Raw genomic sequence first — 56,515 nt, 5'->3', positions numbered from 1 at the left:
CGGGGAACCGGCACCATGTTCTTCGTAGGAAGCCAGATCGAGTTCCATATAATCGTCGTCCGAACTTCCGGAACTCTTGCCAAGGAGCGTGTCTATGATCTTAACCATAAAAAAACTGTATGATGAAAATTATTTAATAGTATCTATTTTGCAACCGATAATCACGGGTTTGCCCGAAAAAAAAGAGAAAAACGGTCAATTCCCGCACTCTATCGTTGCCCGTTGATCAGTCAGATCTCAAGGTTCCAGATCTCATCTCCGACGTGATGGAACTTTTTTACCATTTTTCCTGCTGTACTGGCACGCATAGCGGGCGCATCGAACAGGGCAATTCCGATGGCAAGCGGCTTACCGTGCCGCTCATCCACGATCTGGACCGGGGCGTTTGCTTTTACGTCGTCAGTGACCGCGACAATGCCCGGCCGCATAATATCTGCACCATTCACCACATAGGGAATTGCACCTGCGTCGACAGTCACCCTGCGCTCCGGAAACGGGCACTGCACCGCTCCCTTGAGCGTGGGAAATGTCCATTCGCCATTATCCATCAGGAGTGGCTTTTTGTTGACCATGAACAGGGACACGTCCGCATTGGTTTCGAGCACCTCGATCATATCTGCCCGGAAGAGATCGGATGAAGCTCCAACCTGTTCCGCAAGGCGGGAAAGAAGCTCCTGTCCCTGGCTTTTCCGGATGGAGTGACGTTTCTTTACGACAATCTTTTTCATTGTTCCGCTCGTACATTCAACCCTCCCGTTAAAAATAATTTGCATGAATAACATACGGGATTTGTAATCGGGTCTGCAGTGCGTCCTTTCCCTCAGGGCAGGGTGGAAAAACGCGATCAGTGATACCGATCTACGGTATGTTTAAGTAACCTGCTCGCACATTTATATTACTCCAGAGCGATGGTAACAAGGTATTGTTATGACCAAAAGGCCGTTGGATATTTTAGATCTGGTGCTGAATCGTCAGCCCGTTATCGTGTCTCTCAAAGGCGGGAGAGAAATCCGTGGAGTACTCCAGGGATATGATGTTCATATGAATCTCGTGCTCGACAAAGCCGAAGAGACAGAGAACGGACAAGTCCAGAAAGTAGGCACGCTCATCGTCCGTGGCGACAATGTGATCTATATATCCCCATCATTGGAACAATAAGGTGAGTTAACATGACAAAAGGCACTCCATCAATGGGAAAGATGAACAAGAAGACCCATGTCACCTGCCGGCGATGTGGGAAAGTTTCATTCCATGCCCAGAAGAAAGAATGCTCTGCCTGCGGTTTTGGCAGAAGCACTAAGATTCTCAGCTACAAGTGGCACACCAAGAGACCAAAAATCCCAACGCATTAGAGTTGTACTATGTGTGGTATCGTTGGCATCGTTGATGCTGGCGGTGCAGCCATCCAGCTCTATTATGCCCTGTATGCGCTCCAGCACCGCGGGCAGGAAAGTGCCGGGATTTCCACGTTTGATGGCCTGAACCTCCAGAAATTCAAGGGGCAGGGCCTTGTCGCCGACGTTTTTACCCCTACTGTTTTATCAGACCTGAAAGGTTCGGCCGGAATCGGCCATGTCCGGTACCCGACGACGGGTGCAAATCTTCCTGAAAATATCCAGCCACTCAACTTCCAGTTCAAGGATCATTTCATTTCAATCGCCCACAACGGGAACCTTGTCAATACTACAGAACTCCGGGCAGAGTTCGAGCAGACGGGCCAGCTCTTTATCACAACTACCGATACCGAGATCATTGCAAAGATCTTGATCAATGAGATAAGTAACACGGGATGTGTGGAGGATGCAGTCAATCTCTGCATGCACAAACTCCGGGGTTCATACTCGATTGTGGTGATGATCGATGGGATTATCTATGCTTTCAGGGATCCCCTGGGCATCAAGCCTTTTTGTATAGGTAAGACCGAGAACGGTTACATGGTTGCTTCCGAGAGCGTGGCAATCGATGCCCTGAGTGCAAAGTTTATCCGGGATGTGAAACCCGGCGAACTGATCCGGATTGATACAGATGGTGTAAAATGCACCCAGATTGCTATCGCCGGCAAAAGGGCGCACTGTATTTTTGAATACATTTATTTTGCCCGGGCAGATTCGATCATTGATGGTGTACTTGTGTATACCGTGAGGCGGCAGATCGGGCAGAAGCTCTTTGAAGAAGACCCGGTAAAAGCTGATTCTGTCTGTTCAGTTCCTGACTCAGGGACTGCTTATGCAATCGGGTATGCAGAAGCGTCAAAGATCCCATTCGTGGAGTCCTTGATGAAGAACCGGTACATGGGACGCACGTTCATCATGCCCTCCCAGAAGGAGCGGGAGAAAGCAGTCAGGATCAAGCTCAATCCGATACCGGCGCATTTACTGAACAAGTCTATTGTCCTGATTGACGACAGTATCGTGCGGGGTACTACCTCGAAACGGATTATTGAGATGATGCGCGAATCCGGAGCGCGGGAGATCCACATGCGCATCGGATCCCCCGCTATCAAGGCACCTTGCTATCTCGGTGTAGACATGCCTACCCGGGAAGAGCTGATAGCGAGCAACCGGATTGAAGAAGAGGTCCGGCACAGCATCACCGCAACGTCCCTTCACCATGTCTCGCTGGATGCGCTGGTAGAGGCGATCGGCATTGGCCAGGGAGATCTCTGCACCGGTTGTCTTACGGGGTGTTACCCGGTCCAGATTGATGGCGAACATGTCAAGGCCCGGCAGGTCGATTTCGTGGATGGAACCTACCAGTCCAAGCTCGGCACGTTTGAAACCGAGATCTGAAACACTCCTCTCAAAACGTAAAAGAAGAACCGTATTGATCCGGTTCTCACCTGTTTTTCCCGGCAATCTCATGAGAAAATAAGGTTTTTGGTTTCTGGGCACCCCGTCTTTTCAGGACTTGGTGGTTACTGGAATGCAAGGTACAGGAAATATATCCCGATGAGGAGGATCAGCACACCAATGATCCTGTCAAATGCATCCCCGCTCACCCGTGCGGTATCCTTGATCTTTTTTCCGAGCGCCCCGCCCAGCGAGCTGATAACAATGAGGGGAATGGAAAGCCCCACTGCATAGATCAGGATGGTGAAAAACCCCTGCACTGCTGTCTGGTAGAGTGCGATATAGGTCAGAACGACGAGCAGCATCGGGGCTCCCCGTCCGACCGTTATTGCCCCGAACGAAAGCCCCAGCAGGAATGCACCGGTGACCGTGTAGGATGTGGGTACTTTGAAGAAGTTGAAGATGCTTCGGATGGGTGGCTTGTACACATGAAGGAGCTGGAGCCCCATCAGGATGAGCAGCACCCCCCCGATCGCCCATGCAATAGTGCTGTTCAGGAACAGGAGGTATTTGCCGATATAGCCCGCGATTACTCCCAGGGGCAGGAGTATGAGGATCGTGCCGAGACAGAACGAGATCGTCAGTTTGAGGATATTGAGGGGAGATAACCGGGTGTTCCCGCTCGTCAGGTACCCTATCAGTCCCAGGCATAACACGCTGTTGCAGGGACAGATGCCGGCAATCAGGCCGAATAGGAAAATGCCTGCGATGGAGGGATCAAGGGTAGCCATTTCTGAAGAAATTGGGGTGATGATGGATAAGAGTTGTGGATTGCTTTAGTTACCTGCACCACTTCCTGCACTACTTTGCTCATCAAATTGGTTTTCAACCAGCCCCTGCCCAAAAAATTTCAATCGCACTTTGATTTTATTTTTTTAACCAGACTTTGATTGAAAAAAAATAATCAGACTCTGCTCAAAAAATTTCAATCACACTTTGATTTTATTTTTTCAACCACACCTTGCTTAAAAAAAATAAATCAGACCCTGCTCAAAAATTTTCAATCAACCCCCCAGCCCCTGCCTGGAATCCATTAGCAGATCAACCAGACTCTGCTTGAAAATAAAAAAACGCGATCCGTTTCTGATTCTTAAAACCGAAAGGGAGAAAAACCGGTCCGCCCTTCCGACGTGAACCCGCTCCGGCATCTCACCCAGACAGAACTTCAGGCTGCTCAGCCGGATCAACCAGACTTTGCTCAAAAAAATTCAATCGCGTACGCGATCGCGATTGAAAATCATTTCCGGATCAACCAGACTTTGCTTGAAAAAAATAAACCGGACCTTGATTAAAAAAATGTAACCACACCTTGGTTTTTATTTTTCAAGTGAACGTTAGGGGAAAATGACCGGCCGTCCGGAAATTTCCTGAAAAAAAACATGATCCGCAGGAAAATAATTGTGCACCAGTTCCGGGTGCGAAGTGGTGCGATCCGGAGTCCGTTACAGGGAACTTCTGAGAAAAAAGATCAGGAATGCATCCGTCCTGCATCACGAAACTAAAAAACAAAGGGCACAAATACCGACAGGCAACAACTATTTTCACGGAACTTCTGATGAAAAAAACACTCTGTCTTCTCTGTCTCCTGCTCTGTCTTATCATTCCGGCGGAAGCGGGAAACAGCCTCACTGCAACATTATCCACGGGAACAGGCACTCCTGAAGTGCCACCGCAGGATGCTGCTGCATATATCAGCGATGCAAAAGTGGCAGTAGCCGAGCGGAACTGGACCAGCGCGCTCCTCCTCACTACGAGAGGTGTCACGTGGTATCCGGACAATGCAGACCTCCTTTGTCTCCAGGGTTACGCCTACCGGAAGATGGGGCAATATGCAAAATCAGTTGAGGTCGTGTCAAAAGGTATCCAGCTGGATCCAAAACCGGTCCGGTATGCCAACCGCGGGTACGGGTATCTTGCGCTCGGCAACTACTCAGCTGCTCTTGTCGATGCGGAAACCGGAATCTCGCTCAACGCCAACTACCCAACAACCTATGGTGTAAAAGCACTGGCACTTCAAGGTATGGGCAGGAATCCCGAAGGACTCACTGCAATCGACCGGGCACTCCTCCTCGATCCCGAAAATGCCCATTACTGGCACGTGAAAGGCGCGCTCCTCACCGCTTCCGGGAACTGCACGGGTGCGCGGGAAGACCTTGAAAAATCTCTCGGGTTCGACCCCGATTACACCCTCCCATACCCGGCCTTTTCCAGTGCACGTGAGAGTCTTGCATCTATGAGCACCACCTGCATGCCCGCTACCGCAACGCAGGCAACGAAACTCCCCTCTCCCACAAAATCCTCACTGGGTGCGATTGCGGTTCTCGGTATCGTCGGCGCGCTGTTCGTCGTTGGGATGAGAAAATAACTTCCCCTTTTAAAAGAAATTTCAGAAAAGATCAGTAGCGAGGGATGGATTTGAACCATCGGTCTACGGGTTATGAGCCCGTCGGGATATCCTGACTACCCTACCTCGCTTCCTATAATCAGGATTATAATATAGTCAGGATGCGCTGATATACTTAACCTTCGGCTATCCCTTGATGGCATCGATCAGCTTTAATTTCTCATTTTCCCACACATCCTTATGGATGACGAGATCATAAAGATACGGGAGAAGCGCATACAGGAGCTGACCGAAAAAATGAAACATCCAGCAAAAGTGCCCGTGGTTACCGATGTCGAAGAGACCCATTTTGTGGAATTCATCCGCACCAACCAGTATGCCGTGATCGACTTCTGGGCGGAATGGTGCGGACCATGCAGGAGAATCGCGCCAATCATGGAAGAACTCTCCATGGAATTTTCCGACAAAGTCGCGTTCGGCAAGGTCAATACCGATAACAACCAGAAGCTTGCACGCGAGTTTAACATCGATGCCATCCCGGCCATCATGCTGTTTGCCAATGGACAGCTGGTTGACCGGATCATCGGGGCATACCCCAAAGAAGCGATTCGGGAAAAGATCGTCAGCAAATTCAGAATCAGATAATCCTTTTTTTAAACCCATGCAAAGGGACAAAGATGTGTCCCGTAGCAACATTGAAGAATATTTACGCGATGTATTCCGGGCACTGCCAATGGGAATGATAACTTACTTTTGCTGTAAAAATGGTTTACTGCGTTTTATCCTTCGCGTTAATCTTTGCTGCCATAATGAAATCGTTTAAGGTCAGCCCCCCGGCAGGGTAAGTATAGAACCGGACCTCAAAATACCGCGACTCTTTCATGGTGATATCGGGGAAATGACCTTCCTGGACTGCAAGATCCATGACCTCGGTAAAAAACGTTATGCATGCACCAGCGCTCGCCAGCTCGAACGTCCGCGTCAGGTGGCCACTGTCAAGTGACCAGCCGGGTACCTGTGACAGGAGCTCCATAGTCTCCTTTCTCGTTAACGGGGGTGATCCCGCCCGGTAGGTGGTGCATTTGTTCTGCGCGAGTTCCATGATTATCAGTCGTCGCGCTGGACAAAAAAAGTTTCTCCTGATCCGAGGGAAAAAAATTCCCCTGATTGGGAAATTATCCAATCGCAGCTACCGCCACCTGCTGCTTGCCGGTATTCCTTTTTCTTGTTGTGTGTGAAATCCGTTAGCGCAATTATCGCTGTTTAGGGGCCGCTACAGTGGCTGGAGCGGAGGTATTGCCGTAGCCCCTACGAGCGTCAAAATAATTCTTCCGAGTTATATTATCGCAAGATTTTAATTAGAAATTAGGGGCCAAATTAACACTTTACCCTTTATGCATTATTACCTGACATTTTGTACGATTCTGATCACTCGTAGATCTACATGGCCGGAAAGACCATATTGCACAAGGCAAAACGCTGTACCGAACTATGTCCTTGGTATTTGCCACCCTCCACGAATCCCTCCAGCAGGTGCTCGCCCAGCGTCTGGACTGGACAGAGCTCCGCGAGGTACAGGAGCGTGCGTATACCGCCGTTTCAGCAGGAAAAGATGCACTGATCATCGCACCAACGGCAGGGGGCAAGTCGGAAGCAGCGCTTATACCGGTGATGGATGACATCTTAAAGCACGGCAGGATGGGAGTAGTGTGCCTCTACATTTCACCCCTTAAAGCGCTGATCAATGACCAGGAGGACCGTTTCAGGGAATTCTGCATTCCCACATCGCTCTCTGTGATGAAGTGGCATGGGGATGTTTCAAAAGGGGATCGCGGCTGGAAGGATGGGGAACCTCCCCATTTCCTGATGATCACACCTGAATCCCTTGAGGTGCTCTTACAGGAAAAAACCCTGTCTGCCGATCTCCAGCGCGTGAGGACCGTCATTATCGATGAACTCCATGCATTTGTGGAATCAGAGCGCGGTGTGCAGCTCAAGGTGCTGCTCAACGAGCTTGACCGGATCACAAAACATCACGTCCAGCGCATAGGTCTCTCGGCAACTACCGGTAATCCTGAGGAGGTGCTGTGCTGGATGTCCGATAACCGGCAGGAGAGCGAACTGGTTGCCATCCCAGCCCCACCGAAAGAAAAGCAATTCCAGTTCATTGTGGAGGATGATGAGGACAAACGGATCGATGCACTTGTCAGGCTTGTAAAGGGAAAAAAAGCACTGGTGTTTGTCAACAGCCGGAGTGTTGCAGAAAAACTGATGCGATCGGCTTCGGGGAGGATCCGGAACCTCCACATCCACCATTCATCTCTGTCGCTGGCTACGCGGAAGGCATCCGAAGAAGCCTTCTCCTCACAGGATGGTGCCTGTATCATCTGCACGAGCACGCTGGAGCTTGGTATTGATATCGGGGATCTTGATGTGGTGGTGCAGGTCGGTCCCCCGAACTCGGTCTCATCGTTCCTCCAGCGGCTGGGGCGGAGCGGCAGAAGGGGAAAAGCAGCCTATGTGGCGTGGTTGCTTAAAGATCCCTGCGAACTCCTCTGCAGCATTGCGATCATTGAATGCGCGATGAATAAGGAAGTTGAACCCTTAACCCCGTTAATAAAACCGTATAACGTCCTGATCCAGCAGCTCTTTCTGTACCTGTCCCGGCATGCCCGTGCCAGCCGGCGGCAGTTGCGGGGATCAGTCCTCTCGCACCCTGTTTTTGCCGCCATTGCTCCGATAATGCTCGATGATATTATCACGCATCTCATTGCGGAAGGATACCTGACCCCCGATGGTGAGATGGTGATGCTGGGGAGTACTGCGGAACGGGAGTTCGGCAGGTCGAACTGGAAGGATCTGTATTCGGTAATCTGCGGTGGAGGTGAGTATAGGGCTGTTACTCCTGATGGAGAAGTCGTGGGCAAGCTTGATGCCCGGTTCGTCAACAGCCAGCACGATGGGGAAATTTCGCTCGGTGGGCAGAGTTGGTCCATGGTCAAGTGTGATGAGGGGCACAACCTTGTCGTTGTGGTGCCTTCCAGTTCCGCAGCATCAGGTATATTCTGGACGGGTAGTGACGCCGGGTACTCCCCGCTGGTCTGCCGGCAGGTTCAGGCAATATGTGCCCGGGGCGGGTCCGTGCTTCCCCTCATGGATGGGGATCAAGAGATTCTCGGCATAGCTCTCACCCGCATTCCTGATGGCGTCGGAAAAACCGGGCTTTATATACGGGAGCGTAAGGGTGAGAGGGGTGTTGTGGTAACCATTTATTCCTTAAACGGCAGCCGGTTCAACCGTGTATTGACTCATCTGCTCCAGCACCGGCTCGGGGGCAAAGTACAGGTCCGGTACAATGATTTTGTGATCAGAATCCACCGTGCAGGAAAAGAAGGGGCCGCCGACCGGGTGGCGGTTGCGTTGCGGGAGATCCAGGGAATGGAACACGGAGTGCTAAGTTCCCTGCTTCCCCTGCCTCCTGTGGAAGGTTGGAAATTTGCCCGGGCTCTCCCGGAAATACCTTTTCGTGAGATGGCCCTCTCCGATTACTATCATGTGGAAGAATTCAGGGATTTTTTTCGGGAGATAACAATATCGGTCCTGCCAGTCTCTCTGTCAGCGCCCCGGCAGGAAACCTGAATATGCCGAAGTATCTATCCCGTTTTTAATCCCTTCTGTCTGCGGGCATAGCACAGTGCATGATTTTTATTACGGGAGGTTTAAGAGATCTCATTATGAAAAAAAGTATGATAATTTTCACTGTTGCAGTGCTCCTGATGCTGGTCAGTGGTTGTACCCAGCCCGCACCTGCACAACCTGTAACAACTCCTGTACCTACTCCTGCAGTGACTGTTCCGCAAGCGACGTTTGTCACTCCCCAGGCAATTTTGACAACCGGGTCCGTGTCTCCGACCATCCAGAATGTTGTATCCGATAATACCATCCATATCAACAAAAAGGGATTTGACCCGACAAGAATAACCGTGAAATCTGGATCAACCGTCCGATGGGTAAATGATGATTCCACTGCAGATGCAGCCCTGTATAATCCGACACACAGGATCGCACTGGAAAATATTAAAATTTCACCCCTCCTCTCCCCGGGCCAGAGCTGGAGCTGGATTTTCGATCAGCCGGGGTCCTTTGATTTTAATGATATGATCCATTCGATTCCAAAAGGCACGGTTATTGTGGTGTGATTATGTTTCAGGATATCAGTTATTTCCTTATTTTTGGAAAACCGCTTATCATGTACCTTGGTGTACTGACCCTGCTGGCATTCCTGTTCACGGCAACGATAGCCGTACTGAACTTCAAAGGGATACGTACAATCCCATTCAAATGGCACCCGCGGTGTGCGGTGATTGCACTATGCCTTGCTGGGATTCATGGAGCCCTGGGAATACTGGCATATTGGTAACAACCGATTGAAACACTAAAAAAAGGGAGATGTATGCGGAGAATTATAACCCGACTATACGGAGAACCGCACCTACAAGAATACCGAACATGGATGTGGATGCTGACAGCATCCCTAACAGGATGTATCCTACAATTGCCCCTATCTTTAACGGGGTATATGTCCGGTTGAGGTTTAACCTGCGGATAATGCGGAAGGATTTCGTGTCGGGCGATATCTGCGGTTTGTTCTTCCTGATCCGGATCATGGGTTTTCTCCTGATTGCCTGTTGCAGCAATTCCTTCACTCATTTTTTGGGCCCTTATTTATACTTGGAAGGATCCCGTATACATCATAATGGGAACATCATGTATTTAATCATTTTCAAATTACTATAAGTTCAAATATTGAACGGTTTTGGTTTTTTAGGCAAATAGGCCCTAAATAATCGATATTTTTAGTTCTCTACGAATAGATGCTCTTTCTGAGTAAATTTACCTGGATATTTTATTAAAATCTTTTTTTGTCTGTCATAGGAATTCGGATGCGGGAAACAGGAAATACTTTTATTAACCGATTTTTTATGAAGAAATGGCAAAGGAAAAGAAAGGAGATTAAATATCCTCCGGTTCATACGCCGAGGGGGAGATTTGAACTCCCGAGGCGCAGGGCGCCAGTAGCTTTCGAGGCTACCGCCTTCCCGGGCTAGACTACCTCGGCACACGGCTCTCTTATTTTTTCCATCAATTGTTCTAATACTTATCTGAAGCCTGCATATGTTCTGCCCCTTCGTTGCAGCACCGTCAGGGTATCGGATTTTATGCAAAAACGACCGTCAAGGTGCTTGAGGAAGGAAAGCAGTACAGGAAAAATTATTGGGGAAAAAATTGGAAAATTACATCATGCCCGGCGGCATGCCGCCTGGCCTTGACTGGGTGATCATCATATCATCCACACGGATGAGCATGACGGCAGTCTCGGATGCACTCTGGATTGACTGGCGCTTTGACCTGAGCGGCTCAATAACCCCTTCTGCGAGCATATCCACAATAGTGCCGTTATAGACATTGAGCCCGGCATTCTTTTTGCCCTTGGAATGAACGTTCTTGAGCTCTACTAATTTATCAATCGGGTTAAAACCCGAGTTTTCGGCAAGCGTTCGGGGAATTGATTCAAATGCCCCTGCATAGGCTTCGATGGCAATCTGGACCCTGCCGCCCATGGTTGCTGCATAGTCCCTTACCTTCATGAGCAGTTCAGTCTCGACTGCACCGCCACCGACTACGTACGTGCCATCTTCCATTGCGTCCATAACCACGCGGGTCCCGTCAACCACTGCACGCTCAAGCTCGTCAAGCAGGTAATCGCTGGTACCTCTGAGCAGGATCGTGATTGTCTTGGGATTCTTGCAACCGGAGATCCTGGTAAGGTTGACGTCATTGTCTTCTTCAACAAGCTCTGCAATACCGAGATCTTTTGATGTCAGGGATTCGGCTTTGTTGAGGATGGTTGCATGCATTGCCCGTGCAGCGTATTTCATGTCCGCTTCAGGGATATCTTCGATTGCCAGGATACCACTCTTTGCAAGGTAGAACTGGACCGCGTCTGCAATGCCCTTCTGGCAGAGGAGAACGTTTGCACCGCTGTCGACAACCGCATCTGCAAGTTTCTTGAGCGTCTCGCGTTCCTGCTCGCTGAATGCAGCAATCTGGTCTGCACTCGAGATCTTGATCTTTGCCTTGACCTGGGTCTTGGTGATCTCTAAGGGGGTGGCGATCATTGCGACCTTTGCCTTGGTGATCTTACGGGGCATGCCATCATGAGCGCGTGTCTTGTCTATAACAACGCCACGGATCAGTTCAGCATCGTCCATTGACTGGCCTTTCTGCTTCTTGATCATCACGTCATCTTCATCGACGATATATTTCGTGCCGGCCTTCTCGGCTACTGCCATTACGGCATCAACGATGATGGCATCGAGCTTTTCTTTCACGCACTCGATCGATTTGCCGGTGATGGCGGTGTCTGCTATCTTCAGCAGGGTCTTCCGGTCAGTCGGGTCGACTTTATGGGAGAGGCTGTTAAGGATCTCGAGTGATTTGTTCATACCGAGGCGGTATCCCTCTGCAATCACGGTCGGGTGGATACCCTGTTCGAGCATGGTTTCTGCCTGTTCCATCAGTGCACCGACAAGGATCACTGCGGTGGTGGTTCCGTCGCCGACCTCATCATCCTGGGTCCTTGCGACTTCGATGACCATCTTTGCTCCGGGGTGTTGTACTGCGATCTCTCCTAATATTGTCGCGCCATCATTGGTAATCACGATATCCCCGGTGGAACTGACAAGCATCTTGTCCATTCCCCGTGGGCCAAGGGTTGTCCTAACAGCACCGGCTATTGCTTTTGCTGCGGTAATATTCGAGCGCTGGGCTTCTTTGCCACGATTACGCTCTACATTTTCTTTTAGAATGATAATTGGCTGTCCAGATAGCATAATGGATACTCCGATGATGTAAAAGGTGGAATTGAACTTCTATATATATGTGTTGAGTGGGATTCTGAAAAAAGAGAAGGATCAGTCAATGCGGGATATTTTGAAGAGTGAATAGACAGGTACACCCTCGATATCCTTGATGCCGCGCTTGTCAAAGATTACCCAGATGGCAACCGGCACCGCATTGTGCTTTTTTAAGTATTTCACCACTTCATGCATGGTTTTTCCTGAAGTGATCACATCATCGACGATGATACACCGCTTTCCGCTGACAGGAGCAAAGTTCCCGCTGATTGATCCCATTGGTTTTTCACTCTGGTTCTGCTTTGCCGGGTGGTAGATCGAGAGCTGTGCAGCTTCCTGGACCGCGATAAGGGTTGCAAGCGGGATACCGGAGAGTGCGATACCCACGACCACTTCAGCAGCCGGAGATGAGAAGCCCTCTGAGCCCTGATCCTGGTAATACCGGTTGAGGAGCATCATTGCTGTCTCTTCAAGAAGGGGTGCCTGGCTGGAGACTGCTGACCAGTCGATATGTACATCTTTTGGGGCGGTTGTTCCTTTTGCCTGGGTGAGAAGCCATGTCACTGTTTCCATGGACAATGAGAGTTCATCAGCAATCTGACCCGGACTATGTCCTTCAGCAAGGAGCATCTTTGCTCTGCCAATCAGATCGTCAAGGGAAGACATACCAGAGAGATTCTCCGGAATCTATTTAAGTTTTCTTTTAATCGCTGAGCCGCAGATAAGGCATTCGCCATCGTGATCAAAGTACCTGCCGCACCCCGTACACCGGTATTTCCAGTGAACTCGCTTTGCTTTCCGCTGGAGGATGGGGTGTATTTGCACTCCCAGAATGCTGGCAACATTCTGGATGGCAAAATCATCTGTATAAAGCACTGCGTCTGCCTCAAGTGCGAGAGCCAGCAACTCGCAATCCGTATCTGAAATTACACCGGAATCTCGTGTTTTTTTTGCAGCAGCTGTCACTTTTTCCATGCTCTCCGGCCCCGGTGACATTACCCGGAGTCCTTCAGCGCACAACTTCTCAAACTTTCCCTTTGAACGGATATCCCTCAATTCGTCACATACTGACGGTGTGGTGAATATCTCACCTTCTACCGGGCATTCTGAGAAAAAAACACTTGAATCCAGAATGGATTTCATAGGCTTATCCAAAAGAGGAAAATGGGGATAATATAGTCCATCGTCTGTTCATAATTACCGTTTTGTGCGTGTCTGCAGTGCAAGAGCGATCTGGCCTGCGGCAGATACCGTGCTGCATCCGCGCTCGATCGTATCGCTGCAAATGACATCCCGGACTCCCGCTTCGACAAGGCGGACATATGCGCCCCCGGTAAGCACCCCGTGCACACATGCGGCGTATACGTCCGTTGCTCCCTGCGCGTAAAGCATACCGGAAGCAGTAGCAATCGTTCCCCCGGTTGAGATGATATCATCCACGATCACCACAGGGCGTGATGCAGCAGATAATGCCTTTGGTGCCATTGTCACCTGTTCGCCACTCAGCCGAGTCTTCTCGAGGTGATCATACTCCCATCCTCCCGCCGATGCCACCTGTCCGGCAAATGCCAGGGCCCCATCGTCAGGAGCGAGGATGAGCGGATTTTTCAGTTCGAGCGTTTTGATATATGCACCAATATCTGTTGCAAGAGAGATATTTCGGGCAGGCGCTCCAAAATACCTGAGAACGTCGGGCTCATGGATATTGACCGTAATGCATTCGGAAACGCCCCTGCTGATCGCCCGGGCAACCGCGCGTGCGCTGAGTGGCTCTCCTTGCCTGAACTGCTTGTCCTGTCGTGCATACCCCATATAAGGAATAACAAGCCTGATATCCGAACCTTCACAGGCATCGATTAACAGGAGCAGCTGGACAAGGGCATCATTGTCCACAACACTGCTGACAATAACAGTTTCAGTGTCCAGTTCTCCGGCAATAAGATACAGCTCGCCGTCAGGAAAACGGGAATATTTAACCTCGACAACCGAAGTCTTTTGCGCCCGGGCAAGGCGTGTTGCAAGTATCTGGGATTTTTCAGTGCAGATCACTTTCATGATATCGTTTCCTGGTTGTAGGCAAACAGAATTTCTTATTCTACTTATGGTCTATTCGTGATAATAAACACCATCTGATATTGTTTTTTTGCTAATAATCATCAGCGGGATGTCCAAAGATAATCTGCGCCGTCACCGGTGTGATCAGCTGAAAGTACTTAAACTATCATGGGACAAATTATATGAAAATCTTAAGTCAAAAAGAGGTCAATCGCGCAATGGAGATATCTGAACAAATCCCCCCGCAGCAGAATGAAATAAAACCCGCATCGCCCGAAGCGGTATCTACGGAAAGTGCGGGAGCGACATCATCAAAGATAGAAGTGCCCGCTAAACTGATCGATCAGGTGATCGGACAGGAGCACGCGGTTGAAGTTATCAAAAAGGCGGCTATCCAGCGCCGGCATGTCATGATGATTGGCAGCCCCGGTACCGGTAAATCGATGCTGGCCAAGGCAATGGCTGAGCTGTTACCCAAGGAAGAGCTCATCGACATTATGGTCTATCCGAATTCCGATGACAACAATAACCCGGTGATAAGGACGGTTGCCGCGGGTCGGGGAAAACAGATTGTGGCTGCCCATAAAGCAGAAGCCAAGAAAAAGATCCAGTTCCGGAATATGCTCCTTTTCCTTGCCATCATCGCGATTGGGGGATATGCGATCATTACCGGCCAGATCCTGATGGGGCTCATTGCTGTTGCCTTTATCTTTATAGCATTCCGCACAAGTATGCCGAGGGAGGAGACGATGGTGCCTAAACTCCTTGTCTCGAATGACACCAAAAGCATCGCACCTTTTATAGATGGCACAGGCACGCATGCCGGTGCCCTGTTAGGCGATGTTCGTCATGATCCCTTCCAGAGTGGCGGTCTTGAAACCCCGTCACACGACCGGGTGGAGGCAGGTGCAATTCACCGTTCGAATGGGGGGGTCCTCTTCATCGATGAGATTAACACGTTAGACCCGCACTCCCAGCAGAACCTGCTCACGGCACTTCAGGAAGGAGAGTTTCCCATCACAGGGCAGAGTGAGCGGTCGAGCGGTGCGATGGTCAGGACGGAACCGGTACCCTGTAAATTCGTGATGGTTGCGGCAGGCAACCTTGATGCAATCCAGGGAATGCACCCGGCACTCCGCTCCCGTATCCGGGGATATGGGTACGAAGTGTACATGTCGGAGAGCATGGAGGACACCGAAGAAAACCGGGAGAAATATGTCCGGTTCGTTGCACAGGAGGTCAAAAATGACGGGAAGATTCCGCACTTTGACCAGAGTGCGATTGACGAAGTAATCCGGGAATCCCGCAGGCGCTCCAACCGCAAAGGACATCTCACTCTCAAGCTCCGTGACATGGGTGGTCTCATCCGTGTTGCCGGAGATATTGCCCGGCAGGAGGGTGCAGCGATCACCACCGCTCACCACGTTATAACGGCAAAAGTGACTGCCCGGTCAATTGAAGATCAGGTATCCGACGAATATATCCGGAGAAGCCGTGAATATGAGCTTACCGTTATAGAAGGAACCCGAATCGGGCGCGTAAACGGGCTTGCTGTCATGGGAACCGATTCCGGTTCAGTGCTTCCCATCATGGCAGAAGTCACCCCGGCCCAGGGTGCAAGCGGTACCGTAATCGCAACTGGTATGCTTAAGGAGATCGCTCAGGAATCGATAAAGAACGTCAGTGCGATCCTCAAGAAATTTACCGGAAAAGATGTGAAAAATATTGACCTGCACATCCAGTTTATCGGGACGTATGGGGGTGTTGAGGGAGATTCTGCATCCATCAGTGTAGCAACTGCTGTCATCAGTGCAATTGAGGGCATTCCCGTTCGCCAGGATGTTGCAATGACGGGTTCGCTCTCCGTTCGCGGGGATGTCCTTCCGGTGGGGGGGGTTACCTTCAAGATCGAAGCAGCGGCAAAGGCGGGTATCAAAACCGTACTTATTCCCCGCACAAATATCAATGATGTATTGATTGAGGAACGGTACAAATCAATGGTCACGGTTATACCTGTGGATACAATTGATGATGTCCTCAAGATTGCCCTTGTGCCGGAGAATTTCGAAGGATTCCTTAACAAGCTCAAAAATATGGCAATACGTTCAACAACACTGATTGCAGAGGCAACGACTGTCAATCATCCGGTGGCATGAACGAACATGCCCGGTATCACTTATTTTGATCTGCGTCATGTAACAGGGCAAATTACCCACATCGACATAGATAACGGTGTCTTCGAGTCCGCAGGAACCACGTTTTTTAATAAGGCGGTACTGCGGGTCATCAGCAACACCGGCTGGGGGATTCTCCAGATCGATAATTACCAACCTCAAACGGGCAGGAAATTCGATGAACTGTTGCAGGAAGCCTGCAAGCTCTCTGCGATAACGCAGGAACAGGTCAGCCTCGGTAATGTTCCCCGTGGCGTGCTCACGGTTCCTGCCATGAAAGAGGATCCCCGTTCGGTCAGTATCGAGGAAAAATCCGCAATCCTTTCAGAGATAGAGAAAGGCGCAATTCACCCCTCTGTCGTAAACCGCAGGGCCAACTATATCGAACGGGTTGAACAGGTGGAGTTTTCAGACAGTTCCGGAAATGAATATGCCTACGAGATGTGCCGTTCAGGATTCAATGTGCTGGCTGTTGCCTCACGGAACGGCAACACCCAGATGGGATATGAACGGGAACATTCTATCCATGGCTTCAACCTCCGGCACCATCAGGATCTCGGGAAAAAGGCAGCCGATATTGCTGTTGCACTGCTCGATGCCAAAGCCGCCCGTGGGGGAAAGATGAAAGCTATTCTTGATCCGGAACTGGCCGGTGTATTTGCCCATGAAGCGGTTGGCCACGCGAGTGAAGGCGACCTGATCCAGGAAGGGAACTCGGTCCTGAAAGGAAAAACCGGGCTGAAGATTGGAAACGAGATGCTCACGATTGTAGATGATCCAAGTATTCCCGAATTTGGATTTGATCCTGTTGATGCGGAAGGTGTGGCTGTGTGCAGGACCGAGATCATTAAGAACGGGATCATTAATGCGTTCCTCCATAACCGGGAATCATTGGCAGCGGTAGGAAATGGCATACCAGGACATGCCCGTGCAATGCCCGGTGAACCCCCCCTTGTCCGGATGAGCAACACCTTTATCGAATCCGGGGATTCCACTGACCACGAGATCTTTGAGGAATGCAAAAATGGCATTTTCCTGAAAGGCTCCCGTGGTGGTCAGGTGGATCCGGGTCGGGGCGTTTTCCAGTTCAATGCAGAATACGGCTATCTCGTGGTAAACGGTGAATGTACCGATATGGTGCGAGATGTCTCGCTTTCAGGAGAGATCTTAACAACCCTGCATAATATTGCTCTCTGCGGGAACAACCGCGTGATGAGCCCGGGGTATTGCGGGAAAGGCGGGCAGAGTGTGCCGGTGAGTGACGGGGCTCCAACAATTCTCCTGTGCGATGCGGTGGTGGGCGGTAGTGGAATGGATTGACCAGGTTTTACGTGAAGGGAAGAAGAGCGTCGACGAAGTCGAAGTCTTTTATGTGCAGGGCAGGAGCGTATCTGCTGACCTGAAACAAAAAAAGATCAACCTCGCTTCCGCCTCCGTTGACTGCGGTCTTGGCATCAGAACCATCCATCAGGGTAGAATCGGATCATCGAGTACGAATGATCCGGTTCACTGGAAGGAATGCCTGGATGCGGCTATCGCAAGCGGCCATCTTGCAACCCCGCTTCCCTGGGGTGGATTGCCCGGGGCGCAGGATGTTTCCCAAACCCCGCTCACATACGATCCATCAATGAAGGTTGAACCCGCTTCCGCTCTTATCCTGCTCGAACAGATGCTTTCAGGTGCAGAGGAACATAAAGCTGATGTTACGGCCGGATCAGCCGGACTCTCCACGACAACTGTCATCCTCGCAAACAGCAACGGCTTGCATTACACGGACAGTCACACGGGAGTATCCCTTTCGTTGGAAGCCATCCGCGGGCAATCAACGGGTTATGAATTCGATCACTCGAGTTTCATCAGCAAGGTTGATCCGTTCCATGTTGGGGAACGGGCAACATTTTATGCCCACGAATCTGCTGGAGGAAAGGATGTTCCCACTGGAGATTACGAGATCCTGCTCTCCCCGCTTGCCTATGCTGAACTTCTCGGCAGCGTGTTTATTCCTGCGCTGAACGGGCGGAATGTACATGCGGGCAGATCGCGGTTTGCACAGTCGCTGGGAGAGTCCGTTGCCGATCCCTTGCTCTCAATGTATGATGATCCACTCCTGCCGGGAGCTGATGGTAGCGTCAGCTGGGATGCAGAAGGCATGCCGACGCACAGGATAGATTTCATACGGGATGGCGTTCTGGAAGCTTTCGCTTATGATCTCAAAACCGCCTACCGGTACGAAAAGACCAGTACGGCAAGTGCGGTTCGGGGAGGGTATGGTGGATCTCCGGGAATCGGCCACCATAATTTTATTGTTGACGGGAAACGCAGCAGGGTAACTGATGAACGTGTGGTGTATGTACATGGCGTGGTAGGTGCTCACACGGCAAATCCGATGAGCGGCGAATTCTCTGTTGAACTCTCCAATGCATTCTGGATGGAGGGAGGGGAGTTCCAGGAACCGATCCGGAGTGCCATGCTGTCAGGAAACGTATTTTCGCTGCATAACGAGATTATTGGTTTAAGCCACGAATCCCGTGCAATAGGATCTCTGATTCTACCTTCGGTAAAGATAAATAAGCAGCGTATCATTGGCAAGTAGGTGTTCACGGACTTATTGATTTTTATAAAGGGGGGATGCCCCGTCTCATTAAAGGGATACTACCTGACAGGACCTTACCTGTACGGGCAGTCGATTACGACATCTTTTTTGCCATATGGCTCCTTTTTGCTAGTTTATGAGAGCAGTTATCTATACAGCAATTCTCCTCATTGTCTGCATTATCGCGAGCGGGTGCACAGGGAAGGACCCGGCAGTTCCGACCACCCCTACACCCCCGGTGGGATCGGATCTCACCAAACTATCTGACAGCTACCCGAATACCACGCTCTCCCTGGACTATGGCGTGATCGTTGTATCGTTCCGTGCAGACAGTGCAGAAAAACTGGTATTCGGGTTCTCTGATCTGTCGCAGAAGTATGGGGCGGCAACCGAGATCTCAACAAACGGCCCGTTTGCAGGATCAGTAGCGTTCCAGGCTCCCGTGAAAGAGATATATCAGCTTAACATCTCCGGCAGTGGCAGGTGGACTGCTGAGGCAACCCCGCTCGTGACAACCAATCCCCTGAAAGCGCCCGTGAATCTTTCCGGTTCCGGAACCCAGATAACTCCTGTATTCTCCCTGGAAAAAGGTGAATATTTCTTCAACAGGAATGAGATTGGTCTGGCCTCACCGTATTATTTCCTCTATTACGTCAACGGCACACCCCTTATGGATGCAAACAACTCGTACATCCAACCGGGATTTGGTGCACTTTCGCCACACCCGTTTGTGTTTGTCACCGTCCCCGAGAGTGGAACATTTTACCTGAGCGTTCTTGGCCGGAATAACCCCGGAAACTGGTCTGTTTCTATCTCCCCTGTCCCAAAACTCCCCCCCATGGGACCCGGGCCGGAGATTTATCCGCGCATTAAATAACAGGATTTTCCCGAGGGAAAAGTCCCCGGTCTCTTTTTGGTATTGCCCTCAACCATCAGCCCCGGGCTTGTGCCTCTTCGCAGGCATCATCCGCTTCCTCCCGTTCCTCTTCCCGTTCTGCCTGGCCGCGGAAGAAGATATGTTCCATGATGAGTGCAGAAAAAATACCGACAATGAATGCATTGGCGAGTACCGGCTCAATCCGGGTACTCATCAGGGTTTTTGTGGTGACCGGAAGGAATGCAATCAGGATTGCAAAGATAAGGGAGATCCCGATGACGATCCCGGAATTATACCCGATCCCCCCGCTGCGCTCTTTGGCGAGATTGAGTGTTGCTGCAAACATCCCCCCGAGCAGGTAGATGAAGAGACAGCCAATAACCAGCGGGGGGATAGCCATCAGGGTGGAGACGATCAGCGGGGAACACCCGATGACAATAAAGAGGATACCGGCAATGCCAAGAGGGTACCGGGAAGCCTGCCGGTTTGCCAGTATCACGTTCATGGAAAAGTTCGAGTTTGCGCAGCCTATTGCTCCGCCAAACCCGGCAAGGATGCTGGAGAGGCCGGTTATGGCCATGCCGCGCCGGAAGCGGGGGTTCATTCCCGGGGGTTTCAGGAACAGTTCCATGGATTCAACGGCACTGAAATCCACGACAAGGAGCGTGAAGTAGCAGAACAGGAATGCAAAGATCAACGGGAGGGAGAATTCGAATGCAGTTGGGGCGACCGTTGTGAAGAGCCCGAACGGAGCACTGCTGATCGCCGCTGGTGTGAATGGGAAAAATACCATGTACAGGCCAACACCCAGCACGATTGCACCTGGCAGGAGGACCTGTTTTGCCATTCCTTTCAGGACACAGGAGAGCCCGAGAATGAGGAGGGTGAAGATGATAGCAAAGATGAGGTAATTCGTTGCCGTTGCCGCAGACGACTCAGGAATAATTAGGGTCAGGATCATCGGTGAGACCGCGAAACAAGACATCAGGAGAACGGCAAGGATGATATTGAAGGTGAAGAGCCGTTTGAGAAGATGGTGGGCTTTGACCGCTGCAAGTATACAGATGGCAATTCCGCAGATGATCATTGACGTGAAGATCGCATTCGTTGAGAAGGCAAGGCCGGCTCCCACACCAATGATAAGGATACCGGTTGGTCCTGTTCCAATGGGAAGGCGGTGCCCGATAAATATTTGGAGGATCTGGCACACCCCCGTGACAACGAAGATCACCTGGAGGACCTGCATCTGCTGCACCGGGTCATGGTACAGCATGGGTGCAACAATCATCCCGTAAATCAGCGCTGACGGCATCAGGACAATGAACCACTGGAGGGCTGCCGTTGTCATAGCAGGTAAGGGCGGTTTTTCATCAATGCGGGAAAGAAACTTCATGGCATCACACGCAGGCATTCCAGCTCCGCCTTACCGGCAGGCAATTCAACTCTCATCCCATAACCATTTGAATCTTCTTGAATTCCCGCTGCGTTGTGTGCAGGGTCGGATGGAGTGACCCGGGAATATACAGTAAACAATTAAAAAACCGTGTTGCTTCTTTGCCCCGGGCATGAGGGTAACGGTTTTTTGCCGGGAATCATCTGGCTGATATCTCTTCAAAGGCTTTTTGTAGGAACCAGATCAAGGAGAGTTGAGCGCCACACGATATGTTGAGCCGGCAATCAGGTGGCAGGCAGCATCGGCAGATTTAAAAAAAAACCAGAAACAAAGGGAAAAAGAACATGAGAACGATTATTAAAAACGGGCAGGTCCTGAATGTCCACACGTCCCGCTACGAGAAGAAGACCATCATTGTTACTGGTGATAGAATCACCGCATTGACAGACTCTCCTGTTGCTGCGACACGCGATGATTGTGTCATCGATGCGGAAGGGAAATTTGTCCTTCCGGGCCTGATCGATGCACATGTGCATGTGACCTCTGCCACGGTAGATCTGGCAATGCCGCAGTTGCCTATCACATACATCACATGTTGTGCGGCAAAAAACCTCTGGGAAGCATTGCAGAGAGGTTACACAACCCTGCGGGATGTGGGCGGTGCCGACTTTGGGCTGGCAATGGCCGTAGAGAGCGGGGTTATAAAGGGATCGCGGTTGTTCTTTTGCGGGCGGGCCCTCAGCCAGACCGGCGGACATGGTGATTTCAGGGCCAAGACCTATGACGGGGAGTACGGGGCGCCCATGCAGTCATCGGCAACCAGCATTGGCCAGATCGCTGATGGGATTACCGAAGTGCGACGTACCTGCCGGTCCGAGCTTCGCAAAGGTGCATCCTTCATTAAAATTATGGCCGCCGGGGGGGTTGCATCCCCGGGAGATAGCGTCACTGACACGCAATACAGCGATGAGGAACTGGCAGCCATCGCGGAGGAAGCGCGGGCCAAGAGTACCTACGTTGCCGCCCATGTATACTCGGCAAAGGCCATCCAGATTTGCCTGAAACACGGGGTCAGGACTATCGAGCATGGCAATCTGCTTGATGAAGAGACGGCGGCCATGATGAAAGAGAAGGGAGCCTATCTCATACCAACTGTTATCACGTATGACGCGCTCGCCCGGAGAGGCGCAGAATACCAGTTCCCTGAGGTGAGTATCAAGAAGATAGCCTCCGTGCGGGTTCAGGCGCTTGAAGCGGTAAAAATTGCCCGGAAACATGGGGTAAAAATTGGGTTTGGCACTGACCTGCTGGGACCGCTCTGGGAAGAGCAGAGCAATGAATTCAAGTTGCGGTCCGGCATCGAGAAGCCCATCGATACGATCATTTCGGCAACAAAGATCAATGCCGAGGTACTGAACCAGTCCGGAAACCTGGGCGAGATATCCGAGCTGGCCTCTGCTGATATTCTCATTCTAGGAAAAGACCCTGTTGAAGATATTTCTGCTATCACCGACAGCAGCAATATCCGGGTGGTAATGAAAGCCGGAACAATCTACAAGAACACCCTGTGAACACCTACCTGGACAGGTATATGAAAAAGGCCGATACCCGGTTAAGGAGATTTGGATGCCCGATAGGGATGCCGATGAGGAAGCAAGGTTTGAGTCTGCCTGCAGGTTCGTGATCAGGCTGGGGATCTTGGCCCATGGATATGGTCCTCAGGCACGACGGCTTGAGTCGTACCTCACCCGCACGACAGAGGCGCTGGGATACAAAGGAGTATTCACATCAACGCCAACCAGTCTCTCGTTTACCTTTATGAAAAAGGATGATGAACTCTGGCAGAGACAGCACCGGGTCTCAATGAAGGGTACAGGGTTTGACCTGGCGAAACTCGCAAAAGTCGGAGAGCTGGTAAACGCTGTCGAAGAAGACCGCATCAGCATTGCCCGTGCAACAGAGATCCTGGACGAGATCGATGCAATGCCCCCTCCCTATGGAAATTACCTGGTGGCTTTCGGTTATGCCCTCTGCGGGGCTGGATTTGCAGGTTTCCTGCAGGGAAGCTGGGGAGATCTCGTCCTCTCGGCCGTTTTGAGCGTTCTTGTTTTTTTCCTGGTCACACTGGCGAAGCAGTCCTCAGGAAAGCTCGCGGACTGGACGCCACTCATGTGTGCGTTTGTCACCGGTGTGCTCTCGGCTATGGCAGGTTTTCTTGTGCCGGGGACTCAGGTGTACCTGGTGACCCTCTCCGCGATCATTTACCTCATCCCCGGTTTTTCTATCAGTGTGGGGGTCATCGAACTGACAACAAAGCATATCGTCTCCGGCCTTGCCAACCTGGTCAATGGCCTCATCTGCCTGGCCCTCCTCTTCGCAGGTGCATGGATGGGTGTCACCCTTATCGGGCTCCTCTTGCCGGCTCAGGCAGCAACAGTGGGATCCATCGGCTCAGGCTGGGTCTGGATATTTGCTATGCTCCTCGCTGCGGGTCTCTGCATAGCCTTCCAGACGCCCCCCCGCGATCTTGTGTGGGCGCTGCTTTGCTGCGCTACAGCTTGTATCGGCATCGTACTGGGTGTACATATCCAAGGGAGTGACCTGGGGAACTTTCTGGGTACCGCCATGGCAATGGTCTTTGCCAATGTCTGGTCTGATAGAACCAACCGTCCCACTTCCAATGTTATTCTTCCCGCTTTTGTCTTCATGGTCAGTGGAAGCATCGGCTTCCGTGGACTGGTGGCCCTGTCAGCCGGCAGCACAGCACTGGGGTTTGCGGAATTCATGCACATGTTCGTGGTTGCAATCACCCTCGCAATCGGACTGGTTGTCGGAAACCTGATCTATAAGCCCAAAATCCTGCTATGATTGAAAACAGCCCGTTTTCAAGAACTCTTTAACGATTTAGGTCGATGACAATTTTGGCGATATTTTATTGGATTCTGGAGCAATAAACCGATAAGGTATTGTTAACAGGAATCTATTGGTAAATAAAGGAAAACAGGGGTAATTATGAGCGCAGTAATCATTACAATCCTTCTCGTGGTAGCAATTGTTGCGATTGTCTATTACCTGGCAAAAAAATTCATGGTCCTTGTGGTCAATGCCATTCTGGGAATCATCCTTTTGTTTCTTCTCAATTTCCTGCATGTCATGCAATGGATGGGAAAACCGGATCTCGGGTACGACTTTGCAACCGTGCTCATATCTGCAATTGGGGGAGTGCCTGGGGTATGCATCCTCGTACTGCTGAATATCTTTGGAATTACCCTGTAAATCCAATAACGTTTTTCCGGTTCGGTATTTTGTGCAGTATCATATCCAGGATTGCTGCTCCTAAAAGCCCTCATTTGACTTCGACCGTTCTGAACTTTGTTTTTTGGTATCGGACACCGTTTGCTCTTTTTAATCGGGATCCGATTGAAAAATAAAAATCAAAGTGTGGTTGAAATTTTTTGAGCAAAGTCTGGTTTGAAAATTTTAGGCAGAGTGTGGTTGAAAAATAAAAATCAAAGTCTGGTTGAAAATTTTTGAGCATGGTCTGATTATTTTTTTTCAAGCAAAGTCTGGTTAAAAAAATAAAATCAAAGTCTGATTGAAATTTTTCAGGCAAGGTCTGGTTGATCCGGAAATGATTTTCAACCGCGATCGCGTACCCGATTGAAAATTTTTGAGCAGGGTCTGGTTGATCCGGCTGAGTGGCCGGAGGTACTGTCTGGGTGTGATGCCGGAGCGGGTTCACGTCGGAGGTGCGGACCGGTTTTTCTCCCTTTCGGTTTTAAGAATCAGAAACGGATCGCGTTTTTTTATTTTCAAACAAAGTCTGGTTGATCTGCAAACGGATTCCAGGCAGGGGCTGGGGGGTTGATTGAAAATTTTTGAGCATGGTCTGATTTATTTTTTTCAGGTAAGGTGTGGTTGAAAATTACAAATCAAAGTCTGGTTGGAATTTTTTGGGCAGGGTTTGATTGAAAAATAAAAATCAAAGTTTGATTGAAATTAAAAAATGAGGTTGATCATCCACTGATCTCAGCACACAGGATCTCGGCCTGCTCCAGGATGGTTGCAACTGCTTTTGGCTGCATGTCTGGCGGATATTTGTATTTGGTCAGGATACGTTTCACCATCACCCGCATCTTTGCCTTGACCCCTTCCTTTACGGTCCAGTCAATGGTGGCATTTTTCCGGATCTGATCCACCAGTTCGTGAGCAATCTTCCTGAGCGTTTCATCACCGAGAACCATGACAGCGCTGTCATTGACCTCAAGGGCTTCATAGAAGGCCAGTTCCGCTTCATTAAGCCCTAGATCTTCTCCCCGCTTATCTGCCTCACGCAGTTCCTTGGCGAGCTTGATAAGATCCTCAATGACCTCCACTGTTTCGATAGCCCGGTTCTTGTACCGGTGGATGGTCTCTTCGAGCATCCGTTCAAAGGAGCGGGACTGGACGAGGCGCTTTTTCTGCCGGGTCCGGATCTCGTCATTCAGGAGTTTTCTCAGGAGCTCAACTGCTACGTTCTTCTGCGGGAGCCCCCTGACTTCCGCAAGGAATTCCTCTGACAGGATCGAGATATCCGGTTTCCTGAGACCCGCAGCAGAAAAAATATCGATAACCTGATCGGAAACGATCGCTCCGCTGACAATCTGGCGGATAGCGTGTTCCATGTCCCATGTCCGATCTGCCTTGTCGCCATCAGTATCAAATTTTACCAGCGCTGTTCGGACCGCCTGGAAAAATGCCACATCGTCCCGGATCGTTATTGCCTCATCGTGAGGGACTGCGAGTGAGAAGGCTTTTGAGAGTTCGGTGACTGCCGCAATAAACCGCTTCTTCCCCTCTTTTTTGCCAAGGATGACGCTCTGGGCAACCGGCAGGAGCGCGAGCCGGCGCTGCGGGTCTTCCCAGTCCGACCAGTCGAACCCGTGGAAGATGCCGCAGCAGATCTCGTACTTCTCCTGCATGACGGCGACTGCTTCTTCCTGATCGATTGCGGTTTTGCCGGTGCCCCCGCTTTCGGTATAGTTGGCGATCGCTTTCCTCAATTCATCGCCAAGCCCGATGTAATCGACCACCAGACCGCCCGGTTTGTCCTTGAAGACCCGGTTGACCCGGGCGATTGCCTGCATGAGGGTATGCCCCTGCATCGGCTTGTCGATGTACATGGTGTGGAGCGGCGGGACATCGAAACCGGTGAGCCACATGTCGCGGACAATGGCGATCTTCATCGGGTCATCGTCGTGCTTTGTCTTCTGGAACCGTTTGGCGAGTTTTTCCCGGCGGGGCTTATTCCGGATATGCTGCTGCCATTCCAGTTCATCGGTTGCCGAGCCGGTCATGATGACCTTGAGCATCCCCTTGTCATCCTCATCGGCATGCCATCCCGGGCGGAGCCGGGTGAGTTCTGAATAGAGGTCAACACAGATCCGCCGGCTCATGCAGACGATCATTGCTTTGCCCTCAATGGCCTCCTGCCGCTTCTCGTAGTGGTCAACGATGTCCTGTGCAATGAGTGAGATCCGTTTCTCTGTCCCGACAACGGCTTCGAGTGCCGCCCACTTCGATTTGAGATCCTCTTTCTTCTCGATCTCTTCACCTTCGGTGATCTCCTCGAACTGGGGATCGATCTTCGGGCGTTCCTTCTCATCGAGATAGATCTTCGCAAGCCGGCTCTCGTAGTAGATCGGGACGGTGGCCTTGTCCTCGACTGCCCGCTGGATATCGTAGATGCTGATATAATCCCCGAAGACGTGGCGGGTGTTCTTGTCTTCCTTCTCGATGGGAGTGCCGGTGAACCCGATGAAGGTCGCTCCGGGGAGTGCGTCCCGGATATGGCGGGCGAACCCGTCGATGAAATCGTACTGGCTCCGGTGGGCTTCGTCTGTGATGACGATGATGTTCTTGCGTCCGCTCAATTCGGGATACTTTCCGCCTTTCTTCTCCGGGAAGAATTTCTGGATGGTGGTAAAGACGATCCCCCCGGACCCAACCGCGAGCAGTTTCTTGAGGTGTTCCCGGTCGGTTGCCTGTACCGGCTTCTGCCGGAGAATCTCGTGGCAGCGCGAGAAGGTACCGAAGAGCTGGTCATCGAGGTCGTTCCGGTCCGTGATGACGACGATTGTCGGGTTCTCCATCGCTGGATTGAGCACAATCTCGCCGGTAAAAAAGACCATCGTCAGACTCTTTCCCGACCCCTGCGTGTGCCAGACAACCCCGCCCCGCCGGTCCCCGCTGGGCCGGGAGGCCCGCTCCGTGCTTTCGACCGCTTTTTTCACGGCATGATACTGGTGATAGCCTGCCATCTTCTTGGCAATGCCGCCCTCATCATCGATCTCAAAGACAATGTAATTCCTGATCAGATCGAGGAGCCGCCGCTTGTCGAACGCCCCCCGGATCAGCACTTCGAGCCGGAGCAGGGTTGGCGGGGCAAGCTGTTCGCCCTCGATGGTCCGCCACGGCATGAACCGTTCGCGGATGGAGGTCAGGGTACCAATCCTGGCTTCAAGGCCATCCGAGATGACGATCATCTCATTGTGGGCGAAGAGCCCCGGGATCTGCTGCTTGTAGGTCTGGATCTGCCGGTACGCGGTCTCGATCGTTGCCTTTTCATCGGTCGGGTTCTTCAGCTCGATGATAACGATCGGCAGACCATTGAGGAACAGGAGAATATCGGGTCTCCGGTTGTGGTGGTTCTCGATGACGGTGAACTGGTTGACGGCGAGCCAGTCGTTCTTTTCCGGGTGATCGAAATCGGCCAGCCGTACTTGGTCGCCTTTGATCGTGCCATCGGGCCGGTGGTACTCGACTTCAACACCATCAACAAGCATACGGTGGAATACCCGGTTGTTGTTCACCAGTGAGGGGGAGTCCGGATGCAGGATCTTTTTCAATGCGGCTTCCTGAGCATCTGCCGGGATACCCGGGTTGAGCCGGGCGATTGCTGCTGCGAGCCGGTGTTTCAGGATCGCGTCGTGCCAGTGGTCGCGTTCGGCTTTGGGTTCACCGGGAGCGATGTCCGGGCCGAAAAGGGTGGTGTAGCCGAGCTCCCGGAGCCATGCAAGGGCGTGTTCTTCTACATGGGATTCGGCTATGCGGGCGGCGGGGGTCATTGCCGCGTCCCTCCTTTGTACATGAAAATCTGCCGTTTACCGTCCAGGTATTTCTTCAGTTTCCCTTTCCCTTCAAGCAGGAGGAGATCCGTACGAGCCGTAGGCAGAGATATCTTGTATTTGCCGGCAATCTCACTGATCGTGTAAGGCCGGGTCGGATGCCGGATGAAATCCCGGAGGATCTCAGCCTGACGGAATGAGAGATCGGGGATCTGCTCGACCAGCTGAAGAGATTCTGCTTCTTCCTCCTTTTTGTTGATGATATATTTCTTCAGGTCATCCAGCGCCCGGCTGATGATATGGATATTGAAATCGATGAAATATGTCATGTCGTTGCTGTCAGTCTCGGTGAGCTGGTACGCCCGTGTGTACTGGACCGGGGCATGGGCAAAGATCCTTGAGATCGAGATATATTCCAGCAGGTCGTAGTGGTGCTTGAGGGCAAACCAGTAAAAGATTGCCCGGGCTGTCCTGCCGTTGCCATCACTGAACGGGTGGATGTACCCGATGAGGAAGTGAAGGATGATCGCCTTGACAATCGGGTGAATGAACTCGTCGTCTTCATTCGCAAACGCGATGAGATCATCGATCATTGCCGGGATTTTTTCACACCCGGGAGCATAGTGGTAGATCTTTGTCGGATCGACTCTATCCCCTACAACAACATCGCAGGACCGGAAGCCGGATTCGTCGCTCGCGCTTTCCAGCGTATCCCGTGTTATCTCCTCGTGTATCTCAATGATGAGTTCACGGGACAGCGGCTTGTCCCGCAGCTCCTTGAGGCGGAGTATCGTCCGGTAGTTGTTGACGATCATCCGTTCGGAGGTGTTCTTAGGCTTCCTGCCTTCCCTAAGGATCTTCTTTGCCTCCGGCCGGGTTGTTGCCGCTCCTTCGAGCTGGCTTGACGCGATGGCCTCTTCCATTAAGGAATTGCGGAGATACTGATTTTTATTCGCCTCACTCGGGAATTCCCCGAAGAGCCAGTCGAACGATGCGGGAGATGCCTTATCGAGGAGGTGGAGCTGTTTCTGGAAGTTTTCCGGGGTATAGAAGGGGAAGTTCTCGTCGCCAATGCGGATTTCCCGGTACTTCGTGCTGCGGATAGTGCGTATCACGAACCAGAACGTGATGTGATCAAAGGGTATGTTCTTCCGCCGTAGATCGTCCCAGTGGATGTACTCCTGCTCGTTGTATTTCCGGATCAGCTTGCGTATTTCCTCTGATTCCTTATTTTTCTGGTTCACTCTGCTGGCCAGATCATTATACTTCTCAAGATAATCCGACCATACCCTGCCGAAATCCGGCGGCCTCTGAGGTTTTTTCATCCCGCACCTGAACTCCTCATGAACTACTAATATCTGTAAATTTTTGTAAAATTTTCAGGTATTTACAGATTGGTTGGTGCGTGAGAACAAAAAGGTTCTGTAAATGAAAGTAAAATTTACAGGTTTGATGAGAATGGCTATACCATACCGGCATTCAGACCCGGCATCTGATCCCATGTCCTGCCTTCAAGAACCCTGCCGGCCCGTTTCTTGATAACGCCACCCCACTGTTTGAAGAAGAACGGAACATTCGAGGCAAGGCAGATGTCCCTGATATCCGTCACCCATTCTTCCTGCATCGGCCGGGCACCGGGTCCCGACTCCCCCCCAACAATTACCCAATCAATACCGTCAAGGTTCAGACCCGGCAGCGGGCCAATTAACGGTTCAAGCGAGAGAAATTTGACGGGTGCGTGTGTTGCCCGAAGATCATCTATCCTATAGAGATAATCCTCGGACTCCACGCTGACACCCAGCCAGACATTCTTAGGGATTTTGATTGTCTCCTCAATTTCCCTGAACCGATCGGATCGTTTGGTGAGTATCTGGAATGTATGCCACGATGCCTTTCTCATGACATCGAATGTTTTTTTGATAAAGGGTGTCGGGACATCCTTATGGTAGAGATCGCTCATCGAGTTGACAAAGATCATCCGGGGCTTTCTCCACTCAAGCGGAAGGGGGAGCATCCGCTCCTGCAGGGTCACCTTGAACCCGTCGCGGTAGTTCGGCTGCCCCATTGCCTGAAGCCGGTACGCCATCCGTTCAGCGTAGCAGTTCTTACAGCCGGGGCTTATCTTGGTACAGCCGGTTACCGGATTCCATGTGGTTTCGGTCCATTCGATGCCGGAGTTTAGGGCCATGTTCTACCAGTCTGTTTCGAGCTTATTGCTTATTGGTATTCTCATCAAATTTATGCCTTATTAAAGATAATTGGACAATAATGGAGGATTTCTATCGCGATAATGAAGGGCTCATTTATGATCGCGTCAAGTGGCATACCCGGAAAAAACATGCCTTCATCAAATCCTACCTGAACATCTGGGTTGAGAATGTCAGGAACCATCCTCCCACATTGGATATTTTCGATCTTTTCGCCTCAACAGGATTGTGTTACTGCGAAGAAAGTGCGAAATATAAACTCGGCGAGCCGACGTGGAACGGTTCGGCGATTCTTGCCGCAGAATGTCTTGAACATTACTCAAACGGACAGAAATTATTCCTCAATACCTTTCATCAGAAGCCGGCTATCTGCACAGCACAGAAGGTAAATCTGGAGCGATTACTCAGAAAATATTCCAGAACAACATCTATCATCACCACATTACCCATCGAAGATGCCATTGATGCTGCCCGAACCCAATTATCGCCGACCTACCCCAGCATCTGGATCCTGGATCCGTACAGCTCTTCGGACTTGCCGTGGGAACTGGTGGAGAAGATAGGAAAATTTCAGGGCCAGTTCACAACCAAGAAAGGGCAGGTAAGAGTTAGGAAGCCGGAGATGATCATCACCCTGATGACGTACGGCCTCCAGATGAATATCGATATCAATCCTCATATTGTCAGCCAGGCCTTAGGGATGGAAGAATCAGATTGGCGACCAAAATACGACATCCTGATGAAAAAATATGACAACACCCGGAAAGCCCTCATCGATCTCTATGCAGAAAAACTGACAAGGCTCTACGAAAAGCCACCGATAGTTATAGAGGTTAATACAACCGAAGAGGCCGCCATCGTCTATTGTATCTTCTTGTGTACCGACAGCAATGCAGGTCATTACCTGATGAAACTGAAAGGCCTGGAAGACTACAAAACCTGGGAGTATGGCTGGAAAGCAGATGCCAAGAGAATAAGTGCTGAGAAAAAAATTCCGGAAGGACAATCGAGATTGTTTGATAATTTTTGAGGTTCAGTTCAACGGATCTCGTGCGCGGTCAAGGAATTTCTCCACCGGAATCCCGGCCAAAAAAGCGGCTTTCTCCAGGCTGGCTTTTTCTTTCTTATAGAGTGAGATTGCGGTGGGAATCCGCTTTCGTATCACCCGTTCATAAACAGCCGATTTCTCTATGAAATCCGGGTATGAAACATAAACGAAAAGGAGTATTTCATCACGCGACAGGTCATTGAGGAACTCCTTGTAATCCTGAATCACTTCGATCTGTTCCGCAGTAAACGCAGATTTGGCCTTACTGAGTGCTGCAACCCCATGGGGAGTTAAATAATATTCGTGATACTTTTCCTCCACAAGCCCCCGGGATTTCAGATTCCTCATCCCATTTTCAGCTGCCTCGCTGTAGGGGCCGAAGGTGTGGGGAATGAATTTCGCCAGCTCACCGATCTTTTCGATATAATCTGCGATAAGGAACATCTCTTTCTGGAACGCCACCTCTCCTTTGAGAGGAGCATTGTTACCGGCATGCAGCAACTGTAATATCACGAGGTTCAGATCGTTAAGATCCTCGACAATATATTCGATTGAGATTTCCATCGCAGATTCCGTTTCCTATTATTATGTACGAGGGCTGATCTTCAATACTTTCTGCGGATGTTTTCTGACTGGGAAGGCGTGAAAGGGAGGTGGTGGGGTGAGTGAAAGTGATAAATACTTAGTATTCGCAAAATATTATTTCTATAAAAAATGTGGAGATAGGACTGACGATCGAACTTTACCTGGTTATGGCATTGATATTCTGTTTCGGAGTAATGGTAAAGATGAACCTGAACAAACTAACGGCACTGATGCTCAGCATCAAGGTAGCGGTATCGATGAACATGACAGCAACGATTGCATTCATTGGCGGAGTCGCCCGTGTGGAGGCAGGAATGCCTTTCCACCTTTGTTGTAATCAGTAAAACAAGATCACAGTCTTACCCACACTGGGCGACAGTGCGGAGTTCAAATCTCCCTCTCCACTCATTCTAAAAAGTCTGCTGTTTTGTTGTTGGTGCTTTATCTCTCTCATGCTGAGGGGTGTACCACCAGAAATTTAGGGGCTTATTGGGATCGAGAGTTTTAAACCCGTTATTTGTTTTGAGACTGACCGTTAGATTGTTATCTTTACATTTTGAATCGAATGAAACAACCAAGGGACATCTTTGTTGGTGAGATCTGCTGAATTTTATATTTTCTTTCTCGTCCTCATCGATTGGGAATAGTTTTTTCTGGGTATCGTTAAGTTTCAGCCATCGGGCGATGGAGTCATAGTGTTCTCTCGAATACACTCCTAACCCACCAAATAAATCAGCTAACTGGATGAATGGTTCGAGATGAGATTGTTTTGGACAAATATTCGAGATTTTAAAATTGCGTTTAAACTCCACGGAGTACTGACTGAATCCCGATGGCTTCCGAATAATTTGCCCTTCAACACTGGCCCCGTCAAGATGTTCGTTTAAATCAGCCCAGTCCATTTGTTCCTGTTCGTCGGGACATAACTGCCACACCGCTTCGTCGGGCCATCGTCGTTTGAAGACATTTTTAAAAACATGATAATACATAATTTGGAAATTCCGGATATCATCACGGAATCTGATATCATGCCTATCATCCTGGGTGTCCCACGTAAGGATGTCGATTCTGATATCATTCGTTCGGACTTTTCTAAAAGTGAATTCGCATAATTGTTCCGCCAGTCTTCGATATTTGGAATTGTCTAACTTTTTGAAACCGAATTCATCAGTCCCAGCATCGTCAATTATTGTTTGAAGTTCATCATTGAGAGGGGGATAGTTTTGCGCGAGCATCGTTACGATTGAGATCCCACGATATCTTCCCGTATTCCAGTGGGATTCGTCAGAAAATGCAAGGTGAGTGAAACCATTTTCTGTCATATCGTAAGAATTTATGAAATTATGGAATCGGTACCTGAACCTCTCCGCTCATCAGTTTCGGCAGCAACGCATCTCTGGTTTGGGCGAGTGTGCGGGACTGTTGCTCGTTATTTTCAATTTGTGAATATAGCGGTTTGACTAATGCGGCGAATCTATTGAGTATTTCCTTTGATGGAATGAGTATCTCCATCGGTTTGAAATTCGATTTTGATATTTCAAGAAACGTCGTACCGTTTGCCCTATCAATTATTGACTGCATATTTTCGTTTACCCACATTAAGAGGTAAAAATTCGGTAACTTTTTGTCGCAAATTATTGCGATAAAGCCTTGGTTGATCGATACAGGAACTGTTGCTATTGCAGTATACCCAATCGGAGCACGAGAGGACAGAAGAAGAGTCCCGAGTGGTAAAATTCGAGAGCTAATCTGATTCACACCTTGATCCGTGATTTTCTTTTCTGTGTCTAGTAATATTGGAGTGGATAATGAAGCTAAGTCCTTTGGAGTTGCAAAGTTGTGGGTACCATCTTCCCAATATTCAGAGTTGATTGTACTTGGTGTACTTCCACCAACAATCGTTGTCGATTCTCCGACCGTTCCAACCCCCCACCCCCTCGGCACCTCCCGCCCATCAATCTCCTCAAACCCATCCGGAAACAGCGCCGCAATATCAGCCGGCAGCCCGGTGTCGCGCCCATCGGCCTTCGCCCGCACCGGATCGAAGTCTACGAACCATGACTGGAAGATCGCCCGTGCCATCGCTTCGAGCGTCTCGTTCATCTGGCGGTTGAGCTCGATCTTGTCATCGAGCGAGCCGAGGATGCGGGCGATAGCGTGCTGGGTGGGGAGAGAAGGAATTTTCACTTCCATAGGATGGATATAATTTCGATTGAGGGATGCTTGCGCACTGCCGGAGTTGTATCGGGTAAAATCAAGGTTTTTCAAATAGTAATATGCGAATTTTTCATCGTTTCCATGAAAATCAATCACATAGAGTGCCGTATTATGTGGCCAGAAATCGACAGGACAATAATTTACAACACCAAAGGATCCACCACTTCTTCCAACAGTAACTCCTGGACCTTTCGCTTTTGCAGCATTATGATATCCACTCATTCCAAAGGAGCCGTATACGGGAATATTTCCAGGCATTCTATCGGATTCGGTAAGATCATGCCCTCTTTGTAGTGTAACAAAATCTTGTAATTGCATTGTTTTCCATTCAGAGGGCATATCTATCTACTCTATATTCTTACAATTTTTCAACAATTGATTCTATTGAAAATGGTATCATCTTTTTTTCATTTGACTCCCAATCGGATCACTAATAAACTCTAGAAATTGCTTTCCCATTTCTGTTGTACGTGATGCGAACATTCCTTGCCATAATATGTTTCCCGGTGGCAGAAAGCCACCCAAATTTATTTCTGTTACCTTCATTTCACCGGAGTCGTACGGATTCGGCTTCTTTGGTTGTTGCAATAAGCCATCCGAAATCATTTCTTTTACAATTTGATCGTAAAATTCTTGTTTTTTATTCAATTCTGGAAACGTGAGTTCTATTACAGTCCTCAAGTTATCGAAGGACGTCGGATTTGGATACTTGATTCCATGACTTTCACCATATTGATGGGGATTATCTAAAAATTGTAAAATAACCAAATGCCACGGAGTATACCGGTCAATAAGATTCAGAAAAATCAATTGAAGATTCTCATCGATTGTGGGTATGGAGATGGAATTTATTACTGCATTTCTCAGTGCTTCGAGTTTCTCTTGTTGATGGGTCCTCATCGCAATTTGTGTTGCATAAAATAATGTACTGATGAAATTTTCATTTGTTGTAAGGTTTTCAATTTTAAATCCATCAATTTCTTCTTCTAATTTTTTCAAGCGTGTGAAAATTTCGATCAACCACGCATCTCGCCTTTTTTCAAGGGGGGGTGCGATAACCATCGCGAAAAATTCCGCCAAAGGTCCCCCAACAAATGGGGCAGTAGATAGCCCAGCCCTCACTCCTGCATGAGCGTAATCTCCGAAGTTCGGTTTCAGATCTTCTTCAATATCCCGCTCTTCGGTCATATCTGATAACCCAATCCCTTCAGATTCCCGGCAATCTCCCCTTCCAGCCGCTCCGACTCCCGGAATTGCTCCCCCAGTTTCGCCGCCAGCCGCCCCATCTTCTCCTCGAACGGCTCGCCATCATCCACGACATCCTCGGCGCCCACATACCCTTGCGTCAGGCCAGGATTGTCAGGAAATGATGCCACACACAGGGCGCCCCAATTGTCCCACAGCTTGTGGGACGAATGCACCGGCAGGCAGCTCGTCACGATTCCCTCTCCTCTTTCCCCGCAAACCTCTCCCTCGCCGCCTCCACTGCTGCCTTCAGTCTCCGTTCCAGAAGATCCCGGGGGGGAAGTTCCGTGAGGTACTCAGCAACGCGGATACCGCTCTGCTCCAGTTCGAGGAGTTCTACGTGCTCTGTCGATTTCCCGGCACAGAGAATCAGACCGATAGGGGACTCCTCTCCGGAAGGACGGTCGTACTTGTCCAGCCACCGGAGATACAGTTCCATCTGCCCCTTATAGGCAGCTTGGAATCGTTCCAGTTTCAGATCGATTGCAACGAGGCGGTGCAGCCTGCGGTGATAGAAGAGCAGGTCAATGTAATAATCCACCGTATCGACCGTGATGCGTTTCTGCCGGGCTACGAAAGAAAAATCAGTGCCAAGTTCGAGAATGAACCGCTCCAGATCACGCAGGATCGCGGATTCAAGATCCCGCTCCGAGAATGTGTCCTCAAGTTTGAGAAAGTTAAGGAAATACGGGTCGCGGAAGACCAGATCGGGAGTTATACGATCAGCTTCCGTAAGTTTCGCCAGCTCCTCCCGGATAAGTTCTTCCGGCTTTTTTGAGATGGCCGTCCGCTCAAAGAGCATCCCGTTGATTTTGTCCCGGAGTGTCCGGACATTCCATCGCTCAATCCGGCACAGGGCGGCATAATATTCACGGGCAAGAGGATCATCGACCTTGATCAATTCGACAAAATGGGACCAGCTCAATTGTTGCGACAAAGTCTGGACAATCTGTTCATCGGGATATACGGTGGCGAACTGTATCATCCGGAAGAGTTCCGTCCGTTCAAATCCCTGCCCATATTCCCGGGCCAATTGTTGCGACAATGTCGCGACTATTTTTTTCCCATACGGAGCCCGCTCTTTCCCAAGGATATCTCTGCGGATTCGTGATCCGATGCTCCAGTTCCGCAGCAGGAGCGTAACATTGACACCAATTGCTACACGGGTACGGGCGGTCTCAATCAGATTCTGGATGTCTCCGAGAAGAACGGGGAACGATGCCGGAAGATCGTTCTCCTCCGGTATTTTTACCGGGGTACGCTTACTCTTCGCGGGGACTTGTTCTCTGTTCTTACTCATATGCGGGACTCCACTCCGGATTGTGGGGACAGTGTACCCACAATGTGAGATTATGCAAGATAAAAATCCCGCCAGGATTGTTCTTACTCATAACCGGTACCCCAATCCCTTCAGATTCCCGGCAATCTCCCCTTCCAACCGCTCCGACTTCCGGAACTGCTCCCCCAGCTTCGCTGCCAGCCGCCCCATCTTATCCTCAAACGGCTCGCCATCATCCACGACATCCTCGGCGCCCACATACCGCCCGGGTGTCAGCACGAACCCATTCTTCCGGATCTCATCGGTTGATGCACTCTTGCAGAACCCCGGCACATCCGCATAGGTCCCGGCTTCCTTCTCGCCCCGCCATGCGTGATACGTGGATGCAATCCGGGCAACATCCTCATCGGTGAGATCGCGGTGCACCCGGTCGATCAGTGTCCCCATCTTCCGGGCATCGATGAAGAGCGTCTGACCGCGACGGTTGCGGAACCTGTGGTTCTTCTTGTCCCGTGTCACGAACCAGAGGCAGACCGGGATCTGGGTGGAGTAGAAGAGCTGGCCCGGCATGGCGATCATGCAGTCCACGAGATCAGCCTCGATGATATTCTTCCGTATTTCGCCCTCGCCGGACTGGTTGGAGGACATGGACCCGTTCGCGAGCACGAAACCCGCAATGCCGGTCGGGGCGAGATGGTAGATGAAGTGCTGCACCCAGGCAAAGTTCGCGTTGCCGGCCGGGGGGAGGCCATACTTCCAGCGGGCATCATCCCTGAGCCGCTCGCCGCCCCAGTCACTCATATTGAACGGCGGGTTGGCGAGAATGAAATCAGCTTTCAAGTCCGGGTGCAGGTCGCGGTGGAAGCTGTCCGCGTGTTCGGGGCCGAGATTGCCCTCGATCCCCCGGATGGCCAAGTTCATTTCGGCCAGTTTCCAGGTCGTGGGGTTAGACTCCTGCCCGTAGACTGCGATATCCGCAACACTTCCCCCGTGCGCCTCGACAAATTTCTCGCTCTGGACAAACATCCCGCCCGAGCCGCAGCACGGGTCGTACACCCGGCCCTTGTACGGCTCGATCATCTCGACAAGGGTCTTTACTACCGACCGGGGGGTATAGAACTGCCCGCCCTTCTTTCCTTCAGCGCTTGCAAACTGCGAGAGGAAGTACTCGTACACACGCCCGAGGATGTCCTTCGACCGGTGCTCTTTCTCACCGAGCCCGAGAGTGCCGATAAGATCGATCAGCTCACCCAGCTGGGTCTTGTCCAGTGCCGGGCGGGCATAATCCTTTGGCAGCACACCCTTGAGGGAAGGGTTGTCACGCTCGACTGCCACCATCGCGTCATCGATCAGTTTCCCGATCGTGGGCTGCTTTGCGTTTGCCTGGAGGGTTGACCAGCGGGCTTCCTTGGGTACCCAGAAGACATTGGCCGACAGGTATTCGTCCCGGTCCTCCAGGGTATGGTACCGGGCCTGCGGTTCGGCAACGTACCATTCGCTCTTGGGATCGCTCAGCTCGGTCTCAAGGGATACGTGTCGCTCCTCAAAGGCATCGGATATATACTTCAGGAAAATGAGTCCGAGGACTACGTGCTTGTATTCCGCTGCATCCATGTGGCCACGGAGTTTGTCGGCAGCAGCCCAGAGCGTTGCCTCGAACCCGAGGTTTGCCCCGTTGCTGGTCTTCTGTTTCTTCGTGCTTTGCCGGGCCATGGTGGATGTTCCTTCGATACAATTCTATTCTCGTTGATGTGCGTTAAGGGTTGTGACTTGCGGTGAGGCGGGTATTGAGAAACTGCAACAACATCCCTTAGATATAGTGTGGTAAAAAGCTCGTTTCTGGTCCCTCTATTGTACATACACATATACTGTGTGATACAGAGAAATCCAAGATCCGGAAATCTTAAACTGCCACCACCATTTTGCCGCACCTCCCACCCCCTCTCCCAAATCCGGCCCCGCAAAACTGGATTTCGGCAATCCCATTGCCGCGCCCCCACTCCCTCAATAAAGCTAACCAAATGGTTATACGAATCAAGCCCCAATCCGAGCCCCGATTCCCGCAAAACAGCCGCATAACTGCGAAAAATCCCATAGCAACCAATTACCTTTTTAACCCGAATTTGCTAACATCTGGATCAATACAATGACCAGCAAATACGTCGGACACCTGGGAAACCTGGCGAAACAGATCTTTGCAACACTGAAACAAAAGTGCGAAGCAGTGATCGAATGGTTTACGTCCGCCTCCTCAGCGGCATCCGATGCAAAGCTGGTCCCTGTAGCAGCAAACGGAAACGTACTGGACATGGGGAAACGCTACCGGAAAACGAGCGGCCACGCCCCCCTCTTCTCGCTCTTCACCTTCTTTAAAAATAGTCAGTAAACGTCGGTCCGGTGTTCCGGGTTCTCAATCGTGGGTTTAATCCTGTAGGTTACCTGCCGATTCGAAAAAGGCAGCAAATTTCAGGATCATAGCCCCGGCTATAACCGGACCGGCGTCTTTGGAATTGAATTGAACGAGCCCCAGCGCCCGAAGAAAACGTTGTTGAACAAATCCCCCGGCAGATGTGAAAAAAATGAACGGATTCGCAGAAGAAAACGGATTACCCGAAAAGAACCAGGAACCGCAGGAGAACACCCCAATCGCGGAGAAGACGGATGCGGCCGTAACCGCAGCACCCGCGGGGGCGATCGAACAGGAGGAAAACCCGGTCGGTACTGACAATGCCGGCCGGAGCGGAACAGAGCCGGACAAGACCGGGCCAAAAGAATCCCCGCGACGCAGCTCGGTAAAGGGAAAGAAGCGCCGGAAGGGGCACCGGCACAAGAAGAACGCCGGCGGGGTGGCTGCCAAGGGCAAGAGAAACGGCCAGCATGTTCCCCGCGGGAGCTGCGAGATCGCTGGCATGCTGGAAGAGGAGGGGTATATCGTCGGGGTAATCCCTGATCCGAAATCCCCGTTCGATCTCATCGGCTGGAGCAACGCGGGATCGATCCTTGTCCGGGTGACGCGGCCCATAGAGCTCGTAGCAAACGCCCGCAATGTCCGGGAGCAGTACGAAGAGGTCATCCGGGAGATGGAACCGTATTACCGGACGGAGGCCGACAACATCCAGTTCATGGTCCTCTCGCGGGAACACGGGCTGCTCCGGTACCGGGTCTTTGACTGGGGCATTGGCAACGTCGTGACGATGCAGAAAATTATGAAAATCCCGCGAGCATCACTCTCCGATACGCAAATAGCAACCACCGGGCCTGCGAATTGACGAGCGCGCAACTCTCCCTGCCCGGTTGCGCCAGCCGGGCTTGCATTCGCCCCGGATACCACCCCCGTTCACGCGGCTATACCCTTGTAAAACCCATATTGGTATGTCAAACGGGCGCCCCGCAAGACACCAGAGTACAGAAGTCCGAACACAATCGGGACACGGTGAGGCCCACCGTGGGTCCCGCCAAATCCAGGAGAGACCAGTATGGCACGGACCGCTCAGAGCCCTCGTCTGCTCGCACCACGGATCCAGAGGATCCAGGTCGCGAAACGCGGAGGTCGGCTCGCACCACCGGCCCGGCCAGGGAGGAACCAGGACAAGGAAAAAAACAAAAAGGAGTGATAAATTATGGCAGACTTTAGCATCAGCAGCACAACCAAGAGCGCGGTTCGGAAGATCGTCGAACCGATAGCCGACGTGACGGCCTTTGACAACATTGTTCAGGGGGTCATCACGAACAACCCCTTCCAGTGCGTTTCCTACAACGCATCGGGAGTAAGCCACGCACCCGTAGAGAAGAGCAAGCAGGGCTACACCGCACGGATCGTGTACCAGGACGCGGAGGCAAATACCATCGCGGTCATTACCATCCGGGCATCCACCATCGCGGCCTTCACGAGCGCCGCAAACCAGATCAAGGACGATGTCCAGTTGAAGACAACCTTCGGGGGAACAAACTTCCGGGACTCCGACAACGAGAAGTACGCAACAACCCTGCGGTGCCACGATGCAAACGGCGAGATCTACTCCGTCAACTTCAGCCGCGACCAGGTGACCCTCACCTCGTACACGGACGAAGCCATCCGGAGCCGGGTCGAGACCTGGGCAGACACCATAACCGCACTGGGATGATGAAGATGGACAACGAACTCATCATCATGGGAGCATTCCTCGGGACGGGGCTGCTCGCCTACGTGATCATCCCGGGAATGCTGGTAGTGTGGGACCGGGTACTGGACCACATGGAATCGGGCGGAAACAACCCAAAGTAATGCACTAAGAACAAACGGGGCCGGGGGGATTCCCCCGGTCCTAACCTTTTTTTTTTAGGGATCGATAAAACCCATTTCTCGATCGTTTGGTTATTCTCTTCGGTAGCAGCGAGTGTGACCCCCTCACTCCCCCAGAGGGGGAAGCACCCCAAGGGGAGCACCCCTTGACCCCCTACGATTTTCATTTTTTCTTCAACCCCGTGGAGCGTGATCGCTACATGGGGGATGCCCACGCGGCGGGGGTGGAGGCGCGAAAGCGCCGGAACCCCCAAGAGCGTCAAATCCCCGTGCGATCTCCAGAACTAAAAAAAATGTAATCGGGAACCGGTAGCGATTTCCAATCGAAGTCCGGATTAAAAATTTTCATCAAGGTTCGATCGAAAATTTCTGAGCAGAGTCTGGTTCAAAAATCAAAATCAAACTCTGATTGAAATTTTTTAAGTAAGGTCTGGTTAAAAAAATAAAATCAAAGTCTGGTTACAAATTTTCAAACATGGTTTGATTTATTTTTTAAAATCAAAGTCTGCCTAAAAATTTTAAATCAAGATCCGACTGGAAAATTTTGAGCAAGGTCCGGCTATTTTTTTTCAATCAAAGTCCGGTTAACATTTTTTCATCAAGGTTTGATTGAAAAATAAATTCAAGTTCTGATAAAAAAATTTTGAACAACGCACGGCCACATTTTTCTGCAGCCCTTCCGGACGGTCAAAAAGAATTTGATCATTCCACTCACTGATCTCTAGAACACATTTGCTTCTGAATAGACCATGACCTGATCCTGCTCGATCTCGTATGGCTTAATCTCACGGGAATGGGCAGACATACGCATCTTGACCACCTCGAGTGCCAGGTGAACATCGGTGAGATCAGAGGGGCGGACATACCGGAGCAGAATCACGGTATCAGAAAGGTACTCAATAAGCCCGTGACGGCTGGAAAACACGTTATCCCGGTGTGTTTCTGATGTCATCATGATCGTGCAGTTCCGGTCACGGAGCCCCTCAATAAACCTGTACATCTCCTGCCTTCGTTCAGAGTCTGTATCGAAGAGATCTTCAAACAGGGAGATCGGATCGATCACCACCCTGCTGGCCTTCACTTCTTCGATCAGTTTTGGCAGTTCGTTTTTGATCCGGTTGTTGGCAACATTGAAATCCGTAGGATCGAGCTTGATAACATACAGGGCTTTGTTCAAAAATGGTGCGATGTCCCATCCTTTCTGTTTCATGTAGGTGAGGATTCTCTCCTCGCGTTCCTCAAGGCTGATGTAGATGACACGCTCTCCCCTTGTAAGTCCGTCCCAGACGAACTGAAGAGAAAAGGTAGTCTTTCCCGTTCCGTACGTGCCGATAATCGCACAGATGCTGCCTTGGATCAACCCCCCACCCAGCATGTCGTCAAGACCAAGGATTCCCACCTTAACCCGTTCGGCAGTCATATAACCATCCGGATATTGCTCACTTCAAAACCACTTGTTGTCGAAATACGGACCGCAAATTTTACCAGATCGCGCTCCTCCAGGTGGGGCATTACTCCCCTGAACTTTTCAAAATACATCACCCGCTGCCTGCGGGCACCGGTGCTCTCCTCCCATTTGAAGAGCATCACCGCATCTGCAATGTCTGCAAGTTCTCTCTCTTTCACAGAGTCAAGAATACCCTGGCTGAGCAGCAGGTAGCTTGTAATGCCTCGTTGTTTTGACATCCGCTGCAACCCCCGTAAAAAACCCGTCAGATCGGACCAGCTGTTACGGGTAATTGACTGGGTAGCAATTTCAGTGATGGAATCCAGAACGATCAGACTTTCCGGTTGTGCGGCATTAATTGCTTCTGAGAGATGGACAAGGACGTTTTCATGCCCCGAGCGCTTTTGTAATCTTGTTATGATATCACTGCGGCTGTACCATTCATCGGGAACCATACTTTTGTCAAAATAAAGTTCGGAAAGATCATCAAACTGGATCAAATCTACAAGCTGACTTATATTATCGAAGTGTAGTGATTGGATGATTTCCTGCCGGACATCATCTTTCAGCCGGGTGAACGTTATATACCGGAGCTCTTTTGGAACGAGTTTGTCCTGTAATGAACCACTTTTTTTAACATCCAATAAATTTGCCATCGAACTGTAAACAAAATCGTAGCTACCCGCTCCAAGATCACCCAGGAGAAGAATGACAGAACCCGGTGGAACCCCCCCATCAAGAATCGGATCAAGCGATGAGATCCCGGTTGGCATCTTTTTACTTGCATACTCCTGCATCTAAAACCCCATATTGATGGAAAGATCTATTCTTCACAGAAACTCTTATGGTGAGTATTATAAATATATCTGTTCTTCTGGCACAATAATCCGAGGTGTGGGGGAAAAGAGATAATAATCCCTGAATTTCTCATAATGACACATAATTATATAGAATGATCTCCCGAATTATAATTCGGGACTGACTGTACCTTTATGGGGGGGGAGTTATGCATTATGCATATTTCTGAATTCTTAAAATCGTTTAAAAAAACTAATGTGGGAACGGCAGCACAAGAGCCCACGGTTCCAGAGAAAAAAGCGACTGGTGGGTATGCAGAGAAGATCCTTGCACCGGAACCCAGAAAACCTGATTCAGGCTACCTCCACTATTTTCACCTCCTGAAGGGTACTAAAAGATCAGTTATCGACGAATATGATTTTGAACGGGACGGTACGCTTGTAGAAGCGAATGTTGATGATATGTATGAGCAGATCGACCAGTATTGGATCGAAAACGGACGTTCGCTTATCATTATTGCCCTGAATAAAAAAACCAACCAGCGGGAGTACCTCCTGTTCGAACCCTCTCTGTCCGATTTTGAATATGAACTGCTTGAGCGACTGTATGAGGACCTGAGGTGTGTCCTGATCCTGTCGTCAAAGGATATCAGAAAAAATCGGCAGCACCTCTTATTAGAAAAGATGAATGAACTCATCGATGACTATGGCGTAAAAATTGAACGATCCTCCCGCCATAAGATCCAGTATTTTTTAATTCGGAATTTTTTAGGCTGGTCGCGCATCGATCCCCTGATGAAAGATTCCCAACTGGAGGATATTTCCTGTGATGGCAATAAAATTCCGCTCTTCCTCTATCACCGGCACTATAGGAATATCAAAACAAACATTATGTTTGAATCTGATGCTCTCAACTCGCTCGCGATCACCCTCGCCCAGCGATCGGGCAAACACATCTCAACCGGATCTCCTATTATTGATGCAACACTCCCCGATGGCTCGCGTCTCCAGTTGACGTTTGGCTCTGAAGTGACTACGCGGGGAACCTCCTTCACGATTCGTAAATTCAGGGAGGAGCCGTTCTCTCCTGTAGAACTCATTGAGATTGGTACATTCAGTGCAGAAGCACTTGCCTACTTCTGGATGGCGATTGAGAACAATAAAAGCCTCGTTTTTATCGGAGGAACTGCATCGGGAAAGACCACATCGTTAAATGCCGTCTCTCTTTTCATCCCTCCGGTTGCCAAAGTAGTCAGTATTGAAGACACACGTGAGATCACCCTTTATCATGATAACTGGATTGCCAGTGTCACCCGTGAAGCCCTTTCTGAAGGGAGCAATGCCATCACAATGTTTGATCTGTTAAGGGCTGCAATGCGACAACGCCCCGAGTACATCCTTGTTGGAGAAGTGCGGGGTGCTGAAGCCCAGACCCTTTTCCAGGCTATGAATACCGGGCATACCACCTTTTCCACCATGCATGCAGGCAGTATCGATGCAGCAATTCACCGTCTGGAAAGTGAACCGCTGAATGTCCCAAGGAACATGGTTCAGGCTCTCAATATCATCAGCGTGCAGGGATTAATCTACCATGGAACAGAGCGCGTCCGCCGCGTTCAGGAAGTTGTCGAGATTGCCGGCATGGACCCATCAACCGGCAATTTGCGTGTCAATAACGTCTTTGTGTATGATCCCATACATGACAAGATAAATTTCACCGGGCGCTCCCAGATCTATTCAGAAATCGCAGAAAAACGAGGGTGGACCCGTGAACAGCTTGAGGCTGAGATTGCAATCCGGAAAAATCTTCTCGAAGAGATGAGAAAACAGGGTATAAAGGATTACATCTCGGTTGCATCCCTTTTCCATGCATATCATATCGATGCGAAAGAAGTGCTGGCCCATGTCTCTGATCTTCGAGCGGTAATTCAATGATTGTCAGGAACTACCTCCGGAAATGGGTAGAACGCGACCCCCAACGGTATGAGAGCCTACGTTCAGATCTGATATCCGCCAGAATGGGGATAACCCTCGAACAGTATCTCTGGCGATCGGTGAAGATCACACTCGTGGCTGGCTTTTGTTTTGCCCTCCTGGGGTACTTAATCAGCCCCTTTTTGAGCCTGCAGATGCCGAGCGGGAGAATCGGCATCTATAATGTCTTTAATATCCAGTTACCGGTCTTTTTCAATACCATTTATCCATCAGAATATATTACGGCGCTCGTGATCATTGTTGCGCTTTCTATCGGTGCATACCTTGCCTATAGTCTCATGATTCGCATGCCTGTTATCGAGAAGAGAAACCGCTCGATAAAGATCAATCTGACCCTGCACAATGCAGTGGCTTACATGTATGCGATGAGACGCGGGGGTGCCCAGCTCATGACAATCTTTCGATCGCTGTCTGATCGGGCAAATATTTATGGTGAAGTTGCGTTAGAATTTCGCCAGATCGTAAGAGATGCAGATTTTTTTGGGTATGATGTTGTTACCGCTATCCAGCATCTGTCTGAGACCACCCCCTCAGAAAAACTAAAAAATTTTCTTGAGGATCTCCTCTCAATTATTGAAAGCGGAGGGGACATGTCAGAGTTCCTCGCCATGCGGGTAAAGACGTACCAGGAAGAAGCAAAATTAGAGCAAAAACAGTTTCTCAATGTCCTGTCCATGGTTGCAGAATCTTATGTGACCCTTTTTGTTGCAGGACCGCTCTTTTTGATAATTATCATGGTGGTTATGGGGATGATGGGCGGGAGTGCGGTTCTCCAGCTGGCAGTATTAACCTATGCGATTATCCCCATCGGGTCAGTAATATTCATTCTTCTTCTGGACCTCATGTCTATAAAGACGGAACAGACTGAGCGGTACGTAAAAGCAAAGTGGCTTCACACCTTTTCGGAAATCACCATTGTTAAAAAGGAGACCGATGAGCAGCTGCATTCACAAATGAAAAAATACGATCAGCTCAGAGACCTGATCTTCTCTCTCAAGCACCCGTTTGAGAATTTTGTGAATAATGTGAATCATACCCTCTATGTGACGGTACCCCTTGCTCTCATATACATCGGGGTCGTGCTGTTGAGTATTCCCCATTATAAAAATCTGGAACTTTACATCTCTGTCGTTGACGATCACATTGTTATCGCCCTCCTCATGGTTCTTATCCCTTATGCGGTATTTTACGAGATATATTCCCGTAAAGTGCTGGGAATCCAGTCTCTTATCCCTGACTTCCTTGAACGAATGGCTGGCATCAACCAGGTAGGACTTACAATCGCCCAGGCTATCAGCATCATGGTAAATACCAACCTGGGGCTCCTGAGCTATGAAATACGGAAAATAAAGCGGGATATGGATTGGGGGGCAAATTTTTCTGAAGCCCTGATGCGGTTTGAGGAACGGGTCAGCACTCCCTCAATTGCACGTACCGTGACCCTCATTACCAAAGCAAGCGAGATGAGCGGGCAGATCTCTGTCGTGCTATCGATTGCCGCAAGCGATGCAAAGATGAGTGAAGTGCTGAAAAAAGAGCGCCTTATCGAGATGTTTATCTACACCGCGATTGTGTACCTTTCGTTCTTTGTATTCCTCTTTGTCGTAGCAGTATTATGCACACAGTTCCTCCCGGTGCTTGCGAATATCACGACTACGGGCATTCCCTCATCCGGGGCATTATCGGGTATTGGATCGATTCCGACGCAGACTATCAACCGGATTCTGTATCATGCATGTCTAATTCAGGCACTCTTCTCAGGCATTATTGCCGGGCAGATGGGAGAGGTGTCGCTTGAATCAGGCATAAAACATTCCTGTGTCCTTGTCATAATCACCCTGGTGATCTTCAATGTTGTACTCGTTTTATGACAAAAAATGCAAATAATGAAAAAGATCTCCCCTTCAGATAGAATTAAATAATGCAGAGAAGATGACGTAGTGAGGTGACCGGTATATGTGTAGTGTTGGCGGGCCTATGGATATCGATATTCCCCCGGATCGGATAAAACCGAAAAATTACCGCTGCAATGAATGCAGTGAGCGATTCAAGGGGATCGGGAAAAACCCCATCTGTCCGAGCTGCCAGTCAGAAGACGTGACTGAAATATGAATTTCCCTCTTGATGATGAGCTCCTGCTCATTTCTGGAAGGGACTCTTTTTTACTGGTTGCAAAAACCAGGACCGCGTTTGCCCTGTGTATTGAAACCCAGATCGATGAATATATCCAGGGAGTAACACCCGGGGATCTTGTGGTGGTTTCCGCACCCGAAGGTGGGGCTGTTGAACCGGCAATGATGCTCATCGAACTCGTAAGAGCGTATCATATGCCACTTCTTGTACTTCCAAAAGGCCACCCGGGATCAAAACGGATCTCATATGTTGTATCCGTTGCGCCGGAGATCTCTACCAATTGTTCAATTCAGCGTGGTACACACCCGGAACAGCACCTGATCTGTTCGAATGACGAACTCGCTGGGATAACCCTCAAAGGTACAGAGCAGGGAATTGAGATCTCTCCGGTTCCAGCAGGGATATCTCTCCAAAGAGTAAATTGCCAGATAAAAGCCCAATTTTCCTGATTATCCCTGTTTTTTGTAGTTTTTTACGGTCGATACAATCCTAATCGTAAATAACAATACATATATTCCTTTTTTCACCAATTATTGTACTGCCGTGAGAGGAGGGTTGGATGAAGACTGAGGTCCTACAAGACATCAAGAAAGCTGAAGAAGAGTACCAATCGATGATCAGCAAGGCCCAGGAAGAGAAGAAGCATAAGCATTCCCAGGCTGAGCTGGAATCTGATAATCTGGTCGCAAAAGCGCAGAGTAATTCTGAACAATACAAAAAGCTGAAACTGGAAGAAGCACGGCACCAGGCGGCCCTTAAGCACGCTGAAATCATAAAAAATGGCAATCAGCGCGCAGCGGCATTGAAAGAGAAAGGCGGGAAGAACCTTTCAAAAGCAGTGCAGCTGCTGGTTGTGCGGTTTAAGGAGCAGCTGCATGTTAGCGCCTAAACGGATGAGCCGGCTGCTCATCGCCGCTTCCCGGGACCAGATGGCCCCGGTTGTTGCGGAACTCTATCGCCATCATCTGTTTCATATCGAGGAGTACGTTGAAACAGGTGCAGAGGGTTATGAGGGCTTTAAGATCGGCACGCCTCTTTCAGGAGCAAGCGAAGCATCTGTTGATCTCGTTAAGATACGGGCAATAGAAAATGCCACCTCCATCCAGGGAGATGACATTGATGTTGCAAAGCCCAGCACCCGGGCAGAATTGCAATCCAGAATTGAACGTGACCTTCCGGTTCTTGAAAAAGAAGTAGAGGATCTGACGGTTCGGCGTTCACAGCTGGATGCCCGGGTAAAGGAGAACGAGCAGAAAATTGCCGAGATCACACCGTTTCTTACCTTACCGGTGGATCTGGACCTGTATCGCGGGTATACGGGTTTTACCGTGTTTGCAGGCTATGTGGCCCACGAGGTCACCCTTACAGTGCCCTGCGAAATTTCGTATTCCCCGGGCAAAGACAAGAATTTCATTGTGATTGTCGCTCCAGTTGGAGAACGCAGCGAGGTTGAACGGGCATTGCAGGAGGCTGCATTCCAATCAGTACCTGTCCCGGAGGAGACTGGTTCTCCGAAGGCACGTATCGATTATTACACCGCTGGAATCTCCACCATGAAAACCGAGATTGCGGAAATCCACCAGAAACTGGATGATGTCCGACAGAAGCACAGCGGTTTTCTCGTAGCGTGCGAGGAATTTTTAAAAGCTGAAGTGGAGCAGACTGAAGCCCCGCTGCGGTTTGCAACCACAAAACAGACCTTCGTTGCAGAAGGCTGGGTTCCCTCTGATAGCGTTGATGCGATAACCAATGCCCTTGTCAAAATAACCGGCGGAAAGATCTATGTCACCGTCTTACCGATTGACTTTGAACATGACAGTGTGCCTGTTGAGTACAACAATCCGTCGTTTTCAAAACCAACTCAGGTGCTGATGGACGTTTACAGCCGTCCAAAGTATACCGAGCTCGATCCGACCCTGATGGTATCGATTGTATTCCCCCTGTTTTTCGGATTGATTCTTGGGGATGTGGGGTATGGGTTGATTCTCCTTGCGATGGCACTGGGACTCAGGAAAATTTTCAAAGAAGGAGAAGGCCGGCAGTTGCTCACTGTGCTCAGGAACGCGAGCATTTCAACTATCATCTTTGGCCTGCTCTTCAGCGAGTTCCTTGGTTTTGCAATTCCGGGCCTGAATCCGATCATGCCTTCCCGCCACCTTATGGTAGAGCATGGTGCTCATGGTCCGATGATTCCGGATCTGATGGTCCTTGCCATCTGGATCGGTGTTTTGCATATCACGGTCGGGCGTATCCTTGGCATTATCAACCATGCACGCCAGGACCATGGCGAGCACCGGAACAAGACCATGCTGGCCAACGTCGGCTGGCTCGCGGTTATGTGGGGCCTCCTTGTCGTAATCTGGTCGATTGCCCCCCTGCCGCTTATGCCCAACCTGACCGGGCTTCCCGGGGTTGTATCAATTGTAAATTTCGGCGGAGTTTTTGGTGCAGTACTCATCCTTCTGGGTGTGCTGTTCATAGCCCGCGAATCAGTACTTGAAGTTATTGAACTTCCGTCGATTATCTCGCACGTATTATCCTATACCCGTATCGTTGCGGTTGGCTTCTCTTCAGTAGCCATCGCGATGGTCGTCAATTTTATATCCATTGGGATGTTCATTCAACCCCAGTTGGAAAATTTTACCATTTTCAGTATTTTCATCATCATAGCCGGACTTGTCGTGTTCCTTTTAGGACATGCCCTTAACACAGTCTTAGGTATCCTGGGTGGAGGACTCCACTCGATCAGGTTGCATTATGTTGAATTCTTCACCAAATTCTACAAAGGTGGAGGCGTTAAGTACATTCCGTTCGGAATGAAAAGAAGATTTACGGAGGACTAAATTATGGCAGCAGAATTAGTAGCAGCAGTAGATGTTGGAATGACCGTTGAACAGATCAAGGCATCGCAGATTGGAATGAAGGCACTTGGTGCAGGTATCGCAGTCGGTCTGACTGGTATCGGTGCCGGTGTTGCAGAGATGGCAATTGGTTCCGCCGCAGTCGGTGCAACCGCCGAAAATAAGGATATGTTTGGTCTTGCACTGCTCTTCACCGTTATTCCCGAAACCATCGTTATCTTCGGTCTGGTCGTCGCTCTCCTGCTCTTGTTCGTATAACCCGGAGCAGACAATGGGACTGGAAGCCGTTGTAGAAGAGATCAGGGAAAAAGGCAGGAGCGAAGCAGTAAGGATCCAGGCGGAGTCAAAAAAGGATGTTGACAAGATCCTGGCAGATGCAAACAAGAGGGTCGAAGAGATCAAACTTGCCGCAGAGGCCGAGTCTGAAAAAAAGGCCGTCCATATCATTAGCCAGGATGTCTCTGCAGCAAACCTTCTTGGCAAACGCGAGATCCTGAATTCGCAAAAGGCGCTTTTAGACGAGGTCTACGAAGCAACCAGAAAGGAGATTGCCGGACTCCCTGAGAGCTTCCATCGAGAAGCCATCAAAAAACTCCTCACCGAGGCCAAAAAAGAGATCTCAAAGGGAAAGGTCTACTGTAATACCCGGGATATGGCAGTAACAAAAGCGATTATTGCCGGGAATCCCGATTTTGCAGGATTTAAGCTGGGTGACCCGGTCAACATCGATGGCGGAGTCATTATCGAAGGTGAAGGAGCAGCGTTGCAGATTGATTACAGTTATCGCACATTCCTTGCAAAGGTGTGGGAATCCGGGTTGAAAGATGCATCTGATATCCTGTTTGGATAAGGAGGTACACGTATGGCTGGCCTGAGGCTTGTTGCAGCACCGTACATCTATGTTTGTACCAGGATGCGGGTGAGAAAAACAACCCTGCTCCCGAGGGAGGAGTATATGCGGATGCTCAACATGAACCTCCCCGAGATCACCCGTTTCATAGGTGAGACCGATTACAAGCAGGAGATTGATGAGCTGGGTACGACTTTTAAGGGAATCGACCTTATTGAAGTTGCACTCTCCTGGAACCTTGCAAAGGAGTACCAGAAGATTCAGGAGATCACGCCAGGAACCTTAAAACAGTTTACCCAGGCATATCTCCGTCGCTGGGATATCCAGAATGTACTCACCATCCTCCGGGGTAAAATGCAGGGTGCGAAAACCGGTAAGATTAAAGAGATCCTTATTCCCGCAGGAAGTCTTGACAGGGTTATTCTGGATCGCCTTTTGGCAGAGGACAGTTTAGACAAGATTGTAGAAATGCTCAAGGGATACCGGATGTATCCGCAGGTATTCACACGTGAATATCCCCTGTCAAAGGAAAGTGGGTCCTTTTCACGATTGGAAAATGAGCTCTACAAACAGTTCTACGCAGAGATCATTGCCGAAGCGGAGAGTGGAATCAAAGGGGGAAACCTGTTCCTTGATTTCATCCGGCTCGAAATTGATATCAAGAATGTCAAGACCCTTTTCCGGTTGCGTGCGGATACCTTTGAGGAAGATGCCCGGTCCATGTATATTCAGGGAGGATCGTTATCAGTTGTTGATTTTGCCACCCTGAATTCCTTAAAGGACCAGAATGAATTTATCGATTTACTCAAAGGGAAAATTCGCCAGAAGGCATTAATTGCACTTCTTGATGAGATGAGGACTGAAAAAACGATCCGTGATGTTGAAGTGCGGCTCACCCGTGTGCAGCTGGAACAGATGGAGCGGATGTCCAAGCGCCATCCCATCTCCATTCATCCGATTCTCGTCTATCTCGAGAAGAAGAAGTACGAGGTGTTCAATCTCCGGGCGCTCGCCAGAGGAAAAGAGTCAAAGCTGCCTTCTGAGAAGATCGCGGAATACCTGGTGATGTAAATGGAGATCGCAGTTATCGGCAACAGTGAGTTCATTCTCGGCTTCAGGCTTGCGGGTATCCGCAAGACCTATGCTGCCGAGAACGATGAACAACTCAATGAATACATCACCAGGGTGCTGCAGGATGGCGAGGTTGCTATTCTCGTACTCAACAGCAGCGACATGGAAAAAGTACCCCGCAGGCTTCGCGCGACTCTGGAAAATTCCGTAAAACCGACCGTGATTGCGATCGGTGCCGAGGAAGAAGGGGGTCTGACCATGAGAGAGAGAATCAAGAGATCGGTGGGTGTTGATCTGTGGAAGTAACAACCAAACAATCTAAAGAACAGAAACAAGGGGTTCTGAAAAGAATCGCCGGCCCTGTCGTGACGGCAGTCAACCTTGACGCCCACATGTACGATGTGGTGAAGGTCGGCAAAGAAGAGCTGATGGGAGAGGTCATCAAGATCCAGGGTGACAGTGTCATCATCCAGGTTTACGAAGATACCTCCGGCATCAGGCCCGGCGAACCGGTCTCGAATACCGGTCTTTCGCTTGCAGTTGAACTCGGTCCGGGTCTGCTGACCAGTATCTATGATGGTATCCAGCGCCCCCTCTCCGTACTTGTGGACAAGATGGGCAACTTCATCGAGCGTGGTGTCACTGCGCCCGGTCTTTCCCACGACAAGAAATGGATTTTCAAGCCGCTCGTCAAGGCCGGCGACAAGGTCGAGCCGGGTGCAATTCTCGGAGAAGTCCAGGAGACCAACATCGTCCACAAGGTCATGCTCCCCCCGAATGCAAAGCCGGGGACAGTCAAGACGATCAAGAGCGGAGACTACACGATCGACGAGATCATCTGTGTTCTCGAAGACGGTCGCGAGTACCCGATGATCCAGCGCTGGCCGGTCCGTGTCCCCCGCCCCGTGAAAGAGAAGATGAACCCGACGATCCCGCTGATCACCGGTCAGCGTATCCTCGATGGTCTCTTCCCGATCGCAAAAGGCGGTACCGCCGCAATTCCCGGTCCGTTCGGGAGCGGCAAAACCGTTACCCAGCAGCAGCTGGCAAAGTGGTCGGATGCAGAGATCGTGGTCTATATCGGCTGCGGAGAACGCGGCAACGAGATGACGGAAGTTCTTACGGAATTCCCGCACCTCGAAGACCCGAAGAGCGGTAAGCCCCTTATGGAAAGGACCGTGCTCATCGCAAACACGTCCAACATGCCCGTGGCAGCCCGTGAAGCGTCGGTTTATACCGGTATCACCATCGCGGAATATTTCCGTGATATGGGCTATGACGTCTCCCTGATGGCAGACTCGACCTCTCGTTGGGCAGAAGCAATGCGTGAGATCTCCTCGCGTCTCGAAGAGATGCCCGGTGAAGAAGGATACCCGGCATACCTTGCGGCCCGGCTCTCGGAATTCTACGAGCGTGCAGGACTTGTCAAGACCCTCAACGGGGCCCGTGGTTCCGTCTCGGTTATCGGTGCAGTATCCCCGCCAGGGGGAGACTTCTCGGAACCGGTCACCCAGAACACCCTGCGTATCGTCAAGGTTTTCTGGGCGCTGGACGCAAAGCTCTCCCAGCGCAGGCACTTCCCGGCTATCAACTGGCTGAACTCGTACTCCCTGTATCTCGAAGCCCTCCATGACTACTATGACAAGGAAGTCTCCCCTGAGTGGAATACTATCCGTTCATGGGCCATGGAAATCCTCCAGAAAGAAGCAGAACTCCAGGAGATCGTGCAGCTCGTCGGTTCCGACGCCCTGCCCGAATCTGAGCAGGTGACTATTGAGGTTGCCCGTATGATTCGTGAGATCTTCCTCCAGCAGAACGCATACGACTCGGTCGACACCTTCTGTGATATGAAGAAACAGTATGACATGATGAAGGCTATCAAGACATACGCAGAACTCTCGTACGCAGCCCAGCTTGTCGGTGTCAGCCCTGCCCAGATCAATGCGGTCAAAGCCAAGAATGAGCTGGCCCAGATCAAGTTCATCAAGGAGTACAAACCCGAACTGGCGAAGATTATGAAACAGATGGACGATGAGTTCAACACACTGAGGTCGGCAGCATGAAGGAATACAGAACGATAAGCAAGATTGCCGGGCCGCTTGTCTTTGTTGAAAAGACCGAGCCGATTGCCTACGGCGAACTCGTTAATATAATTCTTGCCGATGGCACAACCAAGCGCGGCCAGGTGCTCGACACGAGCGACGAACTCGTCGTTGTCCAGATCTTCGAGACCACTGCCGGTATCGGCAGGGACAGCGGTGTCCGGTTCACGGGCGAGACCATCAAGATGCCCGTGGGCAGGGAGATGCTCGGACGCATCCTGTCCGGTGGCGGTAAGCCTATCGATGGCGGCCCTGACATTGTCCCGGAAAAGCGCCTCGACATCAACGGTGCTGCAATCAACCCGTACGCCCGGGGCATGCCGGCCGATTTCATCCAGACCGGTATCTCCACGATCGACGGGACCAACACCCTTGTCCGTGGCCAGAAACTCCCGATTTTCTCGGGTGCAGGTCTCCCGCACAACAATGTTGCGCTGCAGATCGCACGGCAGGCAAAGGTGCCCGGCTCAACCGAGAACTTTGCAGTAGTATTCGCTGCGATGGGTATCACGAAGGAAGAAGCGAACTACTTCATGCAGGACTTCGAGCGCACCGGTGCGCTGGAACGTGCGGTCGTGTTCCTGAATCTTGCAGATGACCCGGCTGTCGAGCGTATCATCACCCCGCGGCTGGCCCTGACCACTGCTGAATACCTTGCTTTCGAGCTCGGTATGCACGTGCTCGTCATCCTCACGGATATGACCAACTATTGTGAAGCGCTCCGTCAGATTGGTGCAGCCCGTGAAGAAGTGCCCGGTCGCCGTGGCTATCCGGGATACATGTACACGGATCTCGCCAACCTCTACGAGCGTGCCGGTATGATCAAGGGTCAGAAGGGCTCAGTTACCCAGATCCCGATCTTAACCATGCCCGGTGATGATATCACCCACCCGATTGCTGATCTTACCGGTTATATCACCGAAGGCCAGATCGTGGTCAACCGTGATCTCCACCGCAAGGGTATCTACCCACCCATCAACGTGCTGCCATCGCTCTCCCGTCTGATGAACCTCGGTATCGGGAAAGGAAAAACCCGTGAAGATCACAAGAAGGTCTCCGACCAGATGTACGCCGGGTACGCAGAAGGCAACGATCTCCGTGGCCTCGTCGCCATCGTCGGTAAGGATGCCCTTTCCGAACGTGACCGGCTGCTCTTAGAGTTCGCCGATCTCTTCGAAAGCCGTTTTGTCCGCCAGGGATACGATGAGGACCGTACCATCGAGGATACCTTAAACCTCGGCTGGGAACTGCTCTCATCGTTACCCGTTGAGCAGCTGACCCGTATCGACCGTGAACTGATCAACAAGTACCACCCGAAGTTCCGCACTGGTGCAAAGAAGGAGTAAGAAGTCCATGGCCCTGCGCGATATCAAGCCGACCCGTTCCGAACTGATCAACCTGAAACGGAAGATCCAGCTCTCGGAGCGTGGCTACAAGATCCTCAAAATGAAGCGCGATGGACTGATCCTTGAATTTTTCAAGATCCTGGCAAATGCAAAGGACACCCGGGGCGACCTCCTCAGGAAGTATGCAACAGCGGTCGAAATGATGGCGGTGGCCAACACGGTTGAAGGTGCAATCGGTGTGAAATCAGCCGCCTTCTCGGTCAAGGAAGTACCCGAGATCACCTTAAAAAGCAAGAACATCATGGGCGTGGTCGTTCCGCAGATCGACTCATCCAAGGTCAAAAAGAGCCTGGTTGATCGCGGTTACGGGGTGCTGGGCACCTCTACCGTCATTGACGAGACTGCATCTGCATTTGAGGAACTCGTAGAATCGATCATCGAGAGCGCGGAGATCGAGACCACGATGAAGCGCCTGCTCGATGAGATCGAAAAGACCAAGCGCCGTGTCAATGCACTGGAGTTCAAAGTCATTCCCGAACTCACCGAAGCACGGGACTTCATCAAGATGCGTCTTGATGAGATGGAGCGGGAAGAGCTCTTCCGGATGAAAAAGATCAAATCCCGGAACACCGCATAATTTTTTTGAGGTTATGATGCCGATTGGAACCATCAGGGAACTGGGATGCGAAGGTAAGACCGTGCTCCTCCGGCTCGATCTCAACTCCCCTATCGATCCCACCTC

At 50.5% G+C, this 56,515-nt stretch carries 59 protein-coding genes and 2 tRNA genes (2 of these 61 only partly in view); 36 read left to right on the top strand and 25 right to left on the bottom strand.

Annotated features, from left to right (window positions below; translation table 11 throughout):
- A protein-coding gene (gene sepF / locus WC593_08390; protein MFA4825162.1) for a cell division protein SepF crosses the window boundary here: on the bottom strand, positions 1-108 show its start. It extends 261 nt beyond the left edge of the window; the window shows 108 of its 369 coding nt (coding positions 1-108); the start codon lies at positions 106-108; the stop codon falls past the left edge of the window.
- 122 nt (positions 109-230) lie between these two features.
- Complete coding sequence (locus WC593_08385) at positions 231-728, bottom strand: RNA-binding protein (protein MFA4825161.1); 498 nt, start codon at positions 726-728, stop codon at positions 231-233.
- A gap of 199 nt (positions 729-927) precedes the next feature.
- Between WC593_08385 and WC593_08380 the strand changes: the two genes are divergently transcribed.
- Genes WC593_08380 through purF form a run of 3 tightly spaced genes read left to right on the top strand, consistent with a single transcriptional unit; the run spans position 928 to position 2,789 of the window.
- Positions 928-1,158, top strand: a complete 231-nt coding sequence (locus WC593_08380) for an LSM domain-containing protein (protein ID MFA4825160.1) — start codon at positions 928-930, stop codon at positions 1,156-1,158.
- A gap of 11 nt (positions 1,159-1,169) precedes the next feature.
- Positions 1,170-1,352, top strand: coding sequence for a 50S ribosomal protein L37e (locus WC593_08375; GenBank protein ID MFA4825159.1), 183 nt, complete (start codon positions 1,170-1,172; stop codon positions 1,350-1,352).
- A 9-nt stretch (positions 1,353-1,361) separates the two neighbouring features.
- Positions 1,362-2,789 (top strand): amidophosphoribosyltransferase, encoded by a 1,428-nt coding sequence (purF, locus tag WC593_08370; protein ID MFA4825158.1) that lies wholly within the window; start codon positions 1,362-1,364, stop codon positions 2,787-2,789.
- 125 nt (positions 2,790-2,914) lie between these two features.
- Here purF and WC593_08365 read toward each other — a convergent pair whose 3' ends face one another.
- Positions 2,915-3,580 carry a cytochrome c biogenesis protein CcdA gene (locus WC593_08365; GenBank protein MFA4825157.1) on the bottom strand — a complete coding sequence of 222 codons (666 nt, stop codon included), beginning with the start codon at positions 3,578-3,580 and terminating at the stop codon, positions 2,915-2,917.
- Between the two features lie 824 nt (positions 3,581-4,404).
- Here WC593_08365 and WC593_08360 point away from each other — a divergent pair.
- Entirely contained in the window at positions 4,405-5,214 is an 810-nt protein-coding gene (locus tag WC593_08360; GenBank protein ID MFA4825156.1) for a tetratricopeptide repeat protein, read from the top strand.
- A gap of 35 nt (positions 5,215-5,249) precedes the next feature.
- On the opposite strand, the gene WC593_08355 is transcribed toward WC593_08360, so the two are convergent.
- A tRNA-Met gene (locus WC593_08355) sits at positions 5,250-5,324 on the bottom strand.
- Between the two features lie 109 nt (positions 5,325-5,433).
- Between WC593_08355 and trxA the strand changes: the two genes are divergently transcribed.
- Complete coding sequence (gene trxA / locus WC593_08350) at positions 5,434-5,838, top strand: thioredoxin (protein ID MFA4825155.1); 405 nt, start codon at positions 5,434-5,436, stop codon at positions 5,836-5,838.
- Between the two features lie 124 nt (positions 5,839-5,962).
- On the opposite strand, the gene WC593_08345 is transcribed toward trxA, so the two are convergent.
- The gene (locus tag WC593_08345; protein MFA4825154.1) at positions 5,963-6,295 is read right to left on the bottom strand and encodes a 4a-hydroxytetrahydrobiopterin dehydratase; all 333 of its coding nucleotides are present in this window, start codon (positions 6,293-6,295) and stop codon (positions 5,963-5,965) included.
- A gap of 389 nt (positions 6,296-6,684) precedes the next feature.
- Here WC593_08345 and WC593_08340 point away from each other — a divergent pair, with 389 nt between their 5' ends.
- From WC593_08340 to WC593_08330, 3 genes are all read left to right on the top strand, one after another.
- Positions 6,685-8,832, top strand: coding sequence for a DEAD/DEAH box helicase (locus WC593_08340; GenBank protein ID MFA4825153.1), 2,148 nt, complete (start codon positions 6,685-6,687; stop codon positions 8,830-8,832).
- A gap of 95 nt (positions 8,833-8,927) precedes the next feature.
- Complete coding sequence (locus WC593_08335) at positions 8,928-9,392, top strand: cupredoxin domain-containing protein (protein ID MFA4825152.1); 465 nt, start codon at positions 8,928-8,930, stop codon at positions 9,390-9,392.
- A 2-nt stretch (positions 9,393-9,394) separates the two neighbouring features.
- Complete coding sequence (locus WC593_08330) at positions 9,395-9,613, top strand: hypothetical protein (GenBank protein ID MFA4825151.1); 219 nt, start codon at positions 9,395-9,397, stop codon at positions 9,611-9,613.
- Positions 9,614-9,656: 43 nt separating this feature from the next.
- Here WC593_08330 and WC593_08325 read toward each other — a convergent pair whose 3' ends face one another.
- The 6 genes from WC593_08325 to WC593_08300 form a co-directional block, all read right to left on the bottom strand.
- On the bottom strand, positions 9,657-9,860 hold the full coding sequence (locus WC593_08325) for a hypothetical protein (GenBank protein ID MFA4825150.1): 204 nt from the start codon (positions 9,858-9,860) through the stop codon (positions 9,657-9,659).
- A 367-nt stretch (positions 9,861-10,227) separates the two neighbouring features.
- Positions 10,228-10,312 (bottom strand) — tRNA-Ser (locus tag WC593_08320).
- 175 nt (positions 10,313-10,487) lie between these two features.
- Positions 10,488-12,086 carry a thermosome subunit alpha gene (gene thsA, locus WC593_08315; GenBank protein ID MFA4825149.1) on the bottom strand — a complete coding sequence of 533 codons (1,599 nt, stop codon included), beginning with the start codon at positions 12,084-12,086 and terminating at the stop codon, positions 10,488-10,490.
- An 81-nt stretch (positions 12,087-12,167) separates the two neighbouring features.
- The gene (locus WC593_08310) at positions 12,168-12,776 is read right to left on the bottom strand and encodes an orotate phosphoribosyltransferase-like protein (GenBank protein MFA4825148.1); all 609 of its coding nucleotides are present in this window, start codon (positions 12,774-12,776) and stop codon (positions 12,168-12,170) included.
- A 21-nt stretch (positions 12,777-12,797) separates the two neighbouring features.
- Positions 12,798-13,253, bottom strand: coding sequence for a nucleotide-binding protein (locus WC593_08305; protein ID MFA4825147.1), 456 nt, complete (start codon positions 13,251-13,253; stop codon positions 12,798-12,800).
- A gap of 54 nt (positions 13,254-13,307) precedes the next feature.
- The gene (locus WC593_08300; GenBank protein ID MFA4825146.1) at positions 13,308-14,165 is read right to left on the bottom strand and encodes a ribose-phosphate diphosphokinase; all 858 of its coding nucleotides are present in this window, start codon (positions 14,163-14,165) and stop codon (positions 13,308-13,310) included.
- 218 nt (positions 14,166-14,383) lie between these two features.
- On the opposite strand from WC593_08300, the gene lonB reads away from it, so the two are divergent.
- From lonB to WC593_08280, 4 genes are all read left to right on the top strand, one after another.
- Positions 14,384-16,321 carry an ATP-dependent protease LonB gene (lonB, locus tag WC593_08295; GenBank protein MFA4825145.1) on the top strand — a complete coding sequence of 646 codons (1,938 nt, stop codon included), beginning with the start codon at positions 14,384-14,386 and terminating at the stop codon, positions 16,319-16,321.
- Positions 16,322-16,327: 6 nt separating this feature from the next.
- Positions 16,328-17,659: a TldD/PmbA family protein gene (locus WC593_08290; protein ID MFA4825144.1), complete on the top strand. Its 1,332-nt coding sequence runs from the start codon at positions 16,328-16,330 to the stop codon at positions 17,657-17,659.
- On the top strand, positions 17,646-18,932 hold the full coding sequence (locus WC593_08285) for a TldD/PmbA family protein (GenBank protein MFA4825143.1): 1,287 nt from the start codon (positions 17,646-17,648) through the stop codon (positions 18,930-18,932). The genes WC593_08290 and WC593_08285 overlap by 14 nt, the downstream gene beginning before the upstream one ends.
- Positions 18,933-19,068: 136 nt before the next feature.
- Positions 19,069-19,809: a hypothetical protein gene (locus tag WC593_08280; protein MFA4825142.1), complete on the top strand. Its 741-nt coding sequence runs from the start codon at positions 19,069-19,071 to the stop codon at positions 19,807-19,809.
- 55 nt (positions 19,810-19,864) lie between these two features.
- Here the strand turns inward: WC593_08280 and WC593_08275 are convergent, their stop codons facing one another.
- A complete protein-coding gene (locus tag WC593_08275) occupies positions 19,865-21,220 on the bottom strand; it encodes a solute carrier family 23 protein (GenBank protein ID MFA4825141.1) in 1,356 nt (451 codons plus the stop codon).
- A gap of 326 nt (positions 21,221-21,546) precedes the next feature.
- Here WC593_08275 and WC593_08270 point away from each other — a divergent pair, with 326 nt between their 5' ends.
- The 3 genes from WC593_08270 to WC593_08260 all read left to right on the top strand — a co-directional run bounded on the left by WC593_08270 (position 21,547) and on the right by WC593_08260 (position 24,478).
- Complete coding sequence (locus WC593_08270; protein MFA4825140.1) at positions 21,547-22,773, top strand: amidohydrolase family protein; 1,227 nt, start codon at positions 21,547-21,549, stop codon at positions 22,771-22,773.
- Positions 22,774-22,828: 55 nt separating this feature from the next.
- The gene (locus WC593_08265; GenBank protein MFA4825139.1) at positions 22,829-24,070 is read left to right on the top strand and encodes a threonine/serine exporter family protein; all 1,242 of its coding nucleotides are present in this window, start codon (positions 22,829-22,831) and stop codon (positions 24,068-24,070) included.
- Between the two features lie 144 nt (positions 24,071-24,214).
- Positions 24,215-24,478: a pro-sigmaK processing inhibitor BofA family protein gene (locus WC593_08260; protein ID MFA4825138.1), complete on the top strand. Its 264-nt coding sequence runs from the start codon at positions 24,215-24,217 to the stop codon at positions 24,476-24,478.
- A 70-nt stretch (positions 24,479-24,548) separates the two neighbouring features.
- On the opposite strand, the gene WC593_08255 is transcribed toward WC593_08260, so the two are convergent.
- The 4 genes from WC593_08255 to WC593_08240 form a co-directional block, all read right to left on the bottom strand.
- Complete coding sequence (locus WC593_08255) at positions 24,549-24,944, bottom strand: hypothetical protein (protein ID MFA4825137.1); 396 nt, start codon at positions 24,942-24,944, stop codon at positions 24,549-24,551.
- Between the two features lie 274 nt (positions 24,945-25,218).
- Positions 25,219-28,308, bottom strand: coding sequence for a type I restriction endonuclease subunit R (locus WC593_08250; protein MFA4825136.1), 3,090 nt, complete (start codon positions 28,306-28,308; stop codon positions 25,219-25,221).
- Positions 28,305-29,633, bottom strand: coding sequence for a Fic family protein (locus tag WC593_08245; protein MFA4825135.1), 1,329 nt, complete (start codon positions 29,631-29,633; stop codon positions 28,305-28,307). Before WC593_08245 ends, WC593_08250 begins: the two co-directional genes overlap by 4 nt.
- A 137-nt stretch (positions 29,634-29,770) precedes the next feature.
- Positions 29,771-30,496, bottom strand: coding sequence for a phage Gp37/Gp68 family protein (locus WC593_08240; protein MFA4825134.1), 726 nt, complete (start codon positions 30,494-30,496; stop codon positions 29,771-29,773).
- Between the two features lie 80 nt (positions 30,497-30,576).
- Here WC593_08240 and tcmP point away from each other — a divergent pair, with 80 nt between their 5' ends.
- On the top strand, positions 30,577-31,545 hold the full coding sequence (tcmP, locus tag WC593_08235; GenBank protein MFA4825133.1) for a three-Cys-motif partner protein TcmP: 969 nt from the start codon (positions 30,577-30,579) through the stop codon (positions 31,543-31,545).
- 3 nt (positions 31,546-31,548) lie between these two features.
- On the opposite strand, the gene WC593_08230 is transcribed toward tcmP, so the two are convergent.
- Entirely contained in the window at positions 31,549-32,127 is a 579-nt protein-coding gene (locus tag WC593_08230) for a hypothetical protein (GenBank protein ID MFA4825132.1), read from the bottom strand.
- Positions 32,128-32,279: 152 nt separating this feature from the next.
- Between WC593_08230 and WC593_08225 the strand changes: the two genes are divergently transcribed.
- Positions 32,280-32,492, top strand: coding sequence for a hypothetical protein (locus WC593_08225; GenBank protein ID MFA4825131.1), 213 nt, complete (start codon positions 32,280-32,282; stop codon positions 32,490-32,492).
- 66 nt (positions 32,493-32,558) lie between these two features.
- Here WC593_08225 and WC593_08220 read toward each other — a convergent pair whose 3' ends face one another.
- The 6 genes from WC593_08220 to WC593_08195 all read right to left on the bottom strand — a co-directional run bounded on the left by WC593_08220 (position 32,559) and on the right by WC593_08195 (position 38,602).
- On the bottom strand, positions 32,559-33,470 hold the full coding sequence (locus WC593_08220; GenBank protein ID MFA4825130.1) for a DUF3800 domain-containing protein: 912 nt from the start codon (positions 33,468-33,470) through the stop codon (positions 32,559-32,561).
- Positions 33,471-33,489: 19 nt separating this feature from the next.
- Positions 33,490-34,704 (bottom strand): restriction endonuclease subunit S, encoded by a 1,215-nt coding sequence (locus WC593_08215; protein MFA4825129.1) that lies wholly within the window; start codon positions 34,702-34,704, stop codon positions 33,490-33,492.
- 57 nt (positions 34,705-34,761) lie between these two features.
- Positions 34,762-35,553: a hypothetical protein gene (locus WC593_08210; GenBank protein MFA4825128.1), complete on the bottom strand. Its 792-nt coding sequence runs from the start codon at positions 35,551-35,553 to the stop codon at positions 34,762-34,764.
- Positions 35,550-35,804, bottom strand: a complete 255-nt coding sequence (locus WC593_08205) for a hypothetical protein (GenBank protein ID MFA4825127.1) — start codon at positions 35,802-35,804, stop codon at positions 35,550-35,552. Before WC593_08205 ends, WC593_08210 begins: the two co-directional genes overlap by 4 nt.
- Entirely contained in the window at positions 35,801-36,910 is a 1,110-nt protein-coding gene (locus WC593_08200; GenBank protein MFA4825126.1) for a PDDEXK nuclease domain-containing protein, read from the bottom strand. The genes WC593_08205 and WC593_08200 overlap by 4 nt, the downstream gene beginning before the upstream one ends.
- An 87-nt stretch (positions 36,911-36,997) precedes the next feature.
- Complete coding sequence (locus WC593_08195; GenBank protein MFA4825125.1) at positions 36,998-38,602, bottom strand: class I SAM-dependent DNA methyltransferase; 1,605 nt, start codon at positions 38,600-38,602, stop codon at positions 36,998-37,000.
- Between the two features lie 433 nt (positions 38,603-39,035).
- On the opposite strand from WC593_08195, the gene WC593_08190 reads away from it, so the two are divergent.
- The 5 genes from WC593_08190 to WC593_08170 all read left to right on the top strand — a co-directional run bounded on the left by WC593_08190 (position 39,036) and on the right by WC593_08170 (position 41,153).
- Positions 39,036-39,275 carry a hypothetical protein gene (locus WC593_08190; protein ID MFA4825124.1) on the top strand — a complete coding sequence of 80 codons (240 nt, stop codon included), beginning with the start codon at positions 39,036-39,038 and terminating at the stop codon, positions 39,273-39,275.
- Between the two features lie 193 nt (positions 39,276-39,468).
- Positions 39,469-40,158, top strand: coding sequence for a hypothetical protein (locus WC593_08185; GenBank protein MFA4825123.1), 690 nt, complete (start codon positions 39,469-39,471; stop codon positions 40,156-40,158).
- A 207-nt stretch (positions 40,159-40,365) separates the two neighbouring features.
- Positions 40,366-40,503, top strand: coding sequence for a hypothetical protein (locus tag WC593_08180; GenBank protein ID MFA4825122.1), 138 nt, complete (start codon positions 40,366-40,368; stop codon positions 40,501-40,503).
- 6 nt (positions 40,504-40,509) lie between these two features.
- Positions 40,510-41,013 (top strand): hypothetical protein, encoded by a 504-nt coding sequence (locus WC593_08175; GenBank protein MFA4825121.1) that lies wholly within the window; start codon positions 40,510-40,512, stop codon positions 41,011-41,013.
- Between the two features lie 5 nt (positions 41,014-41,018).
- Complete coding sequence (locus tag WC593_08170; GenBank protein ID MFA4825120.1) at positions 41,019-41,153, top strand: hypothetical protein; 135 nt, start codon at positions 41,019-41,021, stop codon at positions 41,151-41,153.
- Positions 41,154-41,892: 739 nt separating this feature from the next.
- Here WC593_08170 and WC593_08165 read toward each other — a convergent pair.
- Positions 41,893-42,591, bottom strand: a complete 699-nt coding sequence (locus WC593_08165) for a KaiC domain-containing protein (protein ID MFA4825119.1) — start codon at positions 42,589-42,591, stop codon at positions 41,893-41,895.
- A complete protein-coding gene (locus WC593_08160) occupies positions 42,588-43,415 on the bottom strand; it encodes a hypothetical protein (protein ID MFA4825118.1) in 828 nt (275 codons plus the stop codon). The genes WC593_08165 and WC593_08160 overlap by 4 nt, the downstream gene beginning before the upstream one ends.
- Before the next feature lie 216 nt (positions 43,416-43,631).
- On the opposite strand from WC593_08160, the gene WC593_08155 reads away from it, so the two are divergent.
- The 14 genes from WC593_08155 to WC593_08090 form a co-directional block, all read left to right on the top strand.
- A complete protein-coding gene (locus WC593_08155; protein ID MFA4825117.1) occupies positions 43,632-45,350 on the top strand; it encodes a type II/IV secretion system ATPase subunit in 1,719 nt (572 codons plus the stop codon).
- Positions 45,347-47,281: a type II secretion system F family protein gene (locus WC593_08150; GenBank protein MFA4825116.1), complete on the top strand. Its 1,935-nt coding sequence runs from the start codon at positions 45,347-45,349 to the stop codon at positions 47,279-47,281. The genes WC593_08155 and WC593_08150 overlap by 4 nt, the downstream gene beginning before the upstream one ends.
- 85 nt (positions 47,282-47,366) lie before the next feature.
- On the top strand, positions 47,367-47,522 hold the full coding sequence (locus tag WC593_08145; GenBank protein ID MFA4825115.1) for a hypothetical protein: 156 nt from the start codon (positions 47,367-47,369) through the stop codon (positions 47,520-47,522).
- Positions 47,519-47,992 carry an alpha/beta hydrolase gene (locus WC593_08140; GenBank protein ID MFA4825114.1) on the top strand — a complete coding sequence of 158 codons (474 nt, stop codon included), beginning with the start codon at positions 47,519-47,521 and terminating at the stop codon, positions 47,990-47,992. The genes WC593_08145 and WC593_08140 overlap by 4 nt, the downstream gene beginning before the upstream one ends.
- A gap of 110 nt (positions 47,993-48,102) precedes the next feature.
- Positions 48,103-48,432: an ATPase gene (locus tag WC593_08135; protein ID MFA4825113.1), complete on the top strand. Its 330-nt coding sequence runs from the start codon at positions 48,103-48,105 to the stop codon at positions 48,430-48,432.
- Positions 48,419-50,386, top strand: coding sequence for a V-type ATP synthase subunit I (locus WC593_08130; protein ID MFA4825112.1), 1,968 nt, complete (start codon positions 48,419-48,421; stop codon positions 50,384-50,386). The genes WC593_08135 and WC593_08130 overlap by 14 nt, the downstream gene beginning before the upstream one ends.
- Positions 50,387-50,389: 3 nt before the next feature.
- On the top strand, positions 50,390-50,662 hold the full coding sequence (locus WC593_08125; GenBank protein ID MFA4825111.1) for an ATPase: 273 nt from the start codon (positions 50,390-50,392) through the stop codon (positions 50,660-50,662).
- Between the two features lie 13 nt (positions 50,663-50,675).
- On the top strand, positions 50,676-51,254 hold the full coding sequence (locus tag WC593_08120) for a V-type ATP synthase subunit E family protein (protein MFA4825110.1): 579 nt from the start codon (positions 50,676-50,678) through the stop codon (positions 51,252-51,254).
- 12 nt (positions 51,255-51,266) lie between these two features.
- Positions 51,267-52,325 carry a V-type ATP synthase subunit C gene (locus WC593_08115; GenBank protein MFA4825109.1) on the top strand — a complete coding sequence of 353 codons (1,059 nt, stop codon included), beginning with the start codon at positions 51,267-51,269 and terminating at the stop codon, positions 52,323-52,325.
- On the top strand, positions 52,326-52,631 hold the full coding sequence (locus WC593_08110) for a V-type ATP synthase subunit F (GenBank protein MFA4825108.1): 306 nt from the start codon (positions 52,326-52,328) through the stop codon (positions 52,629-52,631). It begins immediately after the preceding gene.
- Positions 52,622-54,388, top strand: a complete 1,767-nt coding sequence (locus tag WC593_08105; protein MFA4825107.1) for an ATP synthase subunit A — start codon at positions 52,622-52,624, stop codon at positions 54,386-54,388. The genes WC593_08110 and WC593_08105 overlap by 10 nt, the downstream gene beginning before the upstream one ends.
- Positions 54,385-55,773 (top strand): ATP synthase subunit B, encoded by a 1,389-nt coding sequence (locus tag WC593_08100; GenBank protein MFA4825106.1) that lies wholly within the window; start codon positions 54,385-54,387, stop codon positions 55,771-55,773. The genes WC593_08105 and WC593_08100 overlap by 4 nt, the downstream gene beginning before the upstream one ends.
- A 7-nt stretch (positions 55,774-55,780) precedes the next feature.
- On the top strand, positions 55,781-56,410 hold the full coding sequence (locus tag WC593_08095) for a V-type ATP synthase subunit D (GenBank protein MFA4825105.1): 630 nt from the start codon (positions 55,781-55,783) through the stop codon (positions 56,408-56,410).
- 16 nt (positions 56,411-56,426) lie between these two features.
- Positions 56,427-56,515, top strand: partial view of a phosphoglycerate kinase gene (locus WC593_08090; protein ID MFA4825104.1) — the start only. It continues 1,126 nt past the right edge of the window; the window shows 89 of its 1,215 coding nt (coding positions 1-89); it begins with the start codon at positions 56,427-56,429; its stop codon lies off the right edge, out of view.

Source organism: Methanoregula sp. (genome assembly GCA_041645435.1).
In the GTDB taxonomy this organism is placed as follows: domain Archaea; phylum Halobacteriota; class Methanomicrobia; order Methanomicrobiales; family Methanospirillaceae; genus Methanoregula.
The sequence above is the reverse complement of the archived record's forward strand: the minus strand, read 5'-3'. Positions and strand labels throughout refer to the sequence as shown.

What these genes read in the sequence shown, in the direction of transcription:
- WC593_08110 (MFA4825108.1), top strand. Translation starts at nt 52,326, where the DNA reads ATGGAGATCGCAGTTATCGGCAACAGTGAGTTCATTCTCGGCTTCAGG.
- WC593_08305 (MFA4825147.1), bottom strand. Translation starts at nt 13,253, where the DNA reads ATGAAATCCATTCTGGATTCAAGTGTTTTTTTCTCAGAATGCCCGGTA.
- WC593_08145 (MFA4825115.1), top strand. Translation starts at nt 47,367, where the DNA reads ATGTGTAGTGTTGGCGGGCCTATGGATATCGATATTCCCCCGGATCGG.
- WC593_08335 (MFA4825152.1), top strand. Translation starts at nt 8,928, where the DNA reads ATGAAAAAAAGTATGATAATTTTCACTGTTGCAGTGCTCCTGATGCTG.
- WC593_08170 (MFA4825120.1), top strand. Translation starts at nt 41,019, where the DNA reads ATGGACAACGAACTCATCATCATGGGAGCATTCCTCGGGACGGGGCTG.
- WC593_08155 (MFA4825117.1), top strand. Translation starts at nt 43,632, where the DNA reads ATGCATATTTCTGAATTCTTAAAATCGTTTAAAAAAACTAATGTGGGA.
- WC593_08215 (MFA4825129.1), bottom strand. Translation starts at nt 34,704, where the DNA reads ATGCCCTCTGAATGGAAAACAATGCAATTACAAGATTTTGTTACACTA.
- WC593_08340 (MFA4825153.1), top strand. Translation starts at nt 6,685, where the DNA reads ATGTCCTTGGTATTTGCCACCCTCCACGAATCCCTCCAGCAGGTGCTC.
- trxA (MFA4825155.1), top strand. Translation starts at nt 5,434, where the DNA reads ATGGATGACGAGATCATAAAGATACGGGAGAAGCGCATACAGGAGCTG.
- WC593_08150 (MFA4825116.1), top strand. Translation starts at nt 45,347, where the DNA reads ATGATTGTCAGGAACTACCTCCGGAAATGGGTAGAACGCGACCCCCAA.
- WC593_08290 (MFA4825144.1), top strand. Translation starts at nt 16,328, where the DNA reads ATGCCCGGTATCACTTATTTTGATCTGCGTCATGTAACAGGGCAAATT.
- WC593_08375 (MFA4825159.1), top strand. Translation starts at nt 1,170, where the DNA reads ATGACAAAAGGCACTCCATCAATGGGAAAGATGAACAAGAAGACCCAT.
- WC593_08175 (MFA4825121.1), top strand. Translation starts at nt 40,510, where the DNA reads ATGGCAGACTTTAGCATCAGCAGCACAACCAAGAGCGCGGTTCGGAAG.
- WC593_08200 (MFA4825126.1), bottom strand. Translation starts at nt 36,910, where the DNA reads ATGAGTAAGAACAGAGAACAAGTCCCCGCGAAGAGTAAGCGTACCCCG.
- WC593_08325 (MFA4825150.1), bottom strand. Translation starts at nt 9,860, where the DNA reads ATGATCCGGATCAGGAAGAACAAACCGCAGATATCGCCCGACACGAAA.
- WC593_08275 (MFA4825141.1), bottom strand. Translation starts at nt 21,220, where the DNA reads ATGCCTGCGTGTGATGCCATGAAGTTTCTTTCCCGCATTGATGAAAAA.
- WC593_08240 (MFA4825134.1), bottom strand. Translation starts at nt 30,496, where the DNA reads ATGGCCCTAAACTCCGGCATCGAATGGACCGAAACCACATGGAATCCG.
- WC593_08100 (MFA4825106.1), top strand. Translation starts at nt 54,385, where the DNA reads ATGAAGGAATACAGAACGATAAGCAAGATTGCCGGGCCGCTTGTCTTT.
- WC593_08115 (MFA4825109.1), top strand. Translation starts at nt 51,267, where the DNA reads ATGGCTGGCCTGAGGCTTGTTGCAGCACCGTACATCTATGTTTGTACC.
- WC593_08125 (MFA4825111.1), top strand. Translation starts at nt 50,390, where the DNA reads ATGGCAGCAGAATTAGTAGCAGCAGTAGATGTTGGAATGACCGTTGAA.
- WC593_08220 (MFA4825130.1), bottom strand. Translation starts at nt 33,470, where the DNA reads ATGACAGAAAATGGTTTCACTCACCTTGCATTTTCTGACGAATCCCAC.
- WC593_08270 (MFA4825140.1), top strand. Translation starts at nt 21,547, where the DNA reads ATGAGAACGATTATTAAAAACGGGCAGGTCCTGAATGTCCACACGTCC.
- WC593_08180 (MFA4825122.1), top strand. Translation starts at nt 40,366, where the DNA reads ATGGCACGGACCGCTCAGAGCCCTCGTCTGCTCGCACCACGGATCCAG.
- WC593_08130 (MFA4825112.1), top strand. Translation starts at nt 48,419, where the DNA reads ATGTTAGCGCCTAAACGGATGAGCCGGCTGCTCATCGCCGCTTCCCGG.
- WC593_08245 (MFA4825135.1), bottom strand. Translation starts at nt 29,633, where the DNA reads ATGAAAAAACCTCAGAGGCCGCCGGATTTCGGCAGGGTATGGTCGGAT.
- WC593_08095 (MFA4825105.1), top strand. Translation starts at nt 55,781, where the DNA reads ATGGCCCTGCGCGATATCAAGCCGACCCGTTCCGAACTGATCAACCTG.
- thsA (MFA4825149.1), bottom strand. Translation starts at nt 12,086, where the DNA reads ATGCTATCTGGACAGCCAATTATCATTCTAAAAGAAAATGTAGAGCGT.
- WC593_08135 (MFA4825113.1), top strand. Translation starts at nt 48,103, where the DNA reads ATGAAGACTGAGGTCCTACAAGACATCAAGAAAGCTGAAGAAGAGTAC.
- WC593_08260 (MFA4825138.1), top strand. Translation starts at nt 24,215, where the DNA reads ATGAGCGCAGTAATCATTACAATCCTTCTCGTGGTAGCAATTGTTGCG.
- WC593_08330 (MFA4825151.1), top strand. Translation starts at nt 9,395, where the DNA reads ATGTTTCAGGATATCAGTTATTTCCTTATTTTTGGAAAACCGCTTATC.
- WC593_08190 (MFA4825124.1), top strand. Translation starts at nt 39,036, where the DNA reads ATGACCAGCAAATACGTCGGACACCTGGGAAACCTGGCGAAACAGATC.
- tcmP (MFA4825133.1), top strand. Translation starts at nt 30,577, where the DNA reads ATGGAGGATTTCTATCGCGATAATGAAGGGCTCATTTATGATCGCGTC.
- WC593_08195 (MFA4825125.1), bottom strand. Translation starts at nt 38,602, where the DNA reads ATGGCCCGGCAAAGCACGAAGAAACAGAAGACCAGCAACGGGGCAAAC.
- WC593_08210 (MFA4825128.1), bottom strand. Translation starts at nt 35,553, where the DNA reads ATGACCGAAGAGCGGGATATTGAAGAAGATCTGAAACCGAACTTCGGA.
- WC593_08300 (MFA4825146.1), bottom strand. Translation starts at nt 14,165, where the DNA reads ATGAAAGTGATCTGCACTGAAAAATCCCAGATACTTGCAACACGCCTT.
- WC593_08345 (MFA4825154.1), bottom strand. Translation starts at nt 6,295, where the DNA reads ATGGAACTCGCGCAGAACAAATGCACCACCTACCGGGCGGGATCACCC.
- WC593_08310 (MFA4825148.1), bottom strand. Translation starts at nt 12,776, where the DNA reads ATGTCTTCCCTTGACGATCTGATTGGCAGAGCAAAGATGCTCCTTGCT.
- WC593_08185 (MFA4825123.1), top strand. Translation starts at nt 39,469, where the DNA reads ATGAACGGATTCGCAGAAGAAAACGGATTACCCGAAAAGAACCAGGAA.
- WC593_08265 (MFA4825139.1), top strand. Translation starts at nt 22,829, where the DNA reads ATGCCCGATAGGGATGCCGATGAGGAAGCAAGGTTTGAGTCTGCCTGC.
- WC593_08165 (MFA4825119.1), bottom strand. Translation starts at nt 42,591, where the DNA reads ATGACTGCCGAACGGGTTAAGGTGGGAATCCTTGGTCTTGACGACATG.
- WC593_08360 (MFA4825156.1), top strand. Translation starts at nt 4,405, where the DNA reads ATGAAAAAAACACTCTGTCTTCTCTGTCTCCTGCTCTGTCTTATCATT.
- WC593_08140 (MFA4825114.1), top strand. Translation starts at nt 47,519, where the DNA reads ATGAATTTCCCTCTTGATGATGAGCTCCTGCTCATTTCTGGAAGGGAC.
- purF (MFA4825158.1), top strand. Translation starts at nt 1,362, where the DNA reads ATGTGTGGTATCGTTGGCATCGTTGATGCTGGCGGTGCAGCCATCCAG.
- WC593_08380 (MFA4825160.1), top strand. Translation starts at nt 928, where the DNA reads ATGACCAAAAGGCCGTTGGATATTTTAGATCTGGTGCTGAATCGTCAG.
- WC593_08250 (MFA4825136.1), bottom strand. Translation starts at nt 28,308, where the DNA reads ATGACCCCCGCCGCCCGCATAGCCGAATCCCATGTAGAAGAACACGCC.
- lonB (MFA4825145.1), top strand. Translation starts at nt 14,384, where the DNA reads ATGGAGATATCTGAACAAATCCCCCCGCAGCAGAATGAAATAAAACCC.
- WC593_08160 (MFA4825118.1), bottom strand. Translation starts at nt 43,415, where the DNA reads ATGCAGGAGTATGCAAGTAAAAAGATGCCAACCGGGATCTCATCGCTT.
- WC593_08385 (MFA4825161.1), bottom strand. Translation starts at nt 728, where the DNA reads ATGAAAAAGATTGTCGTAAAGAAACGTCACTCCATCCGGAAAAGCCAG.
- WC593_08120 (MFA4825110.1), top strand. Translation starts at nt 50,676, where the DNA reads ATGGGACTGGAAGCCGTTGTAGAAGAGATCAGGGAAAAAGGCAGGAGC.
- WC593_08280 (MFA4825142.1), top strand. Translation starts at nt 19,069, where the DNA reads ATGAGAGCAGTTATCTATACAGCAATTCTCCTCATTGTCTGCATTATC.
- WC593_08365 (MFA4825157.1), bottom strand. Translation starts at nt 3,580, where the DNA reads ATGGCTACCCTTGATCCCTCCATCGCAGGCATTTTCCTATTCGGCCTG.
- WC593_08230 (MFA4825132.1), bottom strand. Translation starts at nt 32,127, where the DNA reads ATGGAAATCTCAATCGAATATATTGTCGAGGATCTTAACGATCTGAAC.